General features: G+C 65.0%; 56 protein-coding genes, 1 tRNA gene and 1 riboswitch (2 of these 58 running past the window's edge). Of the genes, 24 read left to right on the forward strand and 33 right to left on the reverse strand.

Annotated features, from left to right (window positions below):
* A protein-coding gene (locus AC1DVR_RS17310; RefSeq protein ID WP_478001851.1) for a hypothetical protein crosses the window boundary here: on the forward strand, positions 1-38 show its 3' end. It extends 703 nt beyond the left edge of the window; 38 of the gene's 741 nt are visible here — the last part of the coding sequence; the start codon falls outside the window, past its left edge; its stop codon occupies positions 36-38.
* 309 nt (positions 39-347) lie between these two features.
* Here the strand turns inward: AC1DVR_RS17310 and AC1DVR_RS17315 are convergent, their stop codons facing one another.
* From AC1DVR_RS17315 to AC1DVR_RS17340, 6 genes are all read right to left on the reverse strand, one after another.
* The gene (locus tag AC1DVR_RS17315) at positions 348-2,996 is read right to left on the reverse strand and encodes a primase-helicase family protein (protein WP_478001852.1); all 2,649 of its coding nucleotides are present in this window, start codon (positions 2,994-2,996) and stop codon (positions 348-350) included.
* A gap of 67 nt (positions 2,997-3,063) precedes the next feature.
* Entirely contained in the window at positions 3,064-3,258 is a 195-nt protein-coding gene (locus AC1DVR_RS17320; protein ID WP_478001853.1) for a helix-turn-helix transcriptional regulator, read from the reverse strand.
* The gene (locus tag AC1DVR_RS17325) at positions 3,251-3,463 is read right to left on the reverse strand and encodes a helix-turn-helix transcriptional regulator (RefSeq protein ID WP_478001854.1); all 213 of its coding nucleotides are present in this window, start codon (positions 3,461-3,463) and stop codon (positions 3,251-3,253) included. The genes AC1DVR_RS17320 and AC1DVR_RS17325 overlap by 8 nt, the downstream gene beginning before the upstream one ends.
* A gap of 393 nt (positions 3,464-3,856) precedes the next feature.
* Positions 3,857-5,128, reverse strand: coding sequence for a tyrosine-type recombinase/integrase (locus tag AC1DVR_RS17330; RefSeq protein ID WP_478001855.1), 1,272 nt, complete (start codon positions 5,126-5,128; stop codon positions 3,857-3,859).
* A gap of 415 nt (positions 5,129-5,543) precedes the next feature.
* Positions 5,544-5,619, reverse strand: a tRNA-Ala gene (locus AC1DVR_RS17335).
* 138 nt (positions 5,620-5,757) lie between these two features.
* Positions 5,758-6,093 (reverse strand): TIGR02300 family protein, encoded by a 336-nt coding sequence (locus AC1DVR_RS17340; protein WP_478001905.1) that lies wholly within the window; start codon positions 6,091-6,093, stop codon positions 5,758-5,760.
* Positions 6,094-6,235: 142 nt separating this feature from the next.
* Between AC1DVR_RS17340 and AC1DVR_RS17345 the strand changes: the two genes are divergently transcribed.
* Both AC1DVR_RS17345 and AC1DVR_RS17350 read left to right on the forward strand, forming a co-directional pair.
* Complete coding sequence (locus AC1DVR_RS17345; protein WP_478001856.1) at positions 6,236-6,922, forward strand: M48 family metallopeptidase; 687 nt, start codon at positions 6,236-6,238, stop codon at positions 6,920-6,922.
* Positions 6,923-6,953: 31 nt separating this feature from the next.
* Entirely contained in the window at positions 6,954-7,619 is a 666-nt protein-coding gene (locus tag AC1DVR_RS17350; RefSeq protein WP_478001857.1) for a GntR family transcriptional regulator, read from the forward strand.
* Here the strand turns inward: AC1DVR_RS17350 and AC1DVR_RS17355 are convergent.
* The 3 genes from AC1DVR_RS17355 to gloB all read right to left on the reverse strand — a co-directional run bounded on the left by AC1DVR_RS17355 (position 7,616) and on the right by gloB (position 11,805).
* Positions 7,616-8,548 carry a M23 family metallopeptidase gene (locus tag AC1DVR_RS17355; protein WP_478001858.1) on the reverse strand — a complete coding sequence of 311 codons (933 nt, stop codon included), beginning with the start codon at positions 8,546-8,548 and terminating at the stop codon, positions 7,616-7,618. The two genes, AC1DVR_RS17350 and AC1DVR_RS17355, sit on opposite strands and share 4 nt — an antisense overlap.
* On the reverse strand, positions 8,545-10,863 hold the full coding sequence (gene clpA / locus AC1DVR_RS17360) for an ATP-dependent Clp protease ATP-binding subunit ClpA (RefSeq protein ID WP_478001859.1): 2,319 nt from the start codon (positions 10,861-10,863) through the stop codon (positions 8,545-8,547). The genes AC1DVR_RS17355 and clpA overlap by 4 nt, the downstream gene beginning before the upstream one ends.
* 174 nt (positions 10,864-11,037) lie before the next feature.
* Positions 11,038-11,805 (reverse strand): hydroxyacylglutathione hydrolase, encoded by a 768-nt coding sequence (gene gloB / locus AC1DVR_RS17365; protein ID WP_478001860.1) that lies wholly within the window; start codon positions 11,803-11,805, stop codon positions 11,038-11,040.
* A gap of 94 nt (positions 11,806-11,899) precedes the next feature.
* On the opposite strand from gloB, the gene AC1DVR_RS17370 reads away from it, so the two are divergent.
* The gene (locus AC1DVR_RS17370; RefSeq protein WP_478001861.1) at positions 11,900-12,661 is read left to right on the forward strand and encodes a class I SAM-dependent methyltransferase; all 762 of its coding nucleotides are present in this window, start codon (positions 11,900-11,902) and stop codon (positions 12,659-12,661) included.
* Between the two features lie 3 nt (positions 12,662-12,664).
* Here AC1DVR_RS17370 and trpS read toward each other — a convergent pair whose 3' ends face one another.
* Positions 12,665-13,666, reverse strand: coding sequence for a tryptophan--tRNA ligase (gene trpS, locus AC1DVR_RS17375; protein WP_478001862.1), 1,002 nt, complete (start codon positions 13,664-13,666; stop codon positions 12,665-12,667).
* Between the two features lie 461 nt (positions 13,667-14,127).
* Between trpS and AC1DVR_RS17380 the strand changes: the two genes are divergently transcribed.
* The 6 genes from AC1DVR_RS17380 (at position 14,128) to AC1DVR_RS17405 (ending at position 19,455) form a co-directional block, all read left to right on the forward strand.
* Positions 14,128-14,688: a F0F1 ATP synthase subunit delta gene (locus AC1DVR_RS17380; protein WP_478001863.1), complete on the forward strand. Its 561-nt coding sequence runs from the start codon at positions 14,128-14,130 to the stop codon at positions 14,686-14,688.
* A complete protein-coding gene (gene atpA, locus AC1DVR_RS17385) occupies positions 14,688-16,226 on the forward strand; it encodes a F0F1 ATP synthase subunit alpha (protein WP_478001864.1) in 1,539 nt (512 codons plus the stop codon). The genes AC1DVR_RS17380 and atpA overlap by 1 nt, the downstream gene beginning before the upstream one ends.
* 21 nt (positions 16,227-16,247) lie before the next feature.
* Positions 16,248-17,117: a F0F1 ATP synthase subunit gamma gene (locus tag AC1DVR_RS17390; RefSeq protein ID WP_478001865.1), complete on the forward strand. Its 870-nt coding sequence runs from the start codon at positions 16,248-16,250 to the stop codon at positions 17,115-17,117.
* 17 nt (positions 17,118-17,134) lie between these two features.
* Positions 17,135-18,553 (forward strand): F0F1 ATP synthase subunit beta, encoded by a 1,419-nt coding sequence (atpD, locus tag AC1DVR_RS17395; protein ID WP_478001866.1) that lies wholly within the window; start codon positions 17,135-17,137, stop codon positions 18,551-18,553.
* A 9-nt stretch (positions 18,554-18,562) separates the two neighbouring features.
* The gene (locus tag AC1DVR_RS17400; RefSeq protein ID WP_478001867.1) at positions 18,563-18,970 is read left to right on the forward strand and encodes a F0F1 ATP synthase subunit epsilon; all 408 of its coding nucleotides are present in this window, start codon (positions 18,563-18,565) and stop codon (positions 18,968-18,970) included.
* Positions 18,971-19,104: 134 nt separating this feature from the next.
* Positions 19,105-19,455, forward strand: coding sequence for an H-type lectin domain-containing protein (locus AC1DVR_RS17405; protein ID WP_478001868.1), 351 nt, complete (start codon positions 19,105-19,107; stop codon positions 19,453-19,455).
* 82 nt (positions 19,456-19,537) lie between these two features.
* Here AC1DVR_RS17405 and AC1DVR_RS17410 read toward each other — a convergent pair whose 3' ends face one another.
* Positions 19,538-20,962, reverse strand: a complete 1,425-nt coding sequence (locus tag AC1DVR_RS17410) for a methyl-accepting chemotaxis protein (RefSeq protein ID WP_478001869.1) — start codon at positions 20,960-20,962, stop codon at positions 19,538-19,540.
* A 66-nt stretch (positions 20,963-21,028) separates the two neighbouring features.
* The gene (locus AC1DVR_RS17415) at positions 21,029-22,045 is read right to left on the reverse strand and encodes a ribose-phosphate pyrophosphokinase (RefSeq protein WP_478001870.1); all 1,017 of its coding nucleotides are present in this window, start codon (positions 22,043-22,045) and stop codon (positions 21,029-21,031) included.
* A gap of 120 nt (positions 22,046-22,165) precedes the next feature.
* On the opposite strand from AC1DVR_RS17415, the gene AC1DVR_RS17420 reads away from it, so the two are divergent.
* Entirely contained in the window at positions 22,166-22,762 is a 597-nt protein-coding gene (locus AC1DVR_RS17420; protein WP_478001871.1) for a DsbA family protein, read from the forward strand.
* Entirely contained in the window at positions 22,763-23,560 is a 798-nt protein-coding gene (locus AC1DVR_RS17425; protein ID WP_478001872.1) for an alpha/beta fold hydrolase, read from the forward strand.
* A gap of 3 nt (positions 23,561-23,563) precedes the next feature.
* On the opposite strand, the gene AC1DVR_RS17430 is transcribed toward AC1DVR_RS17425, so the two are convergent.
* The 7 genes from AC1DVR_RS17430 to AC1DVR_RS17460 form a co-directional block, all read right to left on the reverse strand.
* Positions 23,564-24,595: a threonine aldolase family protein gene (locus AC1DVR_RS17430; RefSeq protein WP_478001873.1), complete on the reverse strand. Its 1,032-nt coding sequence runs from the start codon at positions 24,593-24,595 to the stop codon at positions 23,564-23,566.
* Positions 24,595-25,044 (reverse strand): YcgN family cysteine cluster protein, encoded by a 450-nt coding sequence (locus tag AC1DVR_RS17435; protein ID WP_478001874.1) that lies wholly within the window; start codon positions 25,042-25,044, stop codon positions 24,595-24,597. Before AC1DVR_RS17435 ends, AC1DVR_RS17430 begins: the two co-directional genes overlap by 1 nt.
* Positions 25,045-25,081: 37 nt before the next feature.
* On the reverse strand, positions 25,082-25,999 hold the full coding sequence (locus AC1DVR_RS17440) for a bifunctional riboflavin kinase/FAD synthetase (RefSeq protein WP_478001875.1): 918 nt from the start codon (positions 25,997-25,999) through the stop codon (positions 25,082-25,084).
* Between the two features lie 28 nt (positions 26,000-26,027).
* Positions 26,028-26,471 (reverse strand): MaoC family dehydratase, encoded by a 444-nt coding sequence (locus AC1DVR_RS17445; RefSeq protein ID WP_478001876.1) that lies wholly within the window; start codon positions 26,469-26,471, stop codon positions 26,028-26,030.
* 106 nt (positions 26,472-26,577) lie between these two features.
* Positions 26,578-27,453, reverse strand: coding sequence for a TIGR01459 family HAD-type hydrolase (locus tag AC1DVR_RS17450; protein WP_478001877.1), 876 nt, complete (start codon positions 27,451-27,453; stop codon positions 26,578-26,580).
* Positions 27,454-27,595: 142 nt separating this feature from the next.
* Positions 27,596-28,516, reverse strand: a complete 921-nt coding sequence (locus AC1DVR_RS17455; protein WP_478001878.1) for a manganese-dependent inorganic pyrophosphatase — start codon at positions 28,514-28,516, stop codon at positions 27,596-27,598.
* A gap of 148 nt (positions 28,517-28,664) precedes the next feature.
* The gene (locus AC1DVR_RS17460) at positions 28,665-29,660 is read right to left on the reverse strand and encodes a TraB/GumN family protein (RefSeq protein WP_478001879.1); all 996 of its coding nucleotides are present in this window, start codon (positions 29,658-29,660) and stop codon (positions 28,665-28,667) included.
* A gap of 295 nt (positions 29,661-29,955) precedes the next feature.
* Here AC1DVR_RS17460 and AC1DVR_RS17465 point away from each other — a divergent pair, with 295 nt between their 5' ends.
* The 4 genes from AC1DVR_RS17465 (at position 29,956) to AC1DVR_RS17480 (ending at position 36,272) form a co-directional block, all read left to right on the forward strand.
* Positions 29,956-33,069: a beta strand repeat-containing protein gene (locus AC1DVR_RS17465; RefSeq protein WP_478001880.1), complete on the forward strand. Its 3,114-nt coding sequence runs from the start codon at positions 29,956-29,958 to the stop codon at positions 33,067-33,069.
* A 208-nt stretch (positions 33,070-33,277) separates the two neighbouring features.
* Positions 33,278-33,565 carry a co-chaperone GroES gene (locus AC1DVR_RS17470; RefSeq protein WP_478001881.1) on the forward strand — a complete coding sequence of 96 codons (288 nt, stop codon included), beginning with the start codon at positions 33,278-33,280 and terminating at the stop codon, positions 33,563-33,565.
* Positions 33,566-33,638: 73 nt separating this feature from the next.
* A complete protein-coding gene (gene groL, locus AC1DVR_RS17475; RefSeq protein WP_478001882.1) occupies positions 33,639-35,291 on the forward strand; it encodes a chaperonin GroEL in 1,653 nt (550 codons plus the stop codon).
* A gap of 156 nt (positions 35,292-35,447) precedes the next feature.
* Entirely contained in the window at positions 35,448-36,272 is an 825-nt protein-coding gene (locus AC1DVR_RS17480) for an EamA family transporter (RefSeq protein WP_478001883.1), read from the forward strand.
* 169 nt (positions 36,273-36,441) lie between these two features.
* Here AC1DVR_RS17480 and AC1DVR_RS17485 read toward each other — a convergent pair whose 3' ends face one another.
* The 4 genes from AC1DVR_RS17485 to AC1DVR_RS17500 are packed head-to-tail and all read right to left on the reverse strand — an operon-like array spanning position 36,442 to position 38,799.
* Positions 36,442-36,939, reverse strand: coding sequence for a GNAT family N-acetyltransferase (locus AC1DVR_RS17485; RefSeq protein WP_478001884.1), 498 nt, complete (start codon positions 36,937-36,939; stop codon positions 36,442-36,444).
* A complete protein-coding gene (locus tag AC1DVR_RS17490; protein WP_478001885.1) occupies positions 36,921-37,421 on the reverse strand; it encodes a GreA/GreB family elongation factor in 501 nt (166 codons plus the stop codon). The genes AC1DVR_RS17485 and AC1DVR_RS17490 overlap by 19 nt, the downstream gene beginning before the upstream one ends.
* Positions 37,418-37,873: an NUDIX domain-containing protein gene (locus tag AC1DVR_RS17495; RefSeq protein WP_478001886.1), complete on the reverse strand. Its 456-nt coding sequence runs from the start codon at positions 37,871-37,873 to the stop codon at positions 37,418-37,420. The genes AC1DVR_RS17490 and AC1DVR_RS17495 overlap by 4 nt, the downstream gene beginning before the upstream one ends.
* A gap of 38 nt (positions 37,874-37,911) precedes the next feature.
* On the reverse strand, positions 37,912-38,799 hold the full coding sequence (locus tag AC1DVR_RS17500) for a DMT family transporter (protein WP_478001887.1): 888 nt from the start codon (positions 38,797-38,799) through the stop codon (positions 37,912-37,914).
* A gap of 70 nt (positions 38,800-38,869) precedes the next feature.
* Positions 38,870-38,998: riboswitch (FMN riboswitch) on the reverse strand.
* Positions 38,999-39,152: 154 nt separating this feature from the next.
* Here AC1DVR_RS17500 and AC1DVR_RS17505 point away from each other — a divergent pair.
* Genes AC1DVR_RS17505 through AC1DVR_RS17515 form a run of 3 tightly spaced genes read left to right on the forward strand, consistent with a single transcriptional unit; the run spans position 39,153 to position 41,443 of the window.
* Positions 39,153-40,175 carry a calcium-binding protein gene (locus AC1DVR_RS17505; protein ID WP_478001888.1) on the forward strand — a complete coding sequence of 341 codons (1,023 nt, stop codon included), beginning with the start codon at positions 39,153-39,155 and terminating at the stop codon, positions 40,173-40,175.
* 58 nt (positions 40,176-40,233) lie between these two features.
* On the forward strand, positions 40,234-40,998 hold the full coding sequence (locus tag AC1DVR_RS17510) for an alpha/beta hydrolase (protein WP_478001889.1): 765 nt from the start codon (positions 40,234-40,236) through the stop codon (positions 40,996-40,998).
* Positions 40,999-41,038: 40 nt separating this feature from the next.
* A complete protein-coding gene (locus tag AC1DVR_RS17515; protein WP_478001890.1) occupies positions 41,039-41,443 on the forward strand; it encodes a low affinity iron permease family protein in 405 nt (134 codons plus the stop codon).
* A gap of 4 nt (positions 41,444-41,447) precedes the next feature.
* Here the strand turns inward: AC1DVR_RS17515 and AC1DVR_RS17520 are convergent, their stop codons facing one another.
* The 3 genes from AC1DVR_RS17520 to AC1DVR_RS17530 all read right to left on the reverse strand — a co-directional run bounded on the left by AC1DVR_RS17520 (position 41,448) and on the right by AC1DVR_RS17530 (position 43,358).
* The gene (locus tag AC1DVR_RS17520; RefSeq protein ID WP_478001891.1) at positions 41,448-42,515 is read right to left on the reverse strand and encodes a 5-(carboxyamino)imidazole ribonucleotide synthase; all 1,068 of its coding nucleotides are present in this window, start codon (positions 42,513-42,515) and stop codon (positions 41,448-41,450) included.
* A complete protein-coding gene (purE, locus tag AC1DVR_RS17525) occupies positions 42,508-42,993 on the reverse strand; it encodes a 5-(carboxyamino)imidazole ribonucleotide mutase (RefSeq protein ID WP_478001892.1) in 486 nt (161 codons plus the stop codon). Before purE ends, AC1DVR_RS17520 begins: the two co-directional genes overlap by 8 nt.
* Positions 42,994-43,139: 146 nt before the next feature.
* On the reverse strand, positions 43,140-43,358 hold the full coding sequence (locus tag AC1DVR_RS17530) for a YdcH family protein (protein ID WP_478001906.1): 219 nt from the start codon (positions 43,356-43,358) through the stop codon (positions 43,140-43,142).
* 220 nt (positions 43,359-43,578) lie between these two features.
* Between AC1DVR_RS17530 and AC1DVR_RS17535 the strand changes: the two genes are divergently transcribed.
* From AC1DVR_RS17535 to AC1DVR_RS17545, 3 genes are all read left to right on the forward strand, one after another.
* Positions 43,579-43,992: an Hsp20 family protein gene (locus AC1DVR_RS17535; protein WP_478001893.1), complete on the forward strand. Its 414-nt coding sequence runs from the start codon at positions 43,579-43,581 to the stop codon at positions 43,990-43,992.
* A gap of 12 nt (positions 43,993-44,004) precedes the next feature.
* Positions 44,005-44,244 (forward strand): DUF1150 family protein, encoded by a 240-nt coding sequence (locus AC1DVR_RS17540; RefSeq protein ID WP_478001894.1) that lies wholly within the window; start codon positions 44,005-44,007, stop codon positions 44,242-44,244.
* Positions 44,245-44,460: 216 nt separating this feature from the next.
* Positions 44,461-44,946, forward strand: coding sequence for a cytochrome b (locus AC1DVR_RS17545; RefSeq protein WP_478001895.1), 486 nt, complete (start codon positions 44,461-44,463; stop codon positions 44,944-44,946).
* On the opposite strand, the gene AC1DVR_RS17550 is transcribed toward AC1DVR_RS17545, so the two are convergent.
* The 3 genes from AC1DVR_RS17550 to trxB all read right to left on the reverse strand — a co-directional run bounded on the left by AC1DVR_RS17550 (position 44,943) and on the right by trxB (position 48,463).
* Entirely contained in the window at positions 44,943-45,479 is a 537-nt protein-coding gene (locus AC1DVR_RS17550; RefSeq protein ID WP_478001896.1) for an NADPH-dependent FMN reductase, read from the reverse strand. The genes AC1DVR_RS17545 and AC1DVR_RS17550 overlap by 4 nt on opposite strands.
* A 71-nt stretch (positions 45,480-45,550) precedes the next feature.
* Positions 45,551-47,263 carry a bifunctional sulfate adenylyltransferase/adenylylsulfate kinase gene (locus AC1DVR_RS17555; protein ID WP_478001897.1) on the reverse strand — a complete coding sequence of 571 codons (1,713 nt, stop codon included), beginning with the start codon at positions 47,261-47,263 and terminating at the stop codon, positions 45,551-45,553.
* 249 nt (positions 47,264-47,512) lie between these two features.
* Positions 47,513-48,463: a thioredoxin-disulfide reductase gene (trxB, locus tag AC1DVR_RS17560; RefSeq protein WP_478001898.1), complete on the reverse strand. Its 951-nt coding sequence runs from the start codon at positions 48,461-48,463 to the stop codon at positions 47,513-47,515.
* A gap of 166 nt (positions 48,464-48,629) precedes the next feature.
* Here trxB and AC1DVR_RS17565 point away from each other — a divergent pair, with 166 nt between their 5' ends.
* Positions 48,630-49,130 (forward strand): Lrp/AsnC family transcriptional regulator, encoded by a 501-nt coding sequence (locus AC1DVR_RS17565; protein ID WP_478001899.1) that lies wholly within the window; start codon positions 48,630-48,632, stop codon positions 49,128-49,130.
* A gap of 93 nt (positions 49,131-49,223) precedes the next feature.
* Here AC1DVR_RS17565 and AC1DVR_RS17570 read toward each other — a convergent pair whose 3' ends face one another.
* The 4 genes from AC1DVR_RS17570 to AC1DVR_RS17585 all read right to left on the reverse strand — a co-directional run bounded on the left by AC1DVR_RS17570 (position 49,224) and on the right by AC1DVR_RS17585 (position 53,402).
* Positions 49,224-50,801: a 5-guanidino-2-oxopentanoate decarboxylase gene (locus tag AC1DVR_RS17570; protein ID WP_478001900.1), complete on the reverse strand. Its 1,578-nt coding sequence runs from the start codon at positions 50,799-50,801 to the stop codon at positions 49,224-49,226.
* A gap of 2 nt (positions 50,802-50,803) precedes the next feature.
* On the reverse strand, positions 50,804-51,988 hold the full coding sequence (locus tag AC1DVR_RS17575) for a pyridoxal phosphate-dependent aminotransferase (RefSeq protein WP_478001901.1): 1,185 nt from the start codon (positions 51,986-51,988) through the stop codon (positions 50,804-50,806).
* Positions 51,985-52,671: a TetR/AcrR family transcriptional regulator gene (locus AC1DVR_RS17580; RefSeq protein ID WP_478001902.1), complete on the reverse strand. Its 687-nt coding sequence runs from the start codon at positions 52,669-52,671 to the stop codon at positions 51,985-51,987. The genes AC1DVR_RS17575 and AC1DVR_RS17580 overlap by 4 nt, the downstream gene beginning before the upstream one ends.
* Positions 52,672-52,793: 122 nt before the next feature.
* A complete protein-coding gene (locus AC1DVR_RS17585; protein WP_478001903.1) occupies positions 52,794-53,402 on the reverse strand; it encodes an SH3 domain-containing protein in 609 nt (202 codons plus the stop codon).
* Positions 53,403-53,544: 142 nt separating this feature from the next.
* Between AC1DVR_RS17585 and AC1DVR_RS17590 the strand changes: the two genes are divergently transcribed.
* Positions 53,545-54,419 carry the 5' portion of a 2-hydroxyacid dehydrogenase gene (locus AC1DVR_RS17590; RefSeq protein WP_478001904.1) on the forward strand. Its footprint extends 109 nt past the window's final position, so only the first 875 of its 984 coding nucleotides appear in the window; its start codon is at positions 53,545-53,547; the stop codon falls past the right edge of the window.

Genomic DNA, 54,419 nt, shown 5'->3' on the forward strand with positions numbered 1-54,419 from the left:
GCTGGCTGGGATGGGCGCAGCACTTGCGTCAGACTTGAGGGGATTTACGCCTTCCTGCGTGTGCTTGCCGCTCCGGCGGCGCGAAGGGCATGTTGCCGAGCTGATAGGACGATAGGCACTTTGAATAACTCCACCTACACGCCCACAGTACACCCGGCTAAGCCCTGTACGTTCTATATAATCTATACTCACAGTTTCGGAGAGAAATAGCCTATCACCTATCATGTTGTAATAATATTAGCAAAATCAGATTGTTACGGGATTCGCCCCGCCATCGGCCCTACGAAATTGCTAGCAGATGGGCGCGGAGTTCCGCGCCCATCCAGTTTGGCGTTGTTCCCGCGCCGCTATTCGGAGTTTTGAAGCCCCAAAAGGGCTTGTTCTGCTAGGTCGGCGCCCGCCTGCACTTCGCGTGCGTGCCTTGCCAAGAGGTCGGCTTCTTTCATGTCATTGAACCCTGGTGCCGCTGCCAACTTCGGCGAAACCCACAGGCTTGCCCGGTGCTGTCCGTGGCGGACTTGACCTATGTTGGCCCATTCCAAAGCCAGCAGCCCGTCCCGGACGCCCCTCGAAGTGATCGCGCTCTTGGGGGTGCAAGACGGCGAAGCCTGCGCGGAGATTTGCAACTCCGCAATGGTGACAAGCTGCCGCACCGCGAATGCCTCCCCAGGCTGGAAACTCTGGTGGACCCACTGGGCCACCCCTGTCAGGTTCTCGGCCAGCATTTGCCCACGGTAGATCCCGGAACCGGGCGCAGGGGTATAGACGTCAAACCCTTTCAGATCGACCTCATGCAGCAGGTAGTGAAGCAGGCCACACATGGAGGCGTCAGTTTTGGCCCCCTCAATCACCCGGTCATAGAACGCTTTATCCGCCTTCACGGCGGGCGTGACGTAGATCTGCCAACGGCGGTCGTCCGGTTCCAACCCTTTCAGCCCGTCCATGTGGTTAGACATGGACAGCATCGAATAGCGCGCTCTTACTGGATAGGGCGCACGATACTTCTCGTTGATCGTGGCCCGATCCTCTTTGTTGGCGAGCCAACCCTTGATCTGGTTGTACATCGACCCGTCGCTCGACAGCTTCAACTCGGGCAGGATCACCAAGTCCGACAGCATCCAGCCCGTGAATTGGCCCTTCAACTGCCCCATTGATACGTCTTGGACGTTGTGCGGGCCCATCAACTTGCGGATCGGGATGAGCATGGCGTCCTTGCCCACGCCCTGACCCCCGACCAGTAGGGGGATCGTCATGCGGCGCTGATCTGGGAACTGAAAGCCCCACGCCAACCACTTTATGAACCACTCCCGGTAAGCCGCGTCCGGGATCACATACGCGACCAATTCCAGCCACTCGACCGGCTTTCGGGCTTTGTCCTGTCCGTGCCAGACACTACCGACCCAAGTGTTCGCCATGACCGTTTCGCGTCCCGTGGCATCTTCTTCGCGGACGACCGCATCCTGCTTGCCGACGGCACGGGTCAGGTTTTCCGCCCAGATCAGATCGGGGTGATTGAGTACCTGATTGCGTGCCCGGTTCTGGCCGGTCGCGCCCACGGCGATTACCGCCAACACTGCGGGGTGTGCGTCGAAGTCCCTGTCCGGGATTACGGTCCGCGTCACGGTATCAAGGAACGCGTTTTGTCCCCTTACCCAAACGAACCTTGCTACAAGACCCGCCAAGTCCTGCGTGAAGGCCGCCTGTTGCGCCGCCTGACGCACGGCGCGAGCCCCGGCCAGCCTGTCCCCCTCGGCCTGCGCTGCGGCCACGCCAGAGGCCGACAGGAGGCCCGCCAGTCGCATTTCCTCGGCGGCCAGCCAGTCCTCGCCCCGGGCAGGCTCACCGGCCCCCGCGTTGGCATCTGCCGCATACTCGGCCAGCATCATCGCCCGGAAGTCCCGGGTTGAAAGCGACTGACAAGAGGCGTGGTTACAGTGCATCAGGCCGCCCCCAAGGAACGCGAAACCTGTTTCAGCCCGAACCGTGTGCTTGGCCCGGTTGGGGCACAGCGCCGTGACAACCCCCGGGCCGCCTTGCGCCAGGTCCATCCCGAGACGGACGCCCAAACCCATCAGCGCGTCCGGCGAGCCCAAGTCCGCGGACCGGACCAGAGCCCCGGACATAAGCTGCCCCCCGGTCAGGGTTGACCGTGCCCCCGAGCCCGTCGGCTCACCCCGAGCCCGCCACGGACCCGTCGCCCCCGGGACCAGAGTATCCCCGAGCGCCTCCAGCGAAACCCGACCCGGACGCCACGCCACGGCACGAACCCCCGGAGGCCGACCGCCGACCCAAGCCGCCTTGTACTTCTGTTTGGAGTTCCAGCCGCAGGGCAGGCGCACATACCGGCAGACGTCCATGACGGCATCCGTCAGGCCATCTTCGATCATCCAAGCCCGGATCAGCGCCAGATCGGCCCACCGCGCAGGGTCAGACCCCACACCGTCCAGAGCCCAGACAAACGTCCTGTTCCCCGGCGAGGTCTCAATCTCCAGCGTGGGCCGGGGACAGCCCCGGGCGAACCGCTGTTCCCACAGCGCGACGTCAACCTTGGTTCCAATGTCGTCGGCAATCAAAACCGACTGCGACACGGCCCCACCGGCAGAACGCCGCGTCTCGCCAGCCCCCATGGGCGCAATGGCCCAATAGAGGTCCGCATCCTTCGGCCCACCGCCAAACCACCGGGCCATGCCCGCCGCGCCCCGCGTCCCGCCCCAATTCTCGGGCAGCGCCGCCCCGGTCGCCAAGTCCACGCCCCGGAACCCGGCGTACCACGGCACACCCCCACCGGCCCCCGCAGCCGCGTCCGGCAGGCCCATCAAGACCCGCACCAGCCCGTCCACCTGGTCCCAGGTGTCTACCACCGGGAGCCCCACGACGTTGAGCGCAATATCTGAAAAATCCAAGGAAGCCGAAGCATTCAACATGGGGGCCCGGGCGTCAGTGACAGAGGGCGATTGGGCAGCCATGGGCGGTGCGATATTTTCAACTAAGTACAATTGAGAACTCCTTCTGGGACCGCTTGTGCGCCGTGGCGCGGGCGGTGCTTCTCATTTCGGGGGTTGCTTAGGTGGAAGCTGTCAGGAGGGAGGCGATCCACCCCTGGACGGCCCGTTCTGACCATGCGGACGCCCTCGCAGAAATCTTGACCTGCGCGGGAAACGTGCCTGCGGCGATCAGCCTGTACAGCGAGGCGCGGGAAAGCCCGGTTCGCCTGAGGACTTCGGGTAAGCGCAGGAGGGTTTCGGGCGCATCAGACATGAGCCAGCCCCCCTCGCGCTTGGCAGCTTTCAAGCCACGCAATCACATCAGTCTCACGCCAACGCACAGTCCGTTGGGCCAATCTGATCGGCGGGGGGAAGTTTCCGGCATTTTGCCACCGCCAAAGCGTGGCCGAATTGACGCCGATAAGCCCCAGAACTTCGCGTCGGCGAAGCAACGTAACAGGCAATGTTCCCAAGATCATACTCCGTGGATTTGGGTAGTCATGCGTTACGCAGGGGCATCTCCATTCTCTAAGGGTGTTTCCGGGCTAGAATTGCGCCCTATGCAAACTCTTGCAAGCGAAAAATATGGGGGACGTGAGCGATAACTATATGACAAAGCAGACAAACGTCCATTGCGATGTTCGACCATCACGAACATGCCGAGAGCAAATGTCCCGATAGCCTCGCAAGGGCGTTTGAGACACTAGCAATGAGCCGGGGGCGGGCCCCGAGGCGTGACCTAGCGCCGGAGGGGGCAAGTCACGCTGCAATTCTGGCAGCTGTGTCTGCCCCGAGTCTCCTAAACCGCAGTTAGTGCAAGAATGAATACGGCTCGATTGCAAAAAAATCGGAACCTGACACCGCCGCAACCATCATGCATTCGCTGCCCGCAAAGGTACAACATTCGCATTTTCCAACGATTGGGGGTTCCCGGCGCAAAAGGTGGCCCATGCGTTCATCAACACCCGGCGGCGCTCAATGGCTTGGCCGCGTCGATAGGCTGCCTCAACCGAACCGAGTGAGTGGGCAAGGGATTCCTCGGCAAGTTCGCGCGGGAAGTTGGTCTCGTTTCCGCACCAGTCCCGGAAGCCGCTCCGAAAGCCGTGGACGGTGAAGCGGTCCAGATTCATGCGCTTCATCACTGCACGCAGAGTTGCGTCACTGAGGGGCTTACCCGGCTTAAGGCCGGGGAAGACCAAGCCGCTGGGTGGAGGATCGCCGATGGTACGCGCGCGCGCCGAATTCAGGATTTCCACCGCTCGGTCCGACAGCGGCACGGAGTGTTCCTTATCGGCCTTCATACGCGATGCAGGAATGCGCCAAAGCTTTCTGTCGAGGTCGATTTCGCTCCAAACCGCAAGGCGCACCTCTCCTGATCGGCTGGCGCAAAGTACTGTAAATTCAAGCGCCAGCGCGCCAAGCGAGGCGTCCTGGCGGTTGTGCAGGTCGGACAGAAAGGCCGGGATATCGCCGTAGGGCATCGCGGCTTGTGGCCCCTTACCTTCCATCCGGCGGGGTTTTGACAGCGACTTCTGGAATAGTGCCATAGTGGCAGGGTTCGGTCCCACATAGTCGCCGCTTTCAATCGCATAGTCGAACAGGTCTTGCAGCCTGCCCCTGAACCGCGTTGCAGAAACGTGTTGGGTTTCCCAAATTGGCCGCAAGATTGTAAGGATATCTTCGCGGGTGATGGACGCGAGTTTACGAGCCCAGATTTTGGTGGCGTGAATCTCGAACATCCGCCGCCACTGCCAAATGTGTTTGGCGTTGGTCAGCCTGCGTGTCCGATGCGGCAAGAACGTCGCGGTCAGATAATCGCCGAACTCGACGGCGCGGTTGGCTGCGTCGGCGGCAGCTTTAGCGGCAGCAGCGTCCTCCGAGGCGCGCTGAATCGGGTCAATGGCCATTGCTGCCAACTGCCGCGATTTCTCGCACTTGGTGCGGGCAGTGGCGAGTGTTACGGAGGGGAATGACCCCAGTCCCTGCTCCCGTTGGGGCCGGTCTTTCAGTTTGAAGCGATAGACCCACTTTCCCATACCCTCCCCGGTGGACCGATAGAACAGCCCGCCCCCGTCGCGCAGGGTGGTGCCTGGATGGGCTTTCTTGAGTTGGACTACTGTCAGCAGATTTTGGCCCGTAGCCATGTTTTCGTCTCCGTGATCAGCGAGGGAGGCGGCGGCCCAAATAGTTTCCAGCCCCTAACCAGCCCCTAAATTCTTCAAGCTGCATAGCGATGCACTGGTATAGCTTGAGACGAATCATTTTTCAACATGTTGTTTTTCAACAATAAAAGATATAACTTGGGGCGCTGTTGGATGGCCTGAGACACTATTTCGGTGGACCTTTGCTCCACCAAAAACTCTCAGAATACTTTCGGACGTGATGCGGGACGGGAAACCGGCCCCTTTCGCCCATGCGCGCAGACGCGCCGGACCGACCTGCGCTTCTGACGAACTGATGTTTTGCAGGGCGGATTCGAAGAATGTTTTTAAGAGGAAGCCACAAATGCGAAGGCCGTCCCGAAGGACGGCCCGCTGGCGCATTCTATTTTAGGCAGGTTGGTGGAGCCAGGGAGGATCGAACTCCCGACCTCTTGAATGCCATTCAAGCGCTCTCCCATCTGAGCTATGACCCCGTTCAACCTTCCGATCTTTCGATCGTCCGACCTTTCGGTCAGCGACGCTGGGCGCGTCGTGGCGGCTTATTAGGCGGGGGCGGCGGGGGGTGCAAGAGGAAAAATGCACTTCCCGAAAAATCGCCCCCAACCCCTTGTTTAGACTTCTTCTTCGTCGCCGGGCACTTCGGTCAGATCGTCGAGCGACACATTGTCGTCGGCGTCTTCTTCCAGAAGCTCGTCGTCCAGCTCTGCATCATCGGCAACGCCGGGCGTCAGCAGATCATCATCGGCGTCCAGGTCATCGACCAGAACGTCATCGTCCTTTTCAGGCGCGACACGGGCGATCACCGAGGCGGCCATCTTGCGGCGCGCGCTTTCGATATCGACGACCTCGCCCGTATAGGGGCTGACGATCGGCGAACGGTTCAGGTCATAGAAGCGTTTGCCAGTGGTCGGGCAGATCCGCTTCGTGCCCCATTCAGCTTTGGGCATGGTCATCCTTGCAAGGCTATGTGCCAGAGAAACGTTCGCTTGCCACAGGCGGTTCGCACTGTCAAAGGCTTTTGTCGCCCGCTTACGGCTGTTGTAGCGGGACCAAATCTGGGTATGGTGGCCCGCCATTGCAAGAGGTGCCATGCCCGTTCTTCTCGGAACCCCGCCTGTTGAGATCACCCTGCGCCGGTCGGCCCGGGCGCGGCGATTTTCCTTGCGAGTCTCGTCACTTGACGGGCGGGTCACCCTGTCCTTGCCGCCCCGCGCCCGCGAGGCCGAGGCGATGGATTTCGCCCGCGCCCAGGAGGGCTGGCTGCGCGCGGCCCTGGCCAAACAGCGTCGGCCCAGTGCGATCGGCTTTGGCACGTCGGTGCTGTTCGAGGGGCGCGAGGTCACGCTTTGCCCCGGAAACGGCCGCGCGCCGCGTCTGGAGGGTGATTCGCTTTTCCTCCCCGGCGCATCGGAACAGGCCGCGGCCCGCACCGCCGCTTTCCTGCGCGCTACGGCCCGCGACCGCCTGGCTGCGGCCTCGGACCACTATGCCGGGCTTTTGGGGCGCAAGGTCGCCCGCATCACCCTGCGCGACACAAGGTCGCGCTGGGGCTCGTGCAGCCATGAAGGGCACCTGATGTATTCCTGGCGGCTGATCATGGCGCCGCCCTCGGTCCTGGCCTATGTCGCGGCCCATGAATGCGCCCATCTGGTGGAAATGAACCACTCCGCCGCGTTCTGGGCGGTGGTCGAACGCCTGTTTCCGGGGTGGGAGCGCGAGCGCGCCTGGCTTCATGCCCAGGGCGCGCGGCTGCATTCCTACCGCTTCGACGCTTGACGGCGCCGCCGGCCTTTGCTTGGGTCTTGGCATGACCACCTCACCGCGCCCCGCGACCCTCCGGCTCGCCGATCCCTCCGCCCCGGCGCATGAGCGGCTCTACCGGCTTTTGCGCCAGCAGATCATGCATGGCGAGCTGGCGCCCGGCCTGTCGATGACGCTGCGCGGGCTGGCGGCGCAACACGACATGTCGATGACCCCGGCGCGAGAGGCGGTGCGGCGGCTGGCGGCGGAAGGGGCGCTGACGATCTCCTCCTCCGGCCGGATCTCGACGCCCGAGCTTTCGCCCGAGCGGATCGAGGAACTTGCCGCGATTCGCGCCCTGATCGAGCCGGAGATGGCCTCGCGCGCCTTGCCGCGCGCCCACTTCGCCCTGATCGACCGTCTGACCGCGATCAATGCGCTGAATCAGGAGGCCGTGTTGAACCACAATGCGGTGGCCTATGTGCGCACCAATCTGGAGTTTCACCGCACCCTCTACCTGCGCGCCCAGACCCCGGCGATGCTGGCGATCTGCGAGACGGTCTGGCTGCAGCTGGGGCCGACGATGCGGGCGCTTTACGACAAGCTGCGCCGGCGCGATGTGCCGCATCACCACCGCCTGATTCTCGCGGCCCTGCGGGCGGGGGACGAGCCGGGCTTGCGGTTGGCCGTGCGCACCGATGTGACGCAGGGCCTGCGGCATCTGGCCAGTTAATCGACTGTGACAGTCGTGGCGATGCGGTCAACCTCGACCCCCTTGCGGGTCAGGCGGACAGATCCGGCGTAGGATCCGGGCGCCAGATCGGCATGAAGCTTCGAGCCCACGGCGCGAAACAGCTGGTCCTGCATCCGCTCCAGCCTTGCGGTGGTTGTGAGCAGGGTGCCACCCTCCGGGCCTGCGATGGAGAATTCCAGCTCATCCCCGGCCTGCCCGCCATAGACCTCGGCCCAGAGCACGAGGGCGGGGGCGGTCCTGGGCAGGTTCGGCGTCGCAAGCCCCGCCTTGATGGCATCGAACTGCGGCACCTCGGCGCTGAACCCCGCCGCAAGAAAGCCGCCGGGCTGATAGAGCAGGGGCTTGGCCCAGAGGCCGGGGCCGCTGGGGGGGCCACAGGTCGCCTGATCGGGGGCGAAGGGGTCCACGGGGCTGCCATTGTGGCGCACCGTCAGATGCAGGTGCGGGAAGTCGGCAGCGCCGGATTGGCCGACAAGGCCGAGCTTCTGCCCCGCAAGAACGGAATCCCCGGCGCGGACGGCGACAGAGCCTTGCTTCATATGGCAATATTGCGTCTGCCAGCCCGCACCATCCTCGACCAGAACGCCATTGCCGCATTCCTTGTCGGGGACCGGCGGCTCAAAGTCGGCGATGCCGTCGCGGACGCCGCGCACCTTGCCCGGGGAGGCCGCCAGAACCGCCACCCCTGCCGCCATCGCCGCCCGGTTGGGCAGGCCGATGTCGGTGCCGTCATGGCCGTCGTAACTCAGGCTGCCGCAGGTGAAATCGCGCTGCCCCGGGCCGGGGTCGTGGTCGACGTAGTGCTGGACGTAGCAGGTTTTGCCCAGAGTGCAGGCGACGGGCCAAGCCAATTCAAAGGCCCCCGCCGGTGTGGCGAGGGCCAAAGTCAGAAGCAGTCCCCGGATCATTCCGCCGTCAGAAGCGGTGGTTTGGAACCGGTGAGGCGCGGCTTGGCGGGTTCCTCATAGGTCAGCACGATGGCGTCATCCTTGACGCCGACATGCACGAGGCCGCCCTTGGTCAGCTTGCCGAACAGAAGTTCCTCGGCCAGCGGTTTCTTGATGTGTTCCTGGATCACGCGGCCCAAGGGACGCGCGCCCATCTTGTCGTCGTAGCCCTTGTCGCCCAGCCAATCGGCGGCTTCCGGCGTCAGGTCGATGTGGACGCCGCGGTCCATCAGCTGCGCTTCCAGCTGCATGACGAACTTTTCGACGACCGAGCGGATGACTTCCTTGCCCAGAGCGGCGAAGGGGATCACCGCGTCCAGACGGTTGCGGAACTCCGGCGTGAAGGTGCGTTCGACCGCCGCCGTGTCTTCGCCGGTGCGCTTGGCGCGGCCGAAACCGATGGCTTCCTTGGCCGCATCGGCCGCCCCTGCGTTGGTCGTCATGATCAGCACCACATTGCGGAAATCGACCTGCCGCCCGTTGTGGTCGGTCAGCTTGCCGTGGTCCATCACCTGCAGAAGGATGTTGTAGACATCCGGGTGGGCCTTTTCGATCTCGTCCAGCAGCAGCACGCAATGCGGGTGCTGGTCGACGCCATCGGTCAGCATGCCGCCCTGGTCAAAGCCGACATAGCCGGGCGGGGCGCCGATCAGACGGGAAACCGCGTGTTTCTCCATATATTCCGACATGTCGAAGCGCAGCAGTTCCACGCCGAGGATGCTCGCCAACTGCTTGGCGACCTCGGTCTTGCCGACACCGGTCGGGCCGGCGAAGAGGTAGTTGCCGATCGGCTTTTCCGGTTCGCGCAGGCCAGCCCGGGCGAGCTTGATCGCCGAGGACAAAGCCTCGATCGCCTTGTCTTGCCCGAAGACCACGCGCTTGAGGTTCTTTTCCAGATCGCGCAGCACTTCGGCATCGTCTTTCGAGACGGACTTGGCCGGAATGCGGGCGATCTTGGCCACCACAGCCTCGATCTCTTTCTGGCCGATGGTCTTGCGACGCTTGGATTCGGTCAGAAGATGCTGCGCCGCCCCCGCCTCGTCGATCACGTCGATCGCCTTGTCAGGCAGCTTGCGGTCATGGATGTAGCGGGCGGACAGTTCGACCGCCGCCTTGATCGCGTCATGGGTGTAGCGCAGATCGTGATGCTCTTCGAAATAGGGCTTCAGACCCATCAGGATCTTGACCGTATCTTCGACCGAAGGTTCGTTCACGTCGATCTTCTGGAAGCGCCGCGACAAAGCGCGGTCTTTTTCAAAGTGCTGACGGAATTCCTTGTAGGTGGTCGAGCCCATGCAGCGCAGCTTGCCGCCCTGCAGCGCGGGTTTCAGCAGGTTGGAGGCATCCATCGCCCCGCCCGAGGTGGCGCCAGCGCCGATCACGGTGTGGATCTCGTCGATGAACAGGATCGCGTCAGGGTGATCCTCCATCTCCTTCACAACCGCTTTCAGCCGCTCTTCAAAGTCGCCGCGATAGCGGGTGCCAGCCAGCAGCGCCCCCATGTCGAGGCTGAAAATCGTGGCGCCCGCCAGAATCTCCGGCGTTTCGCCGCGCACGATCTTCAAGGCGAGGCCCTCGGCAATCGCCGTCTTGCCCACGCCGGGGTCGCCCACCAGCAGCGGGTTGTTTTTCCGCCTGCGGCAGAGGACCTGGATCGCGCGCTCCACCTCGGCCTCGCGGCCGATCAGCGGGTCGACATCGCCCTTGATCGCCTTGTCGTTGAGGTCGACGCAGTATTTCGACAGGGCCGATTCCTTGGCTTCACCCGCCTCTGCCTTGGGGGTTTCGTGATGTTCATCGGCGCCCGACACCGGACGCGCCTCGCCGAATGAGGGGTTCTTGGCCACGCCATGGGCGATGTAATTGACCGCGTCGTAACGGGTCATGTCCTGTTCCTGCAGGAAATAAGCGGCGTTCGATTCGCGTTCGGCAAAGATCGCGACCAGGACGTTGGCCCCGGTAACCTCGGTGCGGCCGGAGGATTGCACATGGATCGCGGCGCGCTGGATCACGCGCTGGAAGGCCGCCGTCGGCACCGCTTCGGACCCTTCCACATCGGTGACGAGAGTGGACAGGTCATCGTCGATGAAATCGGTCAGGGTTTTCTTGAGGGCGTCAAGGTCCACCGAGCAAGCCTTCATGACGCGGGAGGCGTCCGGCTCGTCAGTCAGCGAGAGCAGAAGATGCTCCAGCGTCGCCAGTTCATGGCGGCGGGCATTCGCCAGCGCCAAGGCGCCATGGATGGCTTGCTCGAGGGTTGTCGAAAATGTCGGCACTTGCGTCGTGCTCCTGTCCTGCAGGTCGGCATAACCCGATCGGGGATCGTTCGGGCCTGCCTTGACCGTGGCCTCATATGATTAAGGATCGGTTTTCTACGCCGATCTTCAAGTGCTATTTCGCATGAAATCGCACTTGGGGGGGGATGGCCCACAAAAAGTGATGTGGGCTGGTCAGAACTTGTCCTTCCGCGCCCGGATTTCCGCGAAAACCGCGGCGTCGGAGGCGCCTGGCATGCCGATCGCCGCCTTCACCGAGGGGAGCGGAGCGCGCAGGAAGGGGTTGGTGGCCCGTTCTTCGGACAGAAGAACCGGCACGGTGGATTCGCCGGCAGCCCGTGCCGCCGTCACGCGGGCGATGCGGGCCTGGAGATCGGGGTTGGAGGGTTCGAGGGTGGCGGCGAAACGCAGGTTGCTCGCGGTGTATTCGTGGCCCGAGCAGATCAGCGTCTCGCCGGGGAGGGCGGCGAGTTTGGTCAGTGAGGCCCACATAGTATCGGGGGTGCCCTCAAACAAGCGGCCGCAGCCGCCGGACATCAGGCTGTCTGCGGTGAAGGCAAGATTCGAGTCCGGGAAGATGAAGGCGATATGCCCCATCGTGTGGCCGGAAACGTCGAGGACCTGGCCAACCTCCGCGCCGACCGAGACGCTGTCGCCCTCGGCCAGGGCGCGGTCCAGATGCGGCAGGCGGTGGGCGTCGGCGGCGGCGCCATAGACGCGGGCGCCGGTGGCGGCGACAAGTTCGGCCACGCCCTGAATATGGTCGGAATGGTGGTGGGTCAGCAGGATCAGGTCGAGCTGCCAGCCGCGCGCCTTGAGCGCCGCCAGAATCGGTGCCGCCTCGGGGACGTCGATCACGGCGGTCTCGCCTGATGCCGGATCGTGGATCAGATAGGCGTAATTGTCCGAAAGGCAGGCAACGGTGACAAGTTCTAGCGGCATGGGGGGATTCCTGACCTGGGCCGAAAGCACGCATGGCAATCGGGGGGCGAATGGCTATGGTGGGCCAATGTGGCCCTGAACCGTGACACCTTCAATGCATCTGGACGTTCTCGACCTGAGGAATTTCTACTACCGCACCGCCCTGGGCCGGGTGGCGCAACGGGCGATCCGCGAGCGGGTGGTCGAGCTTTGGCCGCCGATGGCCGGGCAGACCATGGTGGGCTTCGGCTTTGCGGTGCCCTTGCTGCGGCCCTATCTCGCCCATGCGCGCCGCGTGATCGGGCTGATGCCCGCGCCGCAGGGGGTGATGCCCTGGCCGATGGGCGAGCCCAACGTCTGCCTTCTGTGCGAGGACAGCGAATGGCCCTTGGCGACGGGTTTTGTCGACCGGCTGATCCTGATGCACGGGCTGGAGACCTCGGACAATTCCGCCGCCGTGATGGAAGAGGCCTACCGCGTGCTCGGCCCGGGTGGCCGCGCCCTGTTCATCGTGCCGAACCGGATCGGGCTTTGGGCACGCGGCGATGGCACGCCATTCGGCTATGGCCGCCCCTATTCGATGGGCCAGATGGAGGCGGAGCTGAAGCGCCACGGCTTCATGCCGGAACGGGCGATGACCGCGCTCTTCGCGCCGCCCGCCCTGGGGCGGTTCTGGCTGCGGACCTCGGCCTTCTGGGAGTGGGTCGGGCGGTCTGCCCCCTGGCTTGCGGGCGGGGTCCTGATGGTCGAGGCCTCCAAGCAGGTCTATGCCCCGACGCGCGGCGGCCTCGGCGCCATCGTGCGCCGCCCCCTGCGCGCGCTGGAGGGGATGCCGGTGCCGCAGCCGGTGCCGCGCCTGGTTTCGGGCGAGGACTAGACCTCACAGCCGGAAGAGGCCGAGGGCCTGCATGATCTCCTCCTTGGTGCCTTCCGTCACGGCGCGGGCTCTTGCGGTGCCATCGCGGATCACCTGAAGCACCTGACCCGGATCGGCGGCATAGGCGGCGCGGCGTGCGCGGATCGGGGCGAGAAGGTCTTGCAGCACATCCTCCAGCCGGGATTTGAGCCGGACATCGCCAAGGCCGCCCGCCCTGTATTGCGCCTTCAGCTCGGCCACTTCGGCGGGGAAGGGGTCGAATGCGTCGAGATAGGTGAAGACGACATTTCCCTCGACCTTTCCCGGATCTTCGGGGCGCAGGTGCTGCGGGTCGGTGAACATGGCGCGCACGGCGGCGGAGATCTCGTCGGGGCTGGCCGAAAGGGCGATGGCGTTGCCGGAGGATTTGCTCATCTTCGCCCTGCCATCGGGGCCAGGCAGGCGGCCCACGGTCGAGACATGGGCGGCAGCCTCGGGCAAGAGGCGGCGCCCGGCGGAGATGTTGAGGCGGCGGATGATCTCGTTGCACTGTTCGATCAGCGGCAGCTGGTCTTCGCCCACCGGAACCACGGTGGCGCGAAAGGCGGTGATGTCGGCGGCCTGCGCCACGGGATAGCAGAGGAACCCGGCCGGTATGTCGCGGCCAAAGCCCCGGGCCCTGATCTCGTCCTTGATGGTCGGGTTGCGCTCCAGCCGGGCGACGGTCACGAAATTGAGGTACAGCTGGGTCAGTTCGGCCAGGGCGGGCAGATGCGATTGCAGGCAGATCGTGCTGCGTTCCGGGTCGATCCCCACGGCCAGGTAATCCAGCGCCACCTCGATCACGTTTTGCCGGACTTTGGCGATGTCATGGGCGTTGTCGGTCAGGGCCTGGCTGTCGGCCAGAAGCAGAAACTGCTGGTGGCTGTCCTGAAAGCCCAGACGGCTTTTGAGCGATCCGGCATAATGGCCCAGATGCAAGGGGCCGGTGGTGCGGTCGCCGGTCAGGATGACGGGTTTGTTCATGGCAGTCTCCGTTCGGGGATGAGGGGGACGCCGCTTCCAGGCTGAAATCAAAAGGCCGCCCGAAGCGGCGGCCTGAAGGATCATCGTGCAGATCACATGACTTCGCTGGGCCGCCCTAACTTTGGGCGCGCCACCAGAAACCAAGGGAAAGGGTCTGTGAGCCGGTCATTTGTGCAATCTATTGACGCCGGCCCGCGATTTCAACCCCGGCCCCGGCTGTTTGCGCAAACCTTTCGGGCCGCTCCGCCCCTGAATCCGCCGCTTCACGCCCGCGTGAGGCCCGCGTGAAGAATTGCCGCATCGGAGCATGCCAAAACGGAGGGATTCTTGGTTGCGAGGTGGCGGGGCCTATGCTAGAGCCGCCCCAATCTCAAAGAGACGCAGACACTATGTGTGCGCCAACGGAGGCTCTTGATCTGTCCGAAGGACAGGTTGGGCGCCCAGACAGCGGAAGGGTTGACGTGTCGGAAACAGCATCCATCTCCCTCAGCATCGCCGGGCGCTATGCCCTGGCTCTATTTGAACTGGCAAAGGAAAGCGGCGCCTTGATGGCGCTGGAATCCGATGCCGATGCTTTGGGGGCGGTTCTGACCGAAAGCCCGGAGCTGGCAGCTATGATTGCCTCGCCCGTTGTGAACCGGGAAGAGCAATCCGCAGCCATGGCCGCAGTGGCCGATCAAATGGGCCTCTCGGTGCTGACCAAGAACACTCTGGCTTTGATGGCACAAAAGCATCGTCTTTTCGTGCTGCCGCAGCTGGTGCAGGACCTCAAGTCCCGCATCGCCGTGGAAAAGGGCGAAGTGACGGCGGATGTGGCCTCGGCCACGGTCCTGACGGCGGGGCAGCGCGATGCGCTGGTCGCGGCCCTGAAGGCCAATGTCGGCAAGGACGTCAAACTGAACACCACCGTGGATGAAAGCCTCATCGGCGGTCTTATCGTCAAGCTGGGCTCGACCATGATCGACACGTCGGTCAAGGCCAAGCTCGCGGCACTCCAGAATGCAATGAAAGAGGTTGGGTGATGGGTATCCAGGCTGCTGAGATCTCTGCGATCCTGAAGGCGCAGATCAAGAACTTCGGTCAGGATGCCGAAGTCGCTGAAGTTGGTCGCGTGCTCTCCGTCGGTGACGGTATTGCGCGCGTCTACGGGCTGGACAATGTCCAGGCCGGTGAAATGGTCGAATTCCCCGGCGGTATCCGCGGGATGGCACTGAACCTCGAGATCGACAACGTCGGTGTCGTGATCTTCGGTTCCGACCAGGACATCAAGGAAGGCGACACCGTCAAGCGCACCAAGTCCATCGTGGACGTGCCCGCTGGCGACGGCCTGCTGGGTCGCGTCGTTGACGCGCTGGGCAACCCGATCGACGGCAAGGGCCCGATCATGTTCGCCGAGCGTCGCGTCGCTGACGTGAAAGCCCCGGGCATCATTCCGCGCCAGTCGGTGCACGAGCCGATGGCCACCGGGCTCAAGGCCGTTGACGCCATGATCCCGATCGGCCGTGGCCAGCGCGAGCTGATCATCGGCGACCGTCAGACCGGCAAGACCGCCGTCGCTCTCGACGCCATTCTGAACCAGAAGGTCTACAACGACGCCGCCGGCGCCGATGAAGGCAAGAAGCTCTACTGCATCTATGTGGCTATCGGTCAAAAGCGTTCGACCGTGGCACAGCTGGTGAAGAAGCTGGAAGAAACCGGTGCCATGGCCTACACGATCGTCGTGGCCGCCACCGCCTCCGACCCGGCGCCGATGCAGTTCCTCGCCCCCTTCGCCGCGACCGCGATGGGCGAATACTTCCGCGACAACGGCCGTCACGCCCTGATGATCTATGACGATCTTTCCAAGCAGGCCGTCGCTTACCGTCAGATGTCGCTCCTGCTGCGCCGCCCGCCGGGCCGCGAAGCTTACCCGGGCGACGTGTTCTACCTGCACTCGCGCCTGCTGGAGCGTTCGGCCAAGCTGAACGCCGACAATGGCTCGGGCTCGCTGACCGCACTGCCGATCATCGAAACCCAGGGTGGCGACATCTCGGCCTTCATTCCGACGAACGTGATCTCGATCACCGACGGCCAGATCTTCCTCGAAGGCGAACTCTTCTACCAGGGCATCCGCCCGGCCGTGAACACCGGTCTCTCCGTGTCGCGTGTGGGCTCCTCCGCTCAGACCAACGCGATGAAGTCGGTGGCTGGCAAGGTGAAGCTGGAACTGGCGCAGTACCGCGAAATGGCGGCCTTCGCCCAGTTCGGTTCCGACCTTGACGCCTCGACCCAGGCCCTGCTGAACCGTGGTTCGCGCCTGACCGAGCTGATGAAGCAGCCGCAATACTCGCCGCTGACCAATGCCGAAATCGTCTGCGTCATCTTCGCCGGTGCCAATGGCTATCTCGACAAGGTCGCCGTCAAGGACGTGGGCCGCTACGAAGCCGGCCTTCTGAAGCACCTGCGCACCAAAGGTGCGGCGCTTCTGGCAGACATCACGGCGAAAGACCGCAAGGTGGCCGGGGATCTGGAAAAAGCTATTCGGGCCGAGCTGGACGCATTCGCCAAAGACTTCGCGTAATTTAGGTCCGGGAGCAGCAAAATGCCCAGCTTGAAGGACTTAAAGAACCGGATCGGCAGCGTTAAGAACACGCGCAAGATCACGAAGGCGATGCAGATGGTCTCTGCGGCGAAGCTTCGCCGCGCGCAGGACTCTGCCGAAGCCGCCCGGCCCTATGCCGAGCGGATGACGGCGGTGATGGCGGGACTTGCCGCCTCTGTCGGCACCAGCGATGGCGCGCCCCGGCTTCTGGCCGGGACGGGCGCGGACAAAGTGCACCTCCTGGTCGTCATGACCTCGGAGCGTGGCCTCTGCGGCGGTTTCAACACGACCATCGTCCGGCTGGCCCGGGCGAAGATCGCGGAACTGCTGGCGGCCGGCAAAACGGTGAAAATCCTCACCGTCGGCAAGAAGGGCCGCGAGCAGATGCGCCGCGAATATGGCCAGTACTTCGTCGGCCATGTCGACATGAGCGAGGTCAAGCGGATGGGGTACGCCAATGCGCGTGACGTCGCCCGCGAGATCCTGACCCGTTTCGACGCCGGCGAATGTGACGTGGTGACGCTGTTCTACAACCGCTTCCAATCGGTGATCAGCCAGATTCCGACCGCACTTCAGGTCATTCCGGCCAAGTTCGAGGGCCCTGCCCAGGCTTCGGTCGTCTATGACTACGAACCGTCCGAGGAACAGATCCTTGCCGACCTGCTGCCGCGCGCAGTGGCGACGCAGGTCTTCACGGCGCTCCTGGAGAATGCGGCTTCGGAACAAGGTGCGCGGATGAGTGCGATGGACAATGCCACCCGCAATGCGGGCGACATGATCAACAAGATGACCATCGTCTACAACCGCTCGCGTCAGGCCGCGATCACCAAGGAACTTATCGAAATCATTTCGGGCGCCGAGGCGCTCTGAGGAACCGGAGAGACACCATGTCACAAGGTAAAATCACCCAGGTGATCGGCGCCGTGGTCGACGTTCAGTTTGATGGCGCGCTGCCGGCGATTCTGAACGCTGTGATCACCGACAACAACGGCAAGAAGCTGGTGATGGAAGTCGCCCAGCACCTTGGCGAAAACACCGTGCGCTGCATCGCCATGGACGCGACCGAAGGTCTGGTCCGCGGCGCCATCGTCACCAACTCGGGCGCTCCGATCTCGGTGCCGGTCGGTGACGCAACGCTCGGCCGCATCCTGAACGTCATCGGCGAGCCGGTGGACGAAAAGGGCCCGGTCAACGCGACCGAATTCCGCGCCATCCACCAGAAGGCCCCGACCTTCGCCGAACAATCGACCGAGTCGATCGTTCTGGTGACCGGGATCAAGGTCATCGACCTGCTCGCCCCCTACGCCAAGGGCGGCAAGATCGGCCTCTTCGGCGGCGCCGGTGTGGGCAAGACCGTTCTGATCATGGAACTGATCAACAACATCGCCAAGGTGCACTCGGGCTACTCCGTTTTCGCCGGTGTGGGTGAACGGACTCGTGAGGGCAACGACCTCTACCACGAAATGATCGAATCCGGGGTTATCAACCTGGAAGACATGACCAAGTCGAAAGTGGCGCTGGTCTACGGTCAGATGAACGAACCGCCGGGCGCCCGTGCGCGTGTGGCTCTGACCGGTCTGACGCTGGCCGAGCAGTTCCGTGACCAGTCCGGTACCGACGTTCTGTTCTTCGTCGACAACATCTTCCGCTTCACCCAAGCAGGTTCGGAAGTGTCGGCTCTCCTGGGTCGTATCCCCTCCGCCGTGGGCTACCAGCCGACGCTGGCGACCGACATGGGCGCCCTGCAGGAACGCATCACCTCGACCAAGAACGGCTCGATCACCTCGGTGCAGGCCATCTACGTTCCGGCCGACGACCTTACCGACCCGGCACCTGCGACCTCGTTTGCCCACCTTGACGCCACGACCGTTCTGTCGCGCGCCATCTCGGAGCTTGGCATCTACCCGGCCGTGGACCCGCTCGACAGCTCCTCGCGTCTGCTGGACCCCTCGGTCATCGGCGAAGAGCACTACAACGTCGCGCGTTCGGTTCAGGGCGTGCTGCAGCGCTACAAGTCGCTGCAGGACATCATCGCCATCCTCGGGATGGACGAACTGTCGGAAGAAGACAAACTGACCGTGGCGCGTGCCCGCAAGATCCAGCGTTTCCTGAGCCAGCCCTTCGACGTGGCAAAGGTCTTCACCGGGTCGGACGGCAAGCAGGTTCCGCTGGAAGAAACCATCAAGTCGTTCAAGGCTGTGGTTGCCGGCGAATATGACCACCTGCCGGAAGCGGCCTTCTACATGGTCGGCGGCATCCAGGAAGTCATCGAAAAGGCCCAGCGTCTGGCTGCGGCCGCAGCGTAAGAGGTCATCATGGCAGGCACCCTGCAATTCGACCTCGTCAGCCCGGAGAAGCGTCTTGCTTCGATGGCTGCGACCGAGGTGCTGATCCCCGGCACCGAGGGCGATCTGACCGCGATGGAGGGCCACACGCCCGTCATCGTGACCCTGCGCACCGGCACTTTGCGGGTTGTGGGTGTCGATGGCGCGATCAAGTCCTATGTCGTGACCGGCGGCTTTGCCGAGGTCACCGGCACCGGGGTTTCGGTGCTGGCCGAACGTGTTGTCCCTTTTGAAGAGGCAACCGGCACGGTGATCGACTCGATCCTCGCCGAGGCCCGCTCGCTCGCCGCGGCGGCCTTGCCCGAAGACAGGGACTTGGCGGAAAAAAACGTCGCTGACGCCCTGGCGTTGCACGACGCGATCCTCAAGGGACATTGAGGCCCCGCAACGGGGGCCGAACTGTCTAAACTTCGCCAGGGCTTCCGCAATTCTGACAAGGCCCCGCCATTGCGGGGCCTTTCTCATTTTGCATTATGACATTATGACGGATGCAAGGTCCTTTCAGAGGCAGCATGAAGCGCATATCGACGGGGAAGATCGGCATCACGCAGGGAAGCAGGGTTCTGTTTTCCGATTTTGCCGATGGGGGAAAGATGTGGACCGGGCAGGGCGACCGTGAAAGCCGGCATGCCATCACCTTTCGCGAGAGCTTTGTTGCGACGCCTTCGGTGATGGTCAGCATGTCGATGTGGGACATCGACAACCGCCACACCCAGCGCGCCGACATCGCAGCCGAGAAGATCACCGCCAGCGGATTTGAACTGGTCTTCCGCACCTGGGGCGACACCCGCGTGGCCCGTGTCCGCGCCGACTGGACCGCGATCGGCGCCGTCCGGGACGACGAGGACTGGGAGATCGAGTGACCCGGCCCGGGCCGTCGGGCCGATGCCAGAACCGGGTGACCCCCGCTGCCAGATCCCCGAACCTTCTGGGCCCCGATCGCGTTCAGAACCCATAGGCCAGCCGCAGGCCGCCCCAGTGCCGGCCCTGCACGGTGATCGGGGCGGAGATGTCCTTCATCATCAGGAACTTGCCGCCGCCCATGTCGCGGCGATAGATCTGCAGCAGGAAGGGCTCGGTCGACCGTCCGGCACCCAGACCCACGCGGTCGTTGAACATCCGGCGATGCCGCGCGTTCGCCGCGTTCCACACCGGATCCGCCCCCTGCGGTTGTGAGAATTTGCGGTTGTGCGTCGGCAGATAGCCATTGCGGTCCACCGCCGCGCAAAAGACGATCCTGGGATCCGCCGCCAAGGCGGCCTCCTGCACCGGGGGAAAAAGCCGGTCGGTCAGGATGGTGAAGGGGGCGATGAATTGCCTGGGCTCTGACCCCGGAACCGGGCGGTAGTCGCTGCTGAAAAGGTCGGCCATCGTGATATCGCCACGCTCCACCGCCTGTTCCAGACTGGCGGAGAGCCTTGCGGCATTGGCCATAACCGCTTCGATCCGGGGTTGGTCGCTGGTGGCGCCGCCCATCTGGACCAGCCGCTGGATCATCCCCTCGCTGAGGCGGATCAGGTCCGACACCCGGCGCCGCGCCTCGCCCACCTTGCTGGCCTGTTCCTCCACCCCCGTATCCAGCGCGCGGAAACTCGGGCCGAAGCTGTCCATCGCCGTCCGCATCCGCGCCGCATCGCCGGCGATCGTGGCGGTCAGCGTGCCGCCGGCCTGGGCCACGGTCGACAGCGCCTCCATCGTCTTTTCGGCCTCGACGAGCTCGCCCAGGCCGCCATGGGCGGTGGCCGCGACCCGGCGGGCATCCTCGCGCAGTGCGGCGATTTCGGCGACCAGAACCCCCACGGTATCCGAAATCACCGCCGCCGCCTGCGCCGTCTGCTGCGACAGGGTGTTGATCGCATCGGCCACCACCGCAAAGCCGCGGCCAGAGGCACCGGCGCGCGCCGCCTCGATCTTGGCATTGATCGCCAGGATGTTCACTTCACGCGCGATGTGCAGGATGCGGCCGTTGGAGGCCTGCGTCCGCCCCACCGTGTCATCAACCTGGCCCAGCCGGTCGTCCAGCCCGCTGACCCAGCTCAGCACCCGCTGGCTCGACCCCATGACGGTGGAAAGCTTGCCCGCCGAATCGGCCAGGGTCTGCACCATGCCGCCAATCGACTGGCCCAGCTTCTCGCTCGCCTCGATCATCGTGTGGCTGGCCTGACCGAGGCCTTGCGCCGCGCGGCGCGCTTCGATCAGTTGCGCGGTCTGCTGCTGGGCCGAAGCCTCCGCGCCATCCAGAAAGCCCGACACATCCACGATGTCATGGCCAAGCCGGATCGTCGCCTCTGCCATCTGGTCCAGCGCCCCGTCCCGTGCGGGCAGGGGGGCGGGCATGGGCGAGCTGAGGCGGGCGGCAGGGGCGGTCATGCTGGCACTGATCCTTGGGGTTCAGCGCAGAATGACCGCTCAGGGTTTAGAAATGCTGAAGACGGCTCAGCGCGAGTACATGCCCTCGTAGATCGGCACGAGGGTTTCCGTCTCGAACAGCGAGGACACCGAGGTGCCGTTCCAGATGTTCAGGATGGCTTGGGCGAACATCGGCGCGGTCGGCACGATGCGGATATTGGGCGAATTGCGCACCTCTTCCGAGGGTTCGATGGAATCGGTGATCACCAGCGATTTCATCGCCGAGCCCGCCACCCGCGCCACGGCGCCGTTCGACAGGACGCCGTGCGTGATATAGGAATGCACTTCCTTGGCGCCGTTCTTCATCAGCAGATCAGCCGCCTTGCAGAGCGTGCCCGCCGTGTCGGCGATGTCATCGACGATGATGCAGACCTTGCCCTCGACGCTGCCGATCACCGTCATCTCGGCCACTTCGCCGGCCTTCTCGCGCCGCTTGTCGACGATGGCCAAAGGCGCATTGATCCGCTTGGCCAGCTCGCGCGCCCGCGCCACACCGCCGACGTCGGGTGAGACGACCATGATGTCGGTCAGCTTGTCCTTGAAGTGATGCTCGATATCCAGGGCAAAGACCGGCGAGGCGTAGAGGTTGTCCACCGGAATGTCGAAGAAGCCCTGGATCTGGGCTGCGTGCAGATCCAGCGTCAGCACCCGGTCGATCCCGGCTTCGGTGATCATGTTGGCAACCAGTTTGGCGGTGATCGGCGTGCGCGCCTTTGCGCGGCGGTCTTGGCGGGCATAGCCGAAATAGGGGATCACGGCAGAGATGCGGTCGGCCGAGGACCGGCGCAGCGCGTCGGCCATGATCAGCAGTTCCATCAGGTTGTCATTCGCCGGGTTCGAGGTCGGCTGGATGATGTACATATCCTCGCCGCGGACGTTCTCATAGACCTCGACGAAGATCTCGGCATCGTTGAACCGTTCGACCCTTGCGTCGACCAGGTTGACGGACATGCCGCGGTGCATCGACATGCGACGGGCAATGGCTTTCGCCAGGCTCATGTTGGCATTGCCAGCGATGAGCTTCGGTTCGGTGATGACGGGCATATTCTATCCTTGCGCTCAGCTGAGGCGGGCCGGCCTCGCATGACGGATTCGTGACGTTGACACCGCTTATCAACCTTCTAGGGTCTTGCAAACCAGTGTGACCGCTAACCGGAGTACAGGATGCCGCAGATCGAGTATTTCTTTTCCACCATCTCGCCGTTTTGCTATCTGGCAGGCGACCGGCTGGAGGAAGTGGCGGCGCGGCATGGCGCCACGATCCGCTACATCCCGCTTGACCCGATGGCGCTGTTCCCGCGCACCGGCGGGCAGGTGCTGGCCGACCGGCATCAAAGCCGCAAGGACTATCGCCTGCAGGAGCTGCGCCGCTGGTCGGCCCGTCTGGGGATGAAGCTCGACCCCAAGCCGCCCTTCATGCCGGTCAACCCGGCGCCCTCCTCCTATGCGGTGCTGGCCGCGATCAAGGCGGGCGGCGGCGATCTGCCGGGGCTGGTGCAGGGCTTTTTGCGCGCGGTCTGGGCCGAGGGGCGCAATGTCGCCGAGGATGAGGTGGTGAAGGCGATCCTCGCCGCGCACGGCTTTGACCCTGCGATTGCCGACCGTTACATGCTGTCGGCCGCCGAGACCTATGGCCGCAATCTCGACGAGGCGCTGGCGCGCGGCGTCTTCGGCGTGCCCTTCTACATCGTGGGCGAAGAGAAGTTCTGGGGCCAGGACCGGCTGGAGGATTTGGACCTCTACCTTGCCGGCAAGCTCTGAATGACCGACCTGCCGCCGCATCGCAGCTGGGCCCTCGGCGGGGCGCGCCCTGTTCTGGCGCTGCATTGCTCGCTGGCCCATGCCGGGGCCTGGGCGGGGATGGCGGGGGTGCTGCAAGGCGTGACCCTGACGGCGATGGACCTGCCGGGTCATGGCCGAGCGCCGGATTGGGACGGGGTCAGCGATCTGCACGCTCTGGCCACCGGCTCCGCGGTCGCCATGGCCGAGGCGCTGGGACAGGGCGGGCCGATCGACCTGCTTGGCCATTCCTTCGGCGGCACCGTGGCCCTGCGCCTGGCCCTGACGCGGCCCGACCTGGTGCGCAGCCTCACCCTGTTCGAGCCGGTCTTCTTCGCCGCCGCCCATGCCGACCCGAGTTTCGCAGACTTCACCCGCCACCATGCCGAGGTGACGCGGCTGGTGGCAGCAGGTGATAACCTCGGCGCGCTGCGGCTCTTCCACGCCGACTGGGGCGCCGGTCAGCCGCTCGAGTCCCTGCCCGAGCGCATCCAGTCCTACATGCGCGACCGGATGCCGCTGATCCCGGCGCTGAACGGTGTGCTGGGCGAGGACGGGGCCCATATGCTGCGCCCCGGCGGGCTGGAGGCCATCGCCGTACCGGTCCTGCTGGCGGGTGGTTCCACCAGCCCGCAGATCACCGCGGCGATCCACAAGGCCCTGGCGCAGCGCCTGCCCTGCGCCCGCGTCCTGTCACTCCCCGGATTGGGACATATGGCCCCGGTCATCGATGCCGGGGCGCTGGCGCCGCTGGTGCAGGCCCATCTCGACGCGAGCTAAGGCTCAGGCCTTCAGGGCATCCAGCAGGGCGTCGACATCCTCGGCGATCGTGGACCAGCTGGCGACCAGACGCCCACCCTCCAGCCCCTCGGGCGCGGGCATGGCGTAATAGACCGCGCCCCGCTCCGCCGCGCGGGCATTGGTGCCCTTGGCCCAGGCCGGGAACAGCATGTTGGCCGGGGCGGGGTGCAGAAGGCTCGCCCCCGGCACCTGCGCCAGCCCCTGCACCAGCCGGGCCCCCATCGCATTGGCTTGTGCGGCCAGCCGCAGCCAAAGCCCATCGGTCAGATAGGCCTCGAATTGCGCCGAGAGGAACCGGTGCTTGGAGAAGAGATGCCCGGCGCGCTTGCGGCGCAGTTCAAACTCCCAGGCCCTCGACGGATCGAACAGGACCACCGCCTCGACTCCCAGACAGCCGTTCTTGGTGCCGCCAAAGGACAGGACATCAATCCCGGCCTTCCAGGTCATTTCCGCCGGGGTCGCTCCGGTGGCCACCAGCGCATTGGCAAAGCGCGCCCCGTCCAGATGGCAGGGCAGGCCCTGCGCCCGGGCCAGCGCGGTCAGGGCGGCGATCTCGGCAGGAGTATAGACCGTCCCGGCCTCGGTCACATTGGTCAGGGACAGCATGCCGCGCTGGACCCCATGCACACCCGAGGCGCCGATCCGCGCCAGCGCATCGCCAAGGCTCTGCGGCGTGATCTTGCCATGGTCGCCCGGCACCCCGATCAGCTTGGCCCCGGCGGAAAAGAACTCCGGTGCGCCGCATTCGTCGGTGGCGATATGGGCCTCGGCATGGGCGAAGACGGCGGACCAAGGCGGGGAGAGCAGGGCAACCGACAGCGAATTGGCGGCTGTCCCGGTGGCGACGAGGTAGACCTCGGCCTCGGGCGCCTCGAAGATGTCGCGGATCTGCGACTTCACCCGCTCCATGATCGGGTCGGCGCCGTAGCTGCGGGCATAGCCGTCATTGGCGCGCATCAGGGCCGCCATGACCTCGGGCGCGCCGCCCGAGGTATTGTCAGAGGCAAAGAACATCAGGGTCTCTCATCAATCAGATATTCGTCCCAGACTTCCTCCGGGACCTCAAGTTCCGACACCGTCCAGCCGCGCACCGAGATCCCGGCCGTATGGGTGCTTTCCGGGTCGCCGGTCAGCAAAGGGTGCCATTCCGGCAGATCCTTGCCCTCGTAAAGCAGCCGATAGGCGCAGGTGCGCGGCATCCAATAGGCGATCTTCGGCAGGGTCTTGGGCGACAGGCGGATGCATTCGGGCACATATTGGTGCCGGGTTTCGTACTTCGAGCAGCGGCAGGTCTCGCCGTCCAGAAGCTTGCAGGCGACGCGGGTGAACTCGACCTCGCCGGTGTCTTCATATTCCAGCTTGTTGAGGCAGCACTTGCCGCAGCCGTCGCACAAGGCCTCCCATTCGGTGGGGGTCAGCTTGGTCAGGGGCAAATGCCAGAAGTTGGGGCGCAGGTTTGTCATGGGCGGCACAGTGCCGGGATTTGCGCGGAATGGGAAGTCAGGAAAGCAGCGCCCGCGCCCGGTCGCAATCCGCCGCCATCTGGGTCATCAGGGCCGGCAGACCGTCGAACTTCATCTCGGGGCGCAGGTATTCGACCAAGGCGACAGAGAGGTGCTGGCCGTAAAGATCGCCTTTGAAATCAAAGAGGAAGGTCTCAAGATTGGGCAGGTTGGTGCCGAACATCGGGCGCACGCCAAGGCTCGCCGCCCCGATGTAATGGCCGGCCTGCGGGCCGGTCAGCACCTCGACCCGCACGGCATAGACGCCAAGCTTGGGCAGATGCAGCCCCGCCACCGACATGTTCGCGGTCGGATAGCCCAGTTCGCGCCCGCGCTTCTCACCATGGATCACCTCGCCGTCGATCCGGTGCCAATGGCCGAGCATGGCGGCGGCATCACGCGGCCGCCCCTCGGCCAAGGCGGTGCGGATCGCGGTGGAGGAGATCTCGATCCCGTCATGCCGCACCAGATCGGCCACGGTCACGCCAAAGCCATAGGTCTTGCCCAGCGCCACCAGATCCTGCGCCGTCCCGGCCCGCCCCTTGCCAAAGCGGAAGTCGTTGCCCACCACGACATGCGACACGCCAAGCCCTTGGGCCAGCACGTCGCGAGCGAATTCCTCGGGCGTCAGCCCGGCGAGCGTCGCATCGAAGGGCAGTTCATACAGCTCCTGCACCCCAAGCTTGGCCAGCCGATTGGCCCGCGATTCCGGGTTCATCAGCCGGAACGGGGCCGCTTGCGGTGCGAAAACCTCGCGCGGATGCGGCTCGAAGGTGACGATTCCCAAGGGCGCCTTACCACGGGCCAGGTCAATCACCGCCTGATGCCCCAGATGGACGCCGTCGAAATTGCCCATGGCGACGGAGGCTCCGCGCGCGTCAGGGGCAAGCCCTTGCCAATGCTTGCTTATCCGCATTCTTCCCCGGGTGCGGGGCCTGTCCCCGTCAGTCGAACTTGCGGCTTGGCGCCAGAACCAGCGCCTCGCCTTTCAAGACCACGGTATTGCCCACCATGCAGTAGGTTTCAAGCGTAACCCGGCGCTTGGCGTGGTCGATGGCGGTGACTTTCACAAATGCCTCCAAAAGATCACCCGGGCGGACCGGGGCCATGAAGCGAAGGCTTTGCGACAGATAGACCGTGCCATGGCCCGGAAGTTGCTCGCCCACCACGGCGGAGATCAGGCTGGCGGTCAGCATGCCATGCGCGATGCGGCCCTGAAACATCGTCTCCTGCGCATAGGCCTCGTCCAGATGCACCGGGTTCCGGTCGGTCGAGACATCGGCAAAGGCAATGATGTCATGGTCGGTGATCTGCTTCTTGCGCGAACGCAGCATGCCGATTTCCATGTCTTCGATGCAGATCGTCTCGGGCGCGTGGTTGTCGAGCATGATTCCCTCCGGGTTGCTGACAGCCTAGCAAATGCCGCAACGCAGCGCAATCCGTTGCGCAAGATAATTGCGCCACATGATAACTCTGGGAAATACTGTTGCGACCCTACCGCAGTTTCGCAATCGAGTAGCGCGCCGACATTTGCCGCGCCTGAAGCCAACTTTCCAGCAAGCCCTTGTCGGGGTTGTCAGAATCCGGCCCGAACTCGGCGGCTGCAATGCCGCCGGTGACGAACAGCACATCCATCCCCTCGGCCATGGCGCCCTGCACATCGGTGCCGATCCCATCGCCGATGCAGAGAATTTCTGCATCGCGGCGCAGGCCGAGGGCGGCAAGACGACGCCGGGCCAGGTCATAGATCGGCGGATGCGGCTTGCCGAAATACATCGTGGCCCCGCCCATCTCCTCATAGGCCTGAGCAATCGCCCCGGCGCAGTACAGCCGCTTGCTGCCGTAATCGACAATGATATCGGGGTTGGCGCAGAGGAGGGTCAGCCCGGCATTCTTGGCCCGCATCAGGTCCAGCTTATAATCCTCCGGCGTCTCGGTCATGTCATCGCGCAGCCCCGTGCAGATCACCACATCGGCCTCTTCGGCGGGCACACGGGTGATCGGCACCGGGGTCAGGTCCTCAGGCAGGTCGATGAAGAAGGGCTCATCCTTGTCGGCACCGATGAAGAAGGCCCGGGTCCCGAAGGCGCCGGAGAACAACGCATATTGCGTCGCATCGCCCGAGCTGACCACGATATCCCAGGCATCACGCGGAACGCCCATGCCGTCGAGCTGGCGGATCACGCTGCCGTTCGGACGCGGCGCGTTAGTCAGAAGCACGACCTTGCCGCCCTTGGCGCGGTAGGCCTGCAAGGCCGCCACGGCCTGCGGAAACGGCGCCTTGCCGTTGTGCAAACAGCCCCAGAGATCGCAGAACACCGCCTCATAACGGCTGCCGATGTCAGAGAGGGTCTGGATCAGTTCGGTCATCTCGGGCCTTTCGCCAATGCGTTTATCCCGGAGTATCTAGCGCGCCGCCCCCCGGAATGACAGCGGGCCGGAAGCAATTTCCGGCCCGCGGGGCAAAGAGAACAAAGGTGTCCGGTAGGATGGGCCATTGGCCCATCTTGGTTCAGAGCTTCAGCGCCGGGATGATCTGCTTTTTGCGGCTCATGATGCCGGGCAGAACCACGGTGTCGCCGGTGACCGTCACGCCAAACGAGGCTTCGGCCATCTGCTTGACCAGATCGTTCGGCACCAAGAGCGTCGCCTCTTCCTTCAGGATGTCGACGACGAACAGAAGCACCTGATCCGCGCCGTCTTCCTTGGCCACACCGACCATCGACTCCATCAGCGAGGCCTTGCGGTCCAGCACGATCTTCGGCGCGGTGGTTTCCAGCACCGAGACGCGCAGCTCCTTGCCGGCGACGTTGTATTCCTTGGAATCCATCCGCAGCAAAGCGGCATCCGAGAAGGCCGAGATGTCGGACTTCGCTTCAAACAGCTGGGTCGCGAAGGCGCCGATATCGACGCCGAGCTCGGCCGCCAGCGATTCCGCGACGTCGCGGTCATGGTCGGTCGTGGTGGGCGAGCGGAACTCCAGCGTGTCGGACAGGATGCAGGACAGCATCGCGCCCTTGATGGCGCGCGGCGCCTTGGCGATGTCGCCGCCCATCAGGTCGAACATGATCGTGGCGGTGCAGGCCAGCGGGCGCACGGTGATGTTGATCGGCGATTTGGTCTTGAGGCCGCCGACCAGCATGTGGTGGTCGATGATGCCGATGATCTGCGCATCGTTGATCGAGGCCGGCAGTTCGGCGGGGTTGTTGGTGTCGACGATGACCACTGTATCGGCGGCGGTCACATCCGCGATGATCTCGGGCTTGGGCAGGTCCCAGTGCTTCAGCACGAAGGCGGCTTCGGTATTGGGCTCGCCAAGGAGGCAGGGCTTGGCCGGGGTGCCTTTGACTTCGGACAGATACCAGGCCCAGACGATGGGCGAGCCGGTGGAATCGGTGTCGGGGGACTTGTGGCCGAAAACCTTGATGGTCATGCAGATACCTTTGCAGAAGCTGATTTTGCCCGGCTTATAGGCGGTGGGACCGCTTTTGTCACGGGGGACTGCGGCCACCGCCGCCAACATGGGCTGAAATGCCGCGCTGCGGCAACAGCCGTTCCCGAGGCCTGCCTTAAGGGAAGTCTCAGGGCAGCGGGGTCACCTTCCACCCCTGCTGCGCCAGAAGGTTCAGCACCCCCTTTTCGCCGGGCAGATGCAGCGCGCCAAAGGCCGCCAGAACCGGGCCCTTTGCGGCCTCGGCCTCCAGCACGGCGATCCAGGCGGCGTTGCGCCCCGTGAGCATCGCGCCATCGACCAGCGCCGTCTCCCGTTCGGCCTCGGCCTGGGTCATGCCGGGCAGGGTCAGAAGCTGGCGTTGCGAGAAGACCGCGAAAAGCTGGCTTTCGCCGGCGAAATAGGCCGCGCCAAGCGTCGCTGCCATGTCATCGGACTGGGCATCGGTGGCCACCGTCTGGTTCAGGAAGGCGATCTGGTCGGCGAAGCGGAAGGCGGCGAAGATCTTCAGCACCGTGTCATAGGGCTCCAGCGCCACGATGGGCAGATTGCGGGCAATGGCTTGCGAGATCAGCTGCTTGTCCAGCCCCTGTTCCGCCGCAGGGCCCATCGGGAACAGGCAGGTTGGCAGCGACAGAAGTGTGGCGAGCATCCAGGGCTGCAGCCGCGCGCCCACGGCCGGGGGCATCTGCCGCGCCGTCATGGCCGCCGAAAGGCCCTGCCATTCCTCCGGGCGCATCTGATCCTTCAGGGTGGTGCCCGCCGGCAGCAGCAAAAGCGAGGGGTCCGAGGCCACCCGCGCCTTGAGGTCGCTTTCCTCCTTCGGTCCCGCCTCGACCAGCAGGGCCTTCGCCCCCGCCAAAGCCGGCTCCAGCCGGGCCAGCAGCGGGGCAAAGCGCGGGTCCGCCAGATGATAGGTGCCGACCAGCGTGATGCTCTGCCCGTCCCGCGTCGCCGTCCACAGGTTGCCATGGGCAAAGGGCACCTCGGCCTCGGCCTTCAGCGCCGCCAGATCGGCAGGCGGCAGGGCGGCGATCAGGTCGCGGCCCTGACATTCCGCCGCCCCTGCGGCGCCCGCAAGGGCAGGCCAAAGGGCCAGAAGACAGGCAAGAACAGACAGACGCATCGCGGAGCCCTTTGCGGAAAGAATGCCCATTGGGGCAGGCAGCGCCACCCTGCCACGTCACCCCGCGCAGCACCAGAGCGCGCCCCGGCGAGCCAAGAGGCGCCTGCACGTCAGGGGAGAGTGTCGCAACCCGGCCGGCCCTTCTCGACGCGACCCCGCGTTTTGATCCCGCATTTCTGGCCCGGGCCGCAACCCGGCCTTAATGCAGCCCGAATTGCTGCACGCATTCGACATTTTTGCGCGTGATATCAGCCCAAACCTTTGTGCATCACCCCTAAACGGTACAGGACGCCCCATGGCCACCTTCAAATTCAGCACGCTGATCAACAACCAGAAAATCACTTTTGACCCTTTGCACGACGTGTTGGAGTTCGACACCAGCATCCGCCCGGCCGAACTGCTGATCAACGGCACGTTGAGCGGGGTGCAATTCTCGGTGGGCGGCAAGTCGATCGTTCTGGCCAATATCTCGCTGGACGATCTGGGGGTCAGTTCGGCCACCAGCCTCAACAACGTGAAGTTCCTCTCGCCCGGCGTGCTGGTGGTGGGCGAGGGCACCACGGGGCATGACGGCGATCTGCCCAACCTGATCCTCGGCGGCAATGGCGACGACGCTCTGGTGGGCCTCGGCGGCAATGACACGCTGGACGGCGGGCTTGGCGGCGATCTGATGGTGGGCGGGCTGGGCGATGACCTCTACAAGGTCGACAACGCTGCCGATGTCGTCACCGAAGAGAACAACTCGATCACCGGGGCCGGGATCGACCGGGTCGAATCCTCGGTCACCTACACCCTGACCAACTATGTCGAGAACCTGACCCTGACCGGCAACCAGGCGATCAACGCCACGGGCAACACGCTCAACAACATCCTGATCGGCAATGGCGCCGACAATATCCTGAACGGCGGCCTCGGTCTGGACACGATGACCGGCGGCGACGGCAATGACACCTATTACGTCGACAACCTCGGCGACCGGGTGACCGAGACCAACAGCGACCCCGACCAGATCGACACCGTGATCTCGAGCATCAGCTATATCCTCGGGGCCAATATCGAGAACCTCTCGCTGATCGGGTCCTCCAACACCCAGATCGGCGTCGGCAACTTCCTTGACAACCATGTCACCGGCAATAGCTTTGCCAACGTGCTGAACGGCGGCTACGGCGCCGATACGCTGACCGGCGGCGACGGCAACGACATCTATATCGTCGATGACGTGGGCGATGTGGTCTATGAAAGCTCCAACAGCGCAGGGCAGATCGACCTCGTGGCCAGCTCGATCAGCTATGTGCTGGGCGACAATGTGGAGAACCTGCGCCTTCTGGGCACCGGCGACCTCAACGCCACCGGCAACGCGCTGAACAACACGCTTTTTGCCAATGCCGGCAACAACGTGCTGGACGGGCAGGGCGGCATCGACACCGTCTCCTATGCCAGCGCGGTCATCTATGGCCTGGTGCCGGGCAGCGTGACCATCGCCACCACGATCAACGCCGTTTCCACCGCCGGCGTCATCGTCGACCTCAACATCACCGGCTTTCAGGACACGCAAGGGTCGGGTTTTGACAAGCTGATCGGCATCGAGAATCTGGTCGGCAGCGCCTTCAGTGACGAGCTGACCGGCAATTCCGGCAACAACATCCTGGACGGCGGCGCCAGCGCCGATGTGCTGACTGGCGGCAAGGGCAACGACACCTATTACGTCGACGGCGCCGATGTGGTGGTCGAGTTCAACACCTCGGCGGACGGGATCGACACGGTGCATTCCACCGTGTCCTACCGACTGACGGCGAATGTCGAATATCTGTATCTGGACGGCTCTGCGGCGAACGGCATCGGCAACAGCCAGGAAAACCGGCTTTACGGCAACAGCAGCAACAACTTCCTCGACGGGCGCGCCGGGGCTGACAAGATGGATGGCGGGGCCGGCAACGACACCTATGTGATCGACAACCTCGGCGACGAGATCACCGATTCCTCGGGCACCGATCTGGTGATGACCTATATCAACCACAACCTCGGTTCCACGATCGAGAACCTGCGGCTGATGGGTACCAATGCCCTGAACGGCAGCGGCAATGCGCTCAACAACGTGGTCTGGGTCAATATCGGCGACAACGAAGTGGATGGCGGCGGCCAGGTCACCAACACCGGGCTGAAGGGCGATACCCTGTCCTACGAATTCGGCGCCACTTCGGGGATCACGCTGGATCTTGGCTTGACCGGGGCGCAATCGACCGGCGGGTCGGGCACCGACACCGTCTCGAATTTCGAAAACCTCACCGGCAGCAATTACAACGACCTTCTGTCGGGCAATGCCGGGGCGAATATCCTCGATGGTCTGGCCGGGGTCGACACCGTCTCCTATGCCTCCTCGACCCAGGCGGTGACGGTGGACCTTTCGGCCCAGACTGCGATTTCGGGCATCGTCGTCGATACCGTCCTCAACTTCGAGAACATCACCGGCAGCGCCTATGACGACCTGATGATCGGCGATCTGCGCCGCAACGCCTTTGATGGCGGCAATGGGGTGGACACGGTGTCCTATCAGAACGTCAAGGAGGGCGCGGGCGGCGTCGTGGTCGACCTGACCATCATCGGCGCGCAGAACACGAGGGCTTCGGGCTATGACACCTTCGTGCGGATCGGCACCACCACGCGGTCCAGCATCGAGAACCTCACCGGTTCGGTCAACGACGACAAGCTGACCGGCGACGAGTTCAACAATGCCCTGAACGGCAGCGCGGGCGACGATTCCCTGTTCGGCGGCAATGGCGCCGATGCGCTGACCGGCGGGGCGGGCAATGACCTGATCAATGGCGGCAACGGCAGCGACACGGCGATCTTCGTCGGCACCGACACGATCACCGTCGACCTCAACCTGACCGACGTGCAGAACACCGGGCAAGGCCTCGACAAGCTGGTGGGGATCGAGAACCTGGTCGCGGGCGACGGCGACGACCTTCTGACCGGCAATGGCCAGAACAACGCGCTGACCGGCGGTTTCGGCAATGACACCCTGCTTGGCGGTGGCGGGAACGATGTGCTGGCCGGGGGCGCCGGCGCCGATCGGCTGACCGGCGGCGCCGGAACGGATGCCTTTGTCTTCAACGTGGAATTCGGCGACGGCAATGTCGACCGGATCACCGATTTCAACGTGACCGACGACTCGATCCAGCTGGCCAATGCGATCTTCACCGGCCTGAACATGGGCGCCGTGGCCGCTTCGGCCTTCGTGGCCAATACCTCCGGGCTTGCGGTGGATGGCGCCGACCGGATCATCTATGAAACCGACACCGGCAACCTCTACTACGACGCCGACGGCAACGGGGCAGGGGCCTCGGTGCTCTTTGCGGTGCTCAACACCAACCTCGCGCTGACCAATGCCGATTTCTTCGTGATCTGACCCGCGCCCAGGCGCCATCCTGCACCCGCCCGGCCGGAGCCCCCGCTCCGGCCGGGCTTTTTCCTGCGCCTCTCCCCGCCGATCGCTGCGCTTTTTACCGCCTTCGGTGTTGACAGACTCACACCAAGTGCCTACCTCAGGCGTCGTTAGCACTCGCCAACCATGAGTGCTAATCGAGATTAACCTGGAACCTAGGGAGTGTTACCAGATGGCTTTCAAACCGCTTCATGACCGCGTGCTGGTCAAGCGTATCGCCGCCACCGAAAAAACCAAGGGCGGCCTGATCATTCCGGAAAGCGCCAAGGAAAAGCCCGCTGAGGGCGAAATCGTCTCCGTGGGCGAAGGCGCGCGCAAGGATTCGGGCGAGCTGATCGCACCCTCCGTCAAAGCGGGCGACCGCATCCTGTTCGGCAAATGGTCGGGCACCGAAGTGACGCTGGACGGCGAAGAACTGCTGATCATGAAAGAAAGCGACATCATGGGGATCATCTCCTGATCGCTTGACGGGTCGCATCCGGGGGCGCTGAGGCGCTCCCTTTCCACGAACATTTCAAACGGGAGTTAGCACAATGGCTGCTAAAGACGTACGTTTTGACACCGACGCCCGCGACCGCATGCTGCGCGGCGTGAACATCCTCGCCGACGCCGTGAAGGTGACCCTGGGCCCGAAAGGCCGCAACGTGGTCATCGACAAGTCCTTCGGCGCCCCGCGCATCACCAAGGACGGTGTGACGGTTGCCAAGGAAATCGAACTGGCTGACAAGTTCGAGAACATGGGCGCGCAAATGGTGAAGGAAGTCGCTTCCCGCACCAATGACGAAGCCGGCGACGGCACCACCACCGCCACCGTTCTGGCTCAAGCCATTGTCCGCGAAGGCATGAAAGCCGTCGCTGCCGGCATGAACCCGATGGACCTGAAGCGCGGCATCGACATGGCCACCACCAAGGTCGTGGCTGCCATCAAGGCTGCTTCGCGTCCGGTCAAGGACTCGGACGAAGTCGCGCAAGTTGGCACCATCTCGGCCAACGGCGAAGCTCAGATCGGCCGTTTCATCGCTGACGCGATGCAGCGCGTCGGCAACGAAGGCGTGATCACCGTCGAAGAAAACAAGGGTCTCGAGACCGAAGTCGAAGTCGTCGAAGGCATGCAGTTCGACCGCGGCTACCTGTCGCCCTACTTCGTGACCAACGCCGACAAGATGACCGCCGACCTGGAAGACGTCTACATCCTGCTGCACGAGAAGAAACTCTCCTCGCTGCAACCGATGGTCCCGCTGCTGGAAGCCGTGATCCAGTCGCAGCGCCCGCTGCTGATCATCTCGGAAGACGTCGAAGGCGAAGCGCTGGCGACCCTCGTGGTCAACAAGCTGCGTGGCGGCCTGAAGATCGCCGCCGTCAAGGCGCCGGGCTTCGGCGACCGTCGTAAAGCCATGCTGCAGGACATCGCGATCCTGACCGGCGGCCAGGTCATCTCGGAAGACCTCGGCATGAAGCTCGAGTCGGTCACCATCGACATGCTCGGCCGCGCCAAGAAAGTCTCGATCACCAAGGACAACACCACTGTCGTTGACGGCGCTGGCGCCAAGGCTGAAATCGAGGCCCGCGTTTCCCAGATCCGCACCCAGATCGAAGAAACCACCTCGGACTACGACAAAGAGAAGCTGCAAGAGCGCGTGGCCAAACTGGCTGGCGGCGTTGCGGTGATCCGCGTCGGCGGCATGACCGAGATCGAAGTGAAAGAGCGCAAGGACCGCGTTGACGACGCCCTGAACGCGACCCGTGCGGCCGTGCAAGAAGGCATCGTTGTCGGCGGTGGCGTGGCTCTGGTTCAGGCGGCCAAGGTGCTGCACGACCTCGTCGGCGCCAACTCCGACCAGCAGAACGGCATTTCCATCGTGCGTCGCGCCTTGGAAGCTCCGCTGCGTCAGATCGCTGAAAACGCTGGCGTCGATGGCGCTGTCGTGGCCGGCAAGGTGCGCGAATCCAACGACCCGACCTTTGGCTTCAACGCTCAGACCGAAGAATATGGCGACATGTTCGCTTTCGGCGTGATCGACCCGGCCAAAGTGACCCGGACCGCGCTGGAAGATGCGGCCTCTATCGCCTCGCTGCTTATCACCACCGAAGCAATGATCGCTGATCGTCCGGAGCCGAAGTCGGCTGGCGGCATGGGCGGCGGCGGCGGCATGGGCGGCATGGGCGGCATGGACGGCATGATGTAATCTGCCTGTCACGGGCAGAGCGGGAAAGGGCGTCCTTCGGGGCGCCCTTTTTCATTCCGGCTTGTCAAAAGGCGCGCCTGCGGCGCAAGTCTTGTCCTCGCCTCTGGCCTGCGGCCAACCGGCTCAGGCAGGGACAGGGGGGAGGAGGGGGCTGCGATGCGGTTGACGGGATGGACCTGCCTTGTGATGTTGGCCTTCGCGGCCAATTCGGTGCTGAACCGGATGGCGGTCGGCGCGGGGCGGATTGATCCCGGGCTCTTTGCGGTCTTGCGGCTGGGCGCCGGGGCTGCGGCTCTGGCCCTCCTGCTGGTCTTGCGGCGGCGGGCGATCTGGCCGGGATGGCGCGGCCGGGTGCCGGGGGTGCTGGGGCTCCTGACCTATCTCTTCGGGTTTTCCGCGGCCTATCTGGCGCTGGATGCCGGCACCGGGGCGCTGGTCCTGTTCGGCGTCGTGCAGATCACGATGTTCGCCGGAGCCTGGGCCGCGGGCGAGGCCCTGCCAGCGCGGCGCGTTGGCGGGGCGGTGCTGGCGCTGGGCGGGCTGGTGCTGCTCTTGTCGCCCAAGGGCGGCGCGCTCTGGCCCGAGGTCTGGATGGCGCTGGCCGGGATCGGCTGGGGGATCTATTCGCTGGCCGGGCGGCGGCAGAGCGATGCCCTCGCGGCGACGGCGTGGAATTTCATCCTGGCGCTGCCCCTGGGCGCGCTGGCCCTTCTGATCATGCCGCTGCATGCGACGGGCGCCGGCGTGGCGCTGGCCCTGATCTCGGGGGCGGTGACCTCGGGCCTCGGCTATGCGCTCTGGTATGCGGTGGTGCCTGCCATCGGGGCCGGGCGCGCCGCGGTGGCGCAGCTCTCCGTCCCCCTGATCGCCAGCCTCGGGGGATTTGTCCTCCTCGGCGAACTGCCGGGTCCGGGCTTCTGGCTGGCCGCCTGCCTCGTCCTCGGCGGCGTGCTCCTCGCCGCCCTGCCCGCCGCAAAGTGATCCGGTCCCACAGCCAGATCCAAAGCGCCCACGGGACCTTTCATTCTGGCCCAAATATCCACTTGGGGTGTCTCACAGGGGTTTCTCAAGGGGAGGCGCGCCTCCCCTTGAGGCAGGGGGTGCGGGGGACGGCAGTCCCCCGCGGCCGGGGCCGCCGCGCGCCCTCCGGTCAGAGGGTCTTGACCAGCCGGTGAATGCGGTGACCGGTCTCGGCATCGTCGCGGAAGTTCCCGGTGGCGGTCAGGCCCTGCCGCTCCCAGAAGGCGCGGCCGCGGGGGTTGGCTTCCAGCACGGCAAGATACAGACGCGGGCAGGCGCGGGCGCGGGCCAGGGCCTCTGCATGGGCGAAGAAGGCGGCACCAAGACCCAAGCTGCGGGCACGCGGGGCGAGGATCATCAGCCCCAGATAGGCATCCTGCGGCGCGGGATAGCCGAAGGACAGCTCCGCCACACCGCTGAGCTTCCCGCCGACAAACAGCCCAAGCCGGTGCGACAGGGCGGCATCGCAGCCGGGCGGGCCAGCGGTGAAGACCTCTTCGACCTCCGCCGCGCCGGGGGCATGGCCGCGCCAGAGGTGGTAATAGTCCTGCGCCTCGGCCAGCAGTTCGGCCACGGCGGCGCGGTCGGAACCCGGGTCGAGCGTTCGGATCAGGCTGTCTTCGGGCATGTTATCGCCAGGATTTCCAGGTCAACCGCGCCGGAGGGTTTGCGCCAGCTGACGCTATCGCCGACCGAAGCGCCGATCAAGGCGCGGGCCAGCGGCGCATGCGGGGCGATGCGGCCCTGCGCCGGGTCGGCCTCGTCCTCGCCGGTGATCTCATAGGTCGCGGTGGCGCCGTCCGCCGTGACCACGGTGACGCGATGTCCGAAGGCCACGGTCTCCACCCCATGCGCCGCGGGATCGACAGGCAGGGCCGAGCGCAACCGCGCCTCAAGATACCGGATGTCGCGTTCGGCGGCGGCTTCGGGCAGCTTGTCCAGCCGGTCCGGCCGGGCCTTCAGCGCGGCCAGATCGGCCTGCCGGGCGCGCAGCCGCTCCTGCAAGGCGGCCAGGCCCCGGGCCGTGACGTAATTCGGATGCGGCGACAGCGGCAGGTCGGGCAGGGGGTCCAGCGCGCCATCGCCCTCTTTCACAAAGGCGCGGCTCATCGGACCAGGCGCTCCAGCGGGTCATAGGTCAGGCCGGTTTCCTCCCAGGCCACCTGCACCAGGCTGTCGGGTTTGAAGCGGATCATCCGCCGCTTCAGCTCGTCCTGCGCGAAGAAGCGCCGGTCGGTCACCACTCGCGCCGGATCGCGCCAGCGCGGGTCGATCATCCCACCCGTCACCGTGCAGCGAAAGAAGATATCGACCTGGTGAAACCCACTGGCCGGGTCGTGAAACTCGTTGATCAGGGCCGGGGCGCCGACGCTGATCGTCAGGCCGGTCTCCTCATGCACCTCGCGGATCAGGTTCACGTGCAGCGAGGCCCCGGCCTCGACCCCGCCGCCCGGGGCGCACCACAGATCGGACCGCCCGCCGGGGAAGGCGTTGACCAAGAGAAGCCGGTTCTCTTGCAGGATCAGGGCGCGGGCGGCAAGGCGGGGGGATCTGGGGGCCATGGCGCAGGCTTAAGCGTCAGGGCGCGTTTGTCCAGCTTTTATGCAAGGGCGGCGGGGCGCTCCTGCCGCCTTTCCGACCAGAGCAGCCAGGCCGAACCGGCCAGGATCAGCGCGATGCCGGGCCAGGTGCTGCCGCCCGGAACATCGCCAAAGATCAGCCAGCTGACGAAGATGTTGGAGAAAAGCTTCAGATCGTCGAAGGGTTGCACAAAGCCCGCATCCGCCGCCGCATAGCTCAGCGTCAGGAAATGCTGCGCGCCGTACATCATCACCCCGCCGACCAGCAACAGCGCCAGAACCTCGCCGCCCGGCAGCTCGAACCCGGCTTGCCAGGACAACACCCCGTTGATCGGCGTCAGCAGCACCAGAAGCCACAGCGTGATGGCGCTTTGCGGCTCCTCCCGCGTCAGGCGCTTGGTGATCAGCGAGGCCGCCCCCCAGAGCACCGCCGCCGCCAGCGGAAAAAGCGCGCTCACCGTCAGCCCGCCCTCCCAGGGGCGCAACAGGACCATGGCCCCGGCAAAACCGATGGTCGCGGCAATCCAGCGATGCACCGCCACCGCCTCGCCCAGGAACAGCCTTGCGCCCACCAGCACGAAGAAGGGCGAGGTCATCACCAGCGCCACCACATGCCAGACCGCCATGCCGCTGGCAAAGGCGGCGGTGAAGGCCTGCACCCCCAGCGCCGACAACAGCACCCGGATCAGATGCAGCCCGGGATGCCGGCTGCGCAGACCCGCCAGGCCGCTGCGCCAGATGAAGGGCAGCGAAAACAGGGTGGCGATGGCATATTGCCAGAAGGCATCCGACTGCGGCCGAAAGCCAAGGAAAGCGGTGACCTTGAAGGTCACGGCATTGGCCGCCGCAAAGCACAGGCCCGCCAGCACCATGAAGGCGGCCCCCTTGAACGAACTGGTCTGCGTCATGCCACCCCCTCGACTTTGCCTGACAGGGGAGGCGTCAGCACTTTCCGCCCCCCGAAAGGGGCGATCAGGCCGCACATCTCTTACATCCGGACTATACCGTCGGCCCCGGAGTCACACCGGATCTGCTGACCCTTCCCAACGGAAGGCGCTCGCGGGCTATACCGCCGGTGGGGAATTGCACCCCGCCCTGAGAAGACCGGGATCATCCCCGGCAGCCCCGACATAATGTGGCACTGCCTGCGAGGCAAGCGCCCCTGCCGCGCCTTGCGCAAACCGGCCCTGCGGGACGCGGCGCAGGCTTGACACCGCCCGCGGCACAACCCTCAATTGCGTCAGATTTGAGGGAGTTTTGCATGGCCGTATTTCGCTCTGCCTTTGCCTTTGACGACACGCTTCTGGATTTTCACGCGCCTTTCGAGGCGGGCGTCGTCACCACTGCCCATGTCACCGAGGCACGGAACTTCGCGATCGTCGAGGGCTACAGTATCATCGGGCCTCTCGCGGTCCACATGGCGGGCTTCTCGCGAAGCTTCACCGATGGCGGTTCTGTCACCTCCACCACTGGCGCGGCCGAGACGGCCTGGGGCCACCGCCTGACCTATGATGGCGCCGGGCAGATCAAGACCGGTTCGGTCGAGTTCATCACGGTCACCACGGCGGGCGGCACGCGCTTTGACCTCGCCGGCATGAAACTGGATGGCGCGGCCTATGCCTCGGCGCTGGCCTCGGCCGATACCCAGGACGACCGCGATCTTTTCGCCCTGGCCCTGGCCGGCAATGACCGGATCATCCTGTCGAACCAGGCCGACCTCTTCCACGCCGGGACCGGGCGCGACATGGTGATGGGGCATGAGGGCAATGACACGCTTTACGGCGACGGTGGCAATGACCTGATCGAGGGCGGCCGGCGCCACGACCTGCTTTATGGCGGTACCGGCAATGACCTGCTGTTCGGCGGCTACGGCCATGACACGGTCTATGGCGGCACGGGGGACGACACCCTTTGGGGCGGCTTTTCCGGCCCCGACACCTTGCAGGGCGATGGCGGGGCGGATGTCTTCCTCTTTCGCCCGAATGCGGTCACCTCGCTGACCACGGTGCTCGACTTCCAGGACGGCGTCGATCACATCGCGCTTTCCGGTTCCACCAGCGCCGGGCAGGACATGACCTTCGCGGATCTGACCCTCACCCAGAGGGCGGAGGGCACGCTGGTCAGCTACACCTATGACAACGGGGTGGCGGTCCGGATGTTGCTGTCCGGGGTGGCGGCGGCAAGCCTGACCGCCGATGATTTCACCGATGCGAGCCTTTCTCCCAGTCCGATCGGGGCCGGGTTTGCCGCGTTCTGGCACAACTGGTCCTACTGGCTGATCTGAGCCACGCCTCATGCAGGCGTGACTTGCGCGGCGCGGGATTTGGCTTCATGCCAAGGCCATGCGCCGCACCGCTGCCCTGTTCTTGTCCACCCTCACCGCGCTCGGGCCCCGGCCTGCCAGCGCAGATTGCGTCGTGCTGCTGCATGGGCTGGCGCGGACCGAGGCTTCTCTTGTCCTGATGGACGCGGCGCTGCGGGCGCGGGGCTATCAGGTGATCAATGAAAGCTACCCGTCCACCAAGGCGACCCTGGCCGATCTGGCCTCTGGCGTGGGCGCGCGGGTGGCGCGCTGTGCGCCGGGGGGGCAGGTGCATTTCGTCACCCATTCGATGGGCGGCATCCTGTTGCGGCTCTGGCTGCGCGACAACCGGCCGGAGAATTTGGGCCGGGTGGTGATGCTGGCCCCGCCCAACCAGGGCTCGGAAGTGGTGGATGCGATGGGCGGCATGGCGGCCTTTCGCTGGGTCAATGGCCCGGCGGGGGGAGAACTGGGCACCGGGCCGGATTCCGTGCCGCGCAACCTGCCGCCGGTGGATTTCGAACTGGGGGTGATCGCGGGCACCCGCTCGCTCAACCCGATCTTCTCGCGGATGCTGCCGGGGCCGGATGACGGCACGGTCTCGGTCGCTTCGACGAAGGTGGAGGGCATGAAGGCGCATCTGACCCTGCCGGCCAGTCACACATTCATGATGAATTCGCCCGAGGTCATCGCCCAGACCCTGGCCTTCCTCGCCAATGGCGCCTTTGCGCCGGGGTTGACTTGGCGCGCGGCTCTTGCCTCGCTGATGGCGCCGGGGCAGGAAAGAACCGCAAGCGCGCCGTGACGCCTTCAACACCGTGACGCCTTCAACAACAGGTCATCCCATGACAATTCACTATGCCGCCATTGCCCGCGCCATCGCCCAGCAATCGGGTCGCCCGATGGCCTTCATGCTGGCCGCGGGGGTCATTCTGGTCTGGATCGTCACCGGGCCCATCTTCGGCTTTTCCGACACCTGGCAGCTGGTGATCAACACCGGCACCACGATCGTCACCTTCCTCATGGTCTTCCTGATCCAGAACACCCAGAACAGTGACACCAAGGCGATCCAGATCAAGCTGGACGAGCTGATCCGGGTCACCCAGGGCGCCCATAACGCCCTGATGGACCTGGAGGAACTGGAGGAAGCCCATCTGCAGGACTTCCGCCGCCGCTATGCGGCCCTGGCCCGCGCCGCGCGCGAGAACCTGGCCCAGGGCTTCGCCGACACCGACACGCCCGAGGCCTGATCGCCTATTGCGCCGGCCTCACCCGGTTGACATGGCCCATCTTGCGCCCGGGCCGCGGCGCGCCCTTGCCGTAGAGGTGCAGCGCGGCATGGCGTTCGCGGGCAATGGCCGGAACCTCCAGCACATCGTCGCCGATCAGGTTTTCCATCACCACATCGGAATGCCGCGACCCGTCACCCAGGGGCCAGCCGGTCACCGCACGGATATGCTGCTCGAACTGGTCGACCGCACAGCCGTTCTGCGTCCAGTGGCCCGAGTTGTGGACGCGGGGCGCGATCTCGTTGACGATCAGGCCCTGAGCGGTGACGAACAACTCCACCCCCAGGACACCGACATAATCCAGCGCGTTCAGGATCTTGGCCGCCAGCAGGATCGCATCGGTGCGCTGGCCCGGGGTCAGCTTGGCTGGCACCGTGGTGGTGCGCAGGATCCCGTCCTTGTGGACATTCTCGCCGGGGTCAAAACAGGCGACCGAGCCGTCAAGGCCCCGCGCCGCAATCACCGAAACCTCGTGGCTGAAATTCACGAAGCCTTCCAGCACGCAAGCCTGCGTCATCCCGAGCCTGGCCGCCTCCGCCGCATCGGGGGAGGGGATGCGGACCTGGCCCTTGCCGTCATAGCCGAGCCGCGTGGTCTTCAGGATCGACGGCGTGCCCACCTTGGCAATCGCGGCCTCCAGATCGGCGGCACTCGCGACCTCGGCATAGGGCGCGGTCGGAAGGCCGAGCGAGGTCAGGAAATTCTTCTCCAGCATCCGGTCTTGCGAGGTGGCCAGCGCCTTGCGGTTCGGGCGGATCGGCTTCAGGCTTTCCAAGAGGTCCAAAGCCGAGGTCGGCACATTCTCGAACTCATAGGTGATGACATCGACACTGGCGGCAAAGGCGCGCAGGGCGGCTTCATCCTCGTAAGGGGCGGTGGTCACCGCATGGGCAACCTCGCCCGCCGGAGGGTTGGCGCCCGGTTCGTAGATATGGCAGCGAAAGCCAAGGCGCGAGGCTGCGACCGAGAGCATCCGCCCCAGCTGCCCGCCGCCCAGAATGCCGATGACCGATCCTTGCGGCAGTTCACTCATCTTTCGGCTCCTCGGGGATCGAGGCGGAGAGCGCCTCGCGCCAGGCATCGAGCCTTGCGGCAAGTGCGGCGTCCTGCAGGGCGAGGATGCCCGCGGCCATCAGGCCGGCATTGGCCGCGCCGGCGGCCCCGATCGCCATGGTGCCGACCGGATAGCCTTTCGGCATCTGGACGATGGAATAAAGACTGTCGACCCCCGACAGCGCCCTGGTCTGGATCGGCACGCCAATCACCGGCACCCTTGTCTTGGAAGCCATCATGCCGGGCAGATGCGCCGCCCCGCCCGCGCCCGCGATGATCACCTGCAGACCGCGCGCCACAGCACTTTTGCCGAAATCCCACAGCCGGTCCGGCGTGCGGTGGGCCGAGACGATCTTGGCCTCGTAAGCCACGCCCAGCTGATCCAGCACGAGGGCTGCTTCCTTCATCGTCGGCCAGTCGGACTGGCTGCCCATGATAATTGCGACCTGAACGCCCATCGGCCCCTCCAAGGTGATGGGTCGAATTATACTGGCGATGCTGACAGGGCAAGAGACAGGATGTCCCCAGGGCGGAGGGGGCTCTGGAAGATGGGCACATTGCCCATCCTACCGGCCGGCGTCGCGACGGTGGCCACCGCGGTGGTTCAGGCGATGATATCGGGGATCATGTCGTCCTCGATCTTCACGATCTGGTCCTTCAGCGCCAGTTTCTGCTTTTTCAGCCGCCGCAGCGTCAGCTGATCGGGGCGGCCGGACAGTTCCAGCGCATGCACGGCCTCGTCCAGATCGCGATGCTCACGGCGCAGCACCTCCAGACGGATGCGCAGCATTTCGTCAAAGTTCAGCTCGTTCGAGGCATTCATGGGCGGGTCGCGGAAAAAGGATGTCATGGCTTTCATGATACAACGATTCGTGCCGTCTGGGCGAAAATTCGGCAGGGAAATGAACACCCCGGCGCAAATTTCTTGTCCGGCGGCCGGGGGCGATCCGCCTCTTGCAGCGCGCGGCCCGCCGCCCCATATTTCATCCATGCGGATGCCTGAGGGGTCCGCCCAAAGATGTCGCTTGCGAAAGGACATGAGCATGACAAAACTGACTTTTGGCGCCCATCCCTATCTTCTGGGCTTTGAACAGCTGGAACGACTGGTCGAGCGTACCGCCAAGACCGCCTCCGAGGGCTATCCGCCCTTCAACATCGAGGCGACCTCGGACAATACCTACCGCATCACGCTGGCCGTCGCCGGTTTCCGCGAGGAGGACCTGCAGATCACGGTCGAGGACCGCCAGCTGGTAATCCGTGGCCGTCAGGCCGAAGACATCGTTGATCGCGTTTACCTGCACCGCGGCATCGCCGCCCGCGCCTTCCAGCGCAGTTTTGTGCTGGCCGACGGGGTCGAGGTCGGCGGCGCCGATCTGGAGCACGGGCTCCTGCATGTCGACCTGCATCGCCAGGCGCCCGAGACCGTGGTGCAAACCATCCGCATTGGTTCGAAGTGAAAGGACACTGAAATGGATGTGAAATTCGAGAATCTGCCGGGCGCCGAAGCCTCTTCCGGCCGCGCCATCGTCTATGTCCGTCCGGTCGCCGTGGCTGATCTGTCGGCCGAGCTGCAACAGCAGGCCGAGGGATTCGAGACGATCTATGCCGTCCACCGCCCCGATGGCGAAAGGCTTGCCTTGGTGGCCGACCGCAAGCTCGCCTTCGCGCTGGCCCGCCAGAACGACATGGCCCCGGTCTATGTGCACTGACCTGCTTTTGGGCAGGAAATCATGGTCTGCTCGGCCCTGATAAGCAGAATGCCGAGCAGATTCAGGCCCTAGACCTTCGGTTATAGGGGCCTGCGCCCACGATATCTTAATCCTTCCGGGTTATTGCTGCGATTGCATGGTCACGCTTTATGCAGTTGCAGAACCAGGCAAAGGGGCGGACAGGCCGCACCTTGCAGACCCGCGAGGATGACAAGAATGGCTTCGAAGACAGCATATAGTGGCGTGCAGATCGGGCTTCACTGGGCGATCGCCCTGTTGATCGCCGCAAATTACTTCGTCTCGGAAGGCATGGGCGAGGCGCTTGACGCCCGGCTGGAGGGCGGGGCGGTGGTTCCCGGTCTGACGCCGGTCTGGCACGTCTGGGCGGGCACGCTGCTGCTCGCGCTGGTCCTGGTGCGGATCCTGGTGCGCCTGATGACCGGCGCCCCCGCGGCCGAGGGGGGCAAGACACTTGCCACCCGTGCCGCCGATGCCGGGCACCTGGCGCTTTACCTTCTGATGCTGGCGGTGCCGGTCCTCGGCGCTATCACCTGGTTCGGCAAGACCGACAGCACCGGCGATCTGCATGTGCTGGTGATGAATGTCCTGATGGTCTTCATCCTCGGCCATGCCGCGGTGGCGATCTTCCACCACTATGTCCTGAAAGACCGCGTGCTCAGCAAGATGACCCCGCTGCGCTAAGCCCGGCACGACCGGATGTGGCCGTCCAGACGGGCGAGGTAGTCCCGCAGGGCCGCCACTTCCTTCGGCGCCGCCATCGCGGCCAGGACCTCCGCAGGGCTGCGCTTGCTCTGCGGAAAGCGCGCGAAAACCTCGGGCGCAAAACCTGAGGAGACGGTGGAGAGAACCCGGCGCAGATCGGTCAGCACATCCTCGCCCCGCTGCGAGGCATGGATCAGCGCGATCGGCTTGCCAATCAGCTCGGGGCGCGACACCAGCCAGTCCAGCGCGTTCTTGAAGGCGCCGGGCAGGGCATGGACATATTCCGGGCAGGCGATCACCAGCCCCTCTGCCGCCGCGACCCGCGCCGCAAAGGCCAAGACCGGGGCAGGGGTCAATTCCCCCTCCAGATCGGGGGAGAAGGCGGGCAGGCCGGCAAGCCCGCTCCAGACCTCCACCACCAAGGGCGGTTCGGCGGCAAGCGCCAGCGCGCGCAGCAAAGCTGTATTGGTCGAAGCCGCCCGCAGGCTGCCGGATAGCGCCAGAATCCGCATCGTTCCTCCCCCATGCAAAACGCCGCCCTGAACCTCAGGGCGGCGTTCCGTCTCGTACCGTAAGCCTTTGATCAGGCCTTGATCAGACCCATCTGCTCCAGCTTCAGGATGACCTGATGGGCGCAATGGTCCACCTCGATCCCGGTGGTGGCCAGCACCAGTTCGGCATTGGTGGGGATTTCATAGGGGTCCGAGATCCCGGTGAATTCCTTGATCTTGCCTTCGCGGGCCAGCTTGTACAGACCCTTGCGGTCGCGCTTCTCGCAATCCTCGACCGAGGTCGCAACGTGCACTTCGATGAAGGCGCCGTAAGCCTCGATCATCTCGCGCACGGCGCGGCGGGTCGCGGTATAGGGCGCGATCGGGGCGCAGATCGCGATGCCGCCGTTCTTGGTGATTTCCGAGGCGACATAGCCGATGCGGCGGATGTTGATGTCCCGATGTTCTTTCGAGAAGCCCAGTTCCGAGGACAGGTGCTTGCGCACCACGTCACCGTCCAGAATGGTGACCGGACGGCCGCCCATTTCCATCAGCTTGACCATCAACGCGTTGGCGATGGTCGACTTGCCCGAACCCGACAGGCCGGTGAAGAACACCGTGAAGCCCTGCTTGTCGCGAGCGGGCGAGGTCTTGCGCAGCTGCGCCACGACTTCCGGGAACGAGAACCAGGCCGGGATGTCCAGACCTTCCCGCAGGCGGCGGCGCAGTTCAGTGCCGGAAATGTCCAGAACCGTGCAGCCTTCCGGCACTTCGTTCGCGGGGTAATACTGGTCACGCTCCTGCACATAGACCATGTGCTTGAAGTCAACCATCTTCACGCCGATTTCGGATTCGAACTTGGTGAACAGCTCCTGCGCGTCATAGGGGCCGTAAAAGTCCTTGCCGTTCGAGTTCTTGCCCGGGCCGGCATGGTCGCGGCCGACGATGAAGTGGGTCACACCGTGGTTCTTGCGGATCAGCCCGTGCCAGACGGCTTCGCGCGGGCCGGCCATGCGCATGGCGAGGTTCAACAAGCTCATGGTGGTGGTCGATTGCGGATACTTGTCCAGCACCGCCTCATAGCAGCGCACGCGGGTGAAGTGGTCCACGTCGCCCGGCTTGGTCATGCCGACGACCGGATGGATCAGCAGGTTGGCCTGGGCTTCCTTGGCGGCGCGGAAGGTCAGCTCCTGGTGGGCGCGGTGCAGGGGGTTGCGGGTCTGGAAGGCCACGACCTTTTCCCAGCCGAGCTTCTTGAAATAGGCGCGCAGTTCGTTCGGCGTGTCGCGGCTGCCCTTGAAGTCGTAGTGGACCGGGGCCTGCAGACCCTCGATCGGGCCGCCGAGATAGACCGGGCCCGCCACATTGTGCAGGTAGTTGATCGCCGGATGCGCCAGATCATCGGCGCCGTAGCCAAAGACCTTCTCGGCCTCAAGTTTCTTGTTGGGCACCCATTTGTCCGACACGGTCATCACCGCCAGAATGACGCCTTCAGCATCGCGCAGCGCAATCTTGGTGCCCGGGGCCACGCCCTCGGCGAATTTCTCCGACACGTCCAGCGTGATCGGCATCGGCCACAGCGTGCCATCGGCCAGACGCATGTTTTCAACGACGTTGTTGTAATCGGCCTCGGTGTTGAAACCTTTGAGCGGGTTGAACCCGCCGTTCATCAAAAGCTCCAGATCGCAGGCCTGGCGGGCCGTCAGATCCCAGGAAGGCATCGAACCGGCCTCGGTCTTCAGGCGTTCGGCTTCCGCGGCGGAAACGAAAAGTTCGGGAATCGGGGCGTGGTTGGAAATCGACATTCGGGGCTCGCTTTTGGGACAACCTTAAGGACGGTCACGACCGCCCGTTGCAGCGGCTTTTGACCCTGTATGCGGCGAAGAATCAAGCAGCGGGGCGGCATTCTCGCCAAAAAGGGCGAAAATGCCGCGAAATCCCGCTGATCGGGGCCAGTTTTTTGGTCGAAGGCGGGCGGCCGGAAGATGGTTCGCGTCAAATGCAGTGCAGGGGACGCGGCTTGCGGGACCGGGTCGGCCCGCAAGCGCTCTGTCTCAGTGCCCGGAGAGCCAGCGTTCCGCATCCAGTGCGGCCATGCAGCCCATGCCGGCCGAGGTCACGGCCTGGCGGTAGACATGGTCGGTCAGATCGCCTGCCGCAAAGACCCCGGGGATCGCGGTGCGGGTCGAGCCCGGCTCGACCTGGACATAGCCGCCGTTGTGCAGGGGCAGCTGGTCTTTCACCAGTTCCGAGGCCGGGGCATGGCCGATGGCGACAAAGAAGCCGTGGCACGGCACATCCTTGACCGCGCCGGTCAGCACATCACGGGTGCGCACGGCGGTCACCGAAGAGGGCTCGTCGGTGCCCAGCACCTCGACCACTTCGCTGTTCCACAGGAGCGAGATCTTGGGATGCTTGAACAGCCGGTCCTGCAGGATCTTCTCGGCGCGCAGAAAATCGCGGCGGTGGATCAGCGTGACCTTGGAGGCGAAGTTGGTCAGGAACAAAGCCTCCTCCACCGCCGTGTTGCCGCCGCCGATCACCACGACCTCCTTGCCGCGGTAGAAGAACCCGTCGCAGGTCGCACAGGCCGAGACGCCGAAGCCCTTGAACTTCTCCTCCGACGGCAGACCCAGCCATTTGGCCTGGGCCCCGGTGGCCAGGATCACCGCATCCGCAGTGTAGACCGTGCCGGAATCCGACTGCGCAGTGAAGGGGCGCTTTTGCAGATCGAGGCTCGTGATATAGTCCGAGATGATCTCGGCCCCCATGTCGCGGGCGTGTTCCTCCATCCGGACCATCAGGTTCGGGCCCTGGACCTGAACATCGCCCGGCCAGTTCTCGACCTCGGTGGTGATGGTCAGCTGACCGCCGGGCTGCAGGCCCTGCACCAGGATCGGCTGCAGCATCGCGCGCGACGCATAGACCGCGGCCGTGTAGCCCGCCGGACCCGAGCCGATGATCAGAACCTTGGTGTGCCGCGTCTCGCCCATTTTCGTCCTCATCCGATTTTCTGAAGCCGTGATATAGGCAATGCCCTCGCTTGGGGGAAGAGCCGGCGTTTCATGGCGGCTTTGCGTGCAGTTGCGACTTTTTCTTGCGCAAGGGTGAAACAATATTGCGCAAAACCGGGTATCGGCATACGAAAGTGCAGAATTGAAGGAGCGCCCCATGGCCGTGACGAAACTCGACCCGATTGACCGCAAGATTCTGGCCGAATTGCAGGGCGATGGGCGGATGACCAATGTGGAGCTGGCCAGCCGGGTCGGAATCTCGGCCCCGCCCTGCCTGCGCCGGGTCAGGACGCTGGAGGAGGCAGGCTATATCCGCGGCTACCACGCCGACATCGACGCGCGCGAAATGGGGTTCGAGGTGCAGGTCTTTGCCATGGTGCGGCTGTCGAGCCAGGCCGAGGCGGATCTCGCCACCTTCGAGGCGCGCTGCCGGGCCTGGCCGCTGGTCCGCGAATGCCACATGCTGAACGGCGAGATCGACTTCATCCTGAAATGCGTGGCGCCCGATCTGTCGACCTTCCAGAACTTTCTGACCGAGCAGTTGCTGAAGGCCGAGAACGTGGCCAATGTGAAGACCTCGCTGGTGATCCGCTGCGCCAAGGACGAGCCTGGCCTGCCCTTCGACGTGCTGGAAGCGCGTTTGGCGCGCAGCGCCTGATTTTTCGCAGAAAAATCGCCCTGACCCGCCAGAAGAACGATTTTTCTGCGAAAAATCGGCGCCTCCGGCGGGAGTATTTGGGCAAAGCGCAAATCAGAGGGTGACGCGGATCTCGATCATCCGGGGGCCGTTGCAGGGTTGCGACAGGGCCCAGTGCAGCACGTCGGGTTCTTGCGGCACCGAGGTGAAGGGCAGGTCGCAGGCCGCCGCGAAGGGTTCCATCCGCAGGGGCGAGGGGTGGCAGCCGATGATCTCGGTATTGGCGCCGCGCATGGCTTCAGCGATTTCGCGGAAGGCGGCGTTGTTCCAGACCACGAAGGTGATGGGCAGGCGTTCGTCGACCGCGGTGCGTAGCTCGCCGGGCGAGAATTGCAGGCCGCCGTCGCCGATCAGGCAGACGACCTGGGTGCCGGGTGCTGCCATGGCGGCGCCGACCGCGGCGCCGGGGCCGAAGCCGAGTGCGCCGAAGCCCGTGGCGGCGTTGAACCAGCCGCCGGGCAGGTCGTGGTCGTAGTAGAGGTTTCCGGCATAGACCGGCTGGGTGCTGTCGCCGACGATCAGCGCACGCGGCAGGGCGGCGCGGATTGCCTCGACCATCTCCAGCTGGCCGGGCATGGTGGCTGCCAGGTCGCCCAGGATGGCGCGGGCGGCCTTGCGAGTCTGTTCGGCGCGGGCGCTGCCCTCGGCCTGGCGCGCGGCGAGCATCGGCAGCAGGGCCCGCAGCGTGGCCCCGGCATCGCCCTGCAGGTTCAGCGCGGCGGCATGGCGGGCCAATTGCGCCGCATCGCTGTCGATGCGGATCATGGCCGAGAGGTCGGGCATTCCGTCATCGGCATACATGTCGTAATCGGTCTGGCCGATCTCGGTCCCCACCGCGAGGATCTGGTCGGCGGCGCGGATCAAGTCGCGCACCGGTTCCAGGCTGGGCGAGGCGGGGATGCAGAGCCTGTGGCCATGCAGCATGCCGCGCGCGTTGACGGTCTGGATCACCGGGGCGTCCAGCGCCTCGGCCACCGCCTTCAGCGCGGCCTCCTGGCCCCGCGATCCGCCGCCGGCGAGGATCAGCGGGTGCTGGGCCTGGTTCAGCAGCTCGGCGGCCTTGGTCAGCGCTTCCGCTTTGGGCAGGGCCTTGGGGGCCGGTGCCTCGGGCGCGGGCAGGGCCGCGCAGGGCAGCGGCATCACATCTGTCGGCACTTCGATATGGACCGGGCCGGGGCGGCCGGTGGTCAAGAGGTGAAAGGCCCAGTCCAGCGCCGGGCCGACCTCGTCCGGGCCGGTGATCTGGCGGGTCGGGCACAGCGCGCGGACCATGGCCTGCTGGTCGGGCAATTCGTGCAGCCGGCCCAGACCGCGCCCCAGGCTGTCGCGCCGGTTGACGCCCGAGATCACCAGCACCGGCACCGAATCCTCGCGGCTTTGCCCCATCGCGGTCAGCGCATTGGTCAGCCCCGGCCCGGTGATCACGAAGGCCACCCCCGGCTGGCCCGAGACCCGGGCATAGCCATCGGCCATGAAGGCGCAGCCCTGTTCGTGCCGCGCCGTGACATGGCGGATCTTCGAGCCCGAGAGGCCGCGGTAAAGCTCCACCGTATGCACCCCGGGGATGCCAAAGACGACCCGGACGCCGCGCGCCTCCAGACCTTCGACCAGACGTTCTCCGACGGTGCGCATCTTCAGGAACCTTTCAGTTGACGGGCCGCAAAGGCGGCAATGCGGCGGCAGGCTTCGGTGATCTCGTCGTCCGGGCGGGTCAGGCTGAGCCTCAGCCAGCCGTTCAGCGCCGGGCCGAAGCTTTCGCCGGGCATCACCGCCACGCGTTCCTCCAGCAGAAGCTTGCGGGCGAAATCCTCGCCAGTCAGGCCGGTGGCGCGGATATCGACGACGGTGAACATGCCGGCGCCCGGTTCATGCACATGCAGCGCGTTCTGGCCGTGCAGCGCCGCGCGGATCAGCTGGGCGCGGTGCGCATAGCGTTCCGCCATGCCACGCGCCACCGTCGAGGGTTTGGCGACCGCCAGCGCCGTCATGTCGGCGATGAAGGGCTGGTTGCCGAAGAGCATGGTCTCGGCCACCGGTAACAGCCGCGCGGTGAACTCCCCCGGGCCCACCGCCCAGCCAGAGCGGAAGCCCGGTGCGGCATGGGATTTCGAGATCGAGGAGACCACCACCGTCCGCTCCGCCAGATCGGCCTGATCCAGCGGCGAGGCGAAGCTGCCGTCGCCGAAGATCAGCTCCTCATAAACCTCGTCCGACAGGATCCAGAGGTCGTGCTGGCGCGCCACGCGGCCAAGCGCGCGGATATCCTCGGCGGTCAGCACCGCCCCGGTCGGGTTGTGCGGCGTGTTGAGGAAGAGAACGCGGCTCGCCGGGGTGATGCGGGCCTCGACATCCTCGGCCTGCATCCGAAAGCCGTGTTCGGGGCGCAGGGGTACGGCCACCGCCTTGGCGCCATGGGCCGCGATCACCGCCTCGTAGGTCGCATACATCGGGTCGCCGACCAAGACCTCGTCACCCGGGCCGACCAGCCCGGTCAGCACGGCGTAAAGTGCCGTCTGGGTGCCGGGGAAGGCCATGATCTGGTTGGTCCCGATCGGCCGCCCGCTGCGCCTTGTATAGCGCGTCGACAGGGCGGCGAGCAGCCCCGGCTCGCCCCGCCCGTTGGAATAGGCAAAGCGCCCGGCCTCCAGCGCCTGGCGCATCCGGTCCAGCAGTTCCGGCGGCGGCGGCACGTCAGGCTCGCCGATGGTCAGCGACAGCACCTCTTGCCCGGTCGCGGCCATGGCCCGCGCCATGGCGTGGATCTCCCATTTCGCGCCGCCCAGTCCGGCCAGACGTTCGGTGATGCTGGCATATCTCATGTCCGGGTCTCCTCGGTATATCGGGATCCAAAGTCTGCCTGGATCGGTTCGGACAACAGCAGGTAATGCATCAAATCCACGCCAAGGATCGCCCCGACCGAGCGCACGCCCAGCGTCACGAGTTCCCCGGCGGCAAAGGCCTCGGGCAGGGCGCAGCCCTCCATCCACAAGCCGTCGATCACCGCGTTGCAGGCGATGGCGAGCCGGCGCAGCTGAACCTCGTCGCGGTTGCCCGGCAGGTCGGCGATCAGCGCCTGCAGCCGGTCGCGGAAGCTGAGGTAGGTCTGGGCATGGATCGCGCGCATCGCGGGGTCGCGGTGGGTCTCCTGCAGGAAGGTCGCCCAGAGCACCAGCGCCTCGGGGTCTACGACCGGCGGCTTCAGTGCGGCGGCGACAAAGGCCGCGAGTCGGGCATGCGGGTCGACCGGGGCCGCCTTCAGGACGGCGGTGCTGTCCTCGGTCATCCGCTCCATCAGATGGTGGTAGGCGGCGGCGACAAGCTGTTCTTTGGTCTGGAAATAATGGCGGATCAGCCCCGCCGTCACCCCGGCACGTTGGGCAATCGCCCGCACCGTGGCATTGCGCGCGCCGCCCTCCGCGACCAGCGCCAGCGTGGCCTGCACCAGCGCCTCGCGGCGCTTGTCCTCGCTTTCGCGGCGATAGGGTTTGCGGTCCGCGCTCATCGGAATGCAGCCTTGTTATTCGACTGCATAATTCCTATCCCCAGCRCAGGGCCGCCGCAAGACGGGCCGCATGCGGGCCGGAACTTTCTCTTCAGGGTTGTATTGCGCTCGGCGCGCCAGGGTCAGGGGTAGATCTCGGCCTTGTCGACGCCCCAGATCGCGCTCTTGCGCACCCAGCCCTTTTCGCCATTCACCGCGATGCGGCACCAGTCGGGCAGGCATTGCAACAGCTTGCCGATCACGCCCAGTTCGGACTGATAGACCACATCGGCCTTGTCGTCGGGCTGGCTGTAGGCCTGCGCCATATCCTGCGTCACCAGAACCGAGCGCACCCCCGACAGCAGCGAATAATGGATCCAGCCGCCCGCGCCGTCGACATCCTCGACCCGGCGCCAATGCTCATATTCGGCGGTGATCTTCAAAGGCATCCCCTCGCGGGTGAAAACCCAGTCGATCCGGTGGGTCAGGCCGGGGCCGCGCCGCGCGTTGCCCTCCGAGCCCTTCAGCGTCACGAAGCGCGGGATCGGCAGGTTGGTGACCGTGCCCTTGCCGGGATCATGCGGCTGGTTCGGGTCCTCTTTCAGCGTGCCGTCGCCGTTGATGCCGGGGTCGGTCGCGCCTTCGACCTGCTGTTCCAGCGTGGCCGCGCCGTCCTGCGCCACAGCGGGCCGGACCGGCGCCAAGGCCACAAGCGCAGCCAGAAGCCCTGTCGAAAGGAGGAATGCCTTCATCTCTGTCCTGCGCCGATCTGCCTGAAGCGGCTGCGTCTTGTTGTCCTTGGCCCGGGGTATGGCCCGGTACGGCCTTGTGCGCAGCAGCACTTGGCGTCACTTTGCCACCAATAGGCTGCGATGGGAAGTGAGGGAGCGCATCATGGGATCTGCACGTTTGTCGGTTGTGGTGACACGGCATCTGCCGCCGGTGGTCGAGACGCGGATGAAAGAGTTGTTCGACGTCACCCTGCGCGACCCCGACACGCAAATGACGCGCGAGGAGCTGGCCGCCGCGATGCGCGACTGCGACGTTCTGGTGCCCTCGATCCGCGACCAGATCGACGCCGGGCTGATCGGGCAGGCTGGAACGCGGCTCAAGCTGATCGCCAATTACGGCGCCGGGGTTGATCACATCGACGTGCAGACGGCGCGCAGCCGCGGCATCCTCGTCACCAACACCCCCGGTGTGACGACCGAGGATACCGCCGACATGACCATCGCTCTGATCCTCGCCCTGACCCGCCGCATCCCCGAGGGGCTGGCCGCGATGCGCACCACCGAATGGCAGGGCTGGTCGCCGATGGCTTTCCTTGGCGGCCGTCTGGCCGGGCGCCGCCTTGGCATCCTCGGCATGGGCCGGATCGGTCAGGCCGTGGCGCGCCGCGCCCGGGCCTTCGGCTGTCAGGTCCATTACCACAACCGCCGCCGCGTGCGCCCCGAGATCGAGGCCGAACTGGAGGCCACCTATTGGGAGAGCCTCGACCAGATGGTGTCGCGGATGGACATCATATCGGTCAACTGCCCCTACACGCCCTCGACCTTCCACCTGATGAACGCCCGGCGCCTGAAGCTGATGAAGCCGACCGCCGTCATCGTGAACACCTCGCGCGGCGAGGTAATCGACGAAAACGCCCTGACCCGCGGCTTGCGGGCCGGCGAGCTTGCCGGCGCCGGCCTCGACGTCTACGAGAACGGCCGCCTGAACCCGCGCCTGACCGACCTGCCCAACGTGGTCCTGCTGCCCCACATGGGCTC

Source organism: Rhodobacter sp. P2_H5, assembly GCF_056403335.1.

What these genes read in the sequence shown, in the direction of transcription:
- AC1DVR_RS17320 (WP_478001853.1), bottom strand. Translation starts at nt 3,258, where the DNA reads ATGTCTGATGCGCCCGAAACCCTCCTGCGCTTACCCGAAGTCCTCAGG.
- AC1DVR_RS17410 (WP_478001869.1), bottom strand. Translation starts at nt 20,962, where the DNA reads ATGACCGCCCCTGCCGCCCGCCTCAGCTCGCCCATGCCCGCCCCCCTG.
- AC1DVR_RS17415 (WP_478001870.1), bottom strand. Translation starts at nt 22,045, where the DNA reads ATGCCCGTCATCACCGAACCGAAGCTCATCGCTGGCAATGCCAACATG.
- AC1DVR_RS17510 (WP_478001889.1), top strand. Translation starts at nt 40,234, where the DNA reads ATGCGCCGCACCGCTGCCCTGTTCTTGTCCACCCTCACCGCGCTCGGG.
- AC1DVR_RS17405 (WP_478001868.1), top strand. Translation starts at nt 19,105, where the DNA reads ATGAAGCGCATATCGACGGGGAAGATCGGCATCACGCAGGGAAGCAGG.
- AC1DVR_RS17570 (WP_478001900.1), bottom strand. Translation starts at nt 50,801, where the DNA reads ATGCGCACCGTCGGAGAACGTCTGGTCGAAGGTCTGGAGGCGCGCGGC.
- groL (WP_478001882.1), top strand. Translation starts at nt 33,639, where the DNA reads ATGGCTGCTAAAGACGTACGTTTTGACACCGACGCCCGCGACCGCATG.
- AC1DVR_RS17350 (WP_478001857.1), top strand. Translation starts at nt 6,954, where the DNA reads ATGACCACCTCACCGCGCCCCGCGACCCTCCGGCTCGCCGATCCCTCC.
- purE (WP_478001892.1), bottom strand. Translation starts at nt 42,993, where the DNA reads ATGGGCGTTCAGGTCGCAATTATCATGGGCAGCCAGTCCGACTGGCCG.
- AC1DVR_RS17555 (WP_478001897.1), bottom strand. Translation starts at nt 47,263, where the DNA reads ATGTCGATTTCCAACCACGCCCCGATTCCCGAACTTTTCGTTTCCGCC.
- AC1DVR_RS17435 (WP_478001874.1), bottom strand. Translation starts at nt 25,044, where the DNA reads ATGACAAACCTGCGCCCCAACTTCTGGCATTTGCCCCTGACCAAGCTG.
- gloB (WP_478001860.1), bottom strand. Translation starts at nt 11,805, where the DNA reads ATGCCGCTAGAACTTGTCACCGTTGCCTGCCTTTCGGACAATTACGCC.
- AC1DVR_RS17430 (WP_478001873.1), bottom strand. Translation starts at nt 24,595, where the DNA reads ATGTTCTTTGCCTCTGACAATACCTCGGGCGGCGCGCCCGAGGTCATG.
- AC1DVR_RS17470 (WP_478001881.1), top strand. Translation starts at nt 33,278, where the DNA reads ATGGCTTTCAAACCGCTTCATGACCGCGTGCTGGTCAAGCGTATCGCC.
- AC1DVR_RS17520 (WP_478001891.1), bottom strand. Translation starts at nt 42,515, where the DNA reads ATGAGTGAACTGCCGCAAGGATCGGTCATCGGCATTCTGGGCGGCGGG.
- AC1DVR_RS17355 (WP_478001858.1), bottom strand. Translation starts at nt 8,548, where the DNA reads ATGATCCGGGGACTGCTTCTGACTTTGGCCCTCGCCACACCGGCGGGG.
- trxB (WP_478001898.1), bottom strand. Translation starts at nt 48,463, where the DNA reads ATGAGGACGAAAATGGGCGAGACGCGGCACACCAAGGTTCTGATCATC.
- AC1DVR_RS17530 (WP_478001906.1), bottom strand. Translation starts at nt 43,358, where the DNA reads ATGAATGCCTCGAACGAGCTGAACTTTGACGAAATGCTGCGCATCCGT.
- AC1DVR_RS17445 (WP_478001876.1), bottom strand. Translation starts at nt 26,471, where the DNA reads ATGCTCGACAACCACGCGCCCGAGACGATCTGCATCGAAGACATGGAA.
- AC1DVR_RS17480 (WP_478001883.1), top strand. Translation starts at nt 35,448, where the DNA reads ATGCGGTTGACGGGATGGACCTGCCTTGTGATGTTGGCCTTCGCGGCC.
- AC1DVR_RS17425 (WP_478001872.1), top strand. Translation starts at nt 22,763, where the DNA reads ATGACCGACCTGCCGCCGCATCGCAGCTGGGCCCTCGGCGGGGCGCGC.
- AC1DVR_RS17330 (WP_478001855.1), bottom strand. Translation starts at nt 5,128, where the DNA reads ATGGCTACGGGCCAAAATCTGCTGACAGTAGTCCAACTCAAGAAAGCC.
- AC1DVR_RS17505 (WP_478001888.1), top strand. Translation starts at nt 39,153, where the DNA reads ATGGCCGTATTTCGCTCTGCCTTTGCCTTTGACGACACGCTTCTGGAT.
- AC1DVR_RS17515 (WP_478001890.1), top strand. Translation starts at nt 41,039, where the DNA reads ATGACAATTCACTATGCCGCCATTGCCCGCGCCATCGCCCAGCAATCG.
- atpD (WP_478001866.1), top strand. Translation starts at nt 17,135, where the DNA reads ATGTCACAAGGTAAAATCACCCAGGTGATCGGCGCCGTGGTCGACGTT.
- AC1DVR_RS17400 (WP_478001867.1), top strand. Translation starts at nt 18,563, where the DNA reads ATGGCAGGCACCCTGCAATTCGACCTCGTCAGCCCGGAGAAGCGTCTT.
- AC1DVR_RS17465 (WP_478001880.1), top strand. Translation starts at nt 29,956, where the DNA reads ATGGCCACCTTCAAATTCAGCACGCTGATCAACAACCAGAAAATCACT.
- trpS (WP_478001862.1), bottom strand. Translation starts at nt 13,666, where the DNA reads ATGAACAAACCCGTCATCCTGACCGGCGACCGCACCACCGGCCCCTTG.
- AC1DVR_RS17325 (WP_478001854.1), bottom strand. Translation starts at nt 3,463, where the DNA reads ATGATCTTGGGAACATTGCCTGTTACGTTGCTTCGCCGACGCGAAGTT.
- AC1DVR_RS17450 (WP_478001877.1), bottom strand. Translation starts at nt 27,453, where the DNA reads ATGACCGAACTGATCCAGACCCTCTCTGACATCGGCAGCCGTTATGAG.
- AC1DVR_RS17565 (WP_478001899.1), top strand. Translation starts at nt 48,630, where the DNA reads ATGGCCGTGACGAAACTCGACCCGATTGACCGCAAGATTCTGGCCGAA.
- AC1DVR_RS17440 (WP_478001875.1), bottom strand. Translation starts at nt 25,999, where the DNA reads ATGCGGATAAGCAAGCATTGGCAAGGGCTTGCCCCTGACGCGCGCGGA.
- atpA (WP_478001864.1), top strand. Translation starts at nt 14,688, where the DNA reads ATGGGTATCCAGGCTGCTGAGATCTCTGCGATCCTGAAGGCGCAGATC.
- AC1DVR_RS17340 (WP_478001905.1), bottom strand. Translation starts at nt 6,093, where the DNA reads ATGCCCAAAGCTGAATGGGGCACGAAGCGGATCTGCCCGACCACTGGC.
- AC1DVR_RS17585 (WP_478001903.1), bottom strand. Translation starts at nt 53,402, where the DNA reads ATGAAGGCATTCCTCCTTTCGACAGGGCTTCTGGCTGCGCTTGTGGCC.
- AC1DVR_RS17455 (WP_478001878.1), bottom strand. Translation starts at nt 28,516, where the DNA reads ATGACCATCAAGGTTTTCGGCCACAAGTCCCCCGACACCGATTCCACC.
- AC1DVR_RS17535 (WP_478001893.1), top strand. Translation starts at nt 43,579, where the DNA reads ATGACAAAACTGACTTTTGGCGCCCATCCCTATCTTCTGGGCTTTGAA.
- AC1DVR_RS17460 (WP_478001879.1), bottom strand. Translation starts at nt 29,660, where the DNA reads ATGCGTCTGTCTGTTCTTGCCTGTCTTCTGGCCCTTTGGCCTGCCCTT.
- AC1DVR_RS17345 (WP_478001856.1), top strand. Translation starts at nt 6,236, where the DNA reads ATGCCCGTTCTTCTCGGAACCCCGCCTGTTGAGATCACCCTGCGCCGG.
- AC1DVR_RS17550 (WP_478001896.1), bottom strand. Translation starts at nt 45,479, where the DNA reads ATGCGGATTCTGGCGCTATCCGGCAGCCTGCGGGCGGCTTCGACCAAT.
- AC1DVR_RS17575 (WP_478001901.1), bottom strand. Translation starts at nt 51,988, where the DNA reads ATGAGATATGCCAGCATCACCGAACGTCTGGCCGGACTGGGCGGCGCG.
- AC1DVR_RS17495 (WP_478001886.1), bottom strand. Translation starts at nt 37,873, where the DNA reads ATGGCCCCCAGATCCCCCCGCCTTGCCGCCCGCGCCCTGATCCTGCAA.
- AC1DVR_RS17485 (WP_478001884.1), bottom strand. Translation starts at nt 36,939, where the DNA reads ATGCCCGAAGACAGCCTGATCCGAACGCTCGACCCGGGTTCCGACCGC.
- AC1DVR_RS17370 (WP_478001861.1), top strand. Translation starts at nt 11,900, where the DNA reads ATGCATCTGGACGTTCTCGACCTGAGGAATTTCTACTACCGCACCGCC.
- AC1DVR_RS17390 (WP_478001865.1), top strand. Translation starts at nt 16,248, where the DNA reads ATGCCCAGCTTGAAGGACTTAAAGAACCGGATCGGCAGCGTTAAGAAC.
- AC1DVR_RS17540 (WP_478001894.1), top strand. Translation starts at nt 44,005, where the DNA reads ATGGATGTGAAATTCGAGAATCTGCCGGGCGCCGAAGCCTCTTCCGGC.
- AC1DVR_RS17490 (WP_478001885.1), bottom strand. Translation starts at nt 37,421, where the DNA reads ATGAGCCGCGCCTTTGTGAAAGAGGGCGATGGCGCGCTGGACCCCCTG.
- AC1DVR_RS17420 (WP_478001871.1), top strand. Translation starts at nt 22,166, where the DNA reads ATGCCGCAGATCGAGTATTTCTTTTCCACCATCTCGCCGTTTTGCTAT.
- AC1DVR_RS17500 (WP_478001887.1), bottom strand. Translation starts at nt 38,799, where the DNA reads ATGACGCAGACCAGTTCGTTCAAGGGGGCCGCCTTCATGGTGCTGGCG.
- AC1DVR_RS17545 (WP_478001895.1), top strand. Translation starts at nt 44,461, where the DNA reads ATGGCTTCGAAGACAGCATATAGTGGCGTGCAGATCGGGCTTCACTGG.
- AC1DVR_RS17580 (WP_478001902.1), bottom strand. Translation starts at nt 52,671, where the DNA reads ATGAGCGCGGACCGCAAACCCTATCGCCGCGAAAGCGAGGACAAGCGC.